The organism is Acidovorax sp. LjRoot204, from assembly GCF_056175785.1.
The window spans coordinates 1-45784 of sequence record NZ_JBGFFF010000019.1; the positions used below are offsets into that span (position 1 = coordinate 1).

Annotated in this window: 40 protein-coding genes and 1 riboswitch; of the genes, 16 read left to right on the plus strand and 24 right to left on the minus strand. The window is 65.7% G+C overall.

What is annotated here, in order from left to right:
• From AC04MI_RS06005 to AC04MI_RS06050, 10 genes are all read right to left on the minus strand, one after another.
• Nucleotides 1–214 (minus strand): electron transfer flavoprotein subunit beta/FixA family protein (locus tag AC04MI_RS06005; protein ID WP_476497338.1); only part of this gene is annotated, 214 nt, incomplete at its 3' end.
• Between the two features lie 32 nt (nucleotides 215–246).
• Entirely contained in the window at nucleotides 247–1812 is a 1566-nt protein-coding gene (locus AC04MI_RS06010; protein WP_436078444.1) for a class I adenylate-forming enzyme family protein, read from the minus strand.
• Between the two features lie 8 nt (nucleotides 1813–1820).
• The gene (locus AC04MI_RS06015; protein WP_476497339.1) at nucleotides 1821–2834 is read right to left on the minus strand and encodes a Bug family tripartite tricarboxylate transporter substrate binding protein; all 1014 of its coding nucleotides are present in this window, start codon (nucleotides 2832–2834) and stop codon (nucleotides 1821–1823) included.
• Nucleotides 2835–3008: 174 nt separating this feature from the next.
• The gene (locus tag AC04MI_RS06020; protein WP_436078443.1) at nucleotides 3009–4016 is read right to left on the minus strand and encodes a Bug family tripartite tricarboxylate transporter substrate binding protein; all 1008 of its coding nucleotides are present in this window, start codon (nucleotides 4014–4016) and stop codon (nucleotides 3009–3011) included.
• A 78-nt stretch (nucleotides 4017–4094) separates the two neighbouring features.
• Nucleotides 4095–5342: a CaiB/BaiF CoA transferase family protein gene (locus AC04MI_RS06025; RefSeq protein ID WP_056059122.1), complete on the minus strand. Its 1248-nt coding sequence runs from the start codon at nucleotides 5340–5342 to the stop codon at nucleotides 4095–4097.
• Nucleotides 5339–6175: an oxepin-CoA hydrolase, alternative type gene (locus AC04MI_RS06030; protein ID WP_056059949.1), complete on the minus strand. Its 837-nt coding sequence runs from the start codon at nucleotides 6173–6175 to the stop codon at nucleotides 5339–5341. The genes AC04MI_RS06025 and AC04MI_RS06030 overlap by 4 nt, the downstream gene beginning before the upstream one ends.
• Nucleotides 6176–6179: 4 nt before the next feature.
• Nucleotides 6180–7313 (minus strand): acyl-CoA dehydrogenase family protein, encoded by a 1134-nt coding sequence (locus AC04MI_RS06035; protein ID WP_476497340.1) that lies wholly within the window; start codon nucleotides 7311–7313, stop codon nucleotides 6180–6182.
• Between the two features lie 10 nt (nucleotides 7314–7323).
• Nucleotides 7324–8520, minus strand: a complete 1197-nt coding sequence (locus tag AC04MI_RS06040) for an acyl-CoA dehydrogenase family protein (protein WP_476497342.1) — start codon at nucleotides 8518–8520, stop codon at nucleotides 7324–7326.
• A 162-nt stretch (nucleotides 8521–8682) separates the two neighbouring features.
• A complete protein-coding gene (locus AC04MI_RS06045) occupies nucleotides 8683–9858 on the minus strand; it encodes an acetyl-CoA C-acyltransferase (protein WP_476497344.1) in 1176 nt (391 codons plus the stop codon).
• A 124-nt stretch (nucleotides 9859–9982) separates the two neighbouring features.
• Nucleotides 9983–12103, minus strand: a complete 2121-nt coding sequence (locus tag AC04MI_RS06050; RefSeq protein WP_056059131.1) for a 3-hydroxyacyl-CoA dehydrogenase NAD-binding domain-containing protein — start codon at nucleotides 12101–12103, stop codon at nucleotides 9983–9985.
• A gap of 162 nt (nucleotides 12104–12265) precedes the next feature.
• Between AC04MI_RS06050 and AC04MI_RS06055 the strand changes: the two genes are divergently transcribed.
• Nucleotides 12266–13186, plus strand: a complete 921-nt coding sequence (locus tag AC04MI_RS06055; RefSeq protein ID WP_476497345.1) for a LysR family transcriptional regulator — start codon at nucleotides 12266–12268, stop codon at nucleotides 13184–13186.
• 153 nt (nucleotides 13187–13339) lie between these two features.
• On the opposite strand, the gene AC04MI_RS06060 is transcribed toward AC04MI_RS06055, so the two are convergent.
• From AC04MI_RS06060 to AC04MI_RS06095, 8 genes are all read right to left on the minus strand, one after another.
• Nucleotides 13340–14353, minus strand: a complete 1014-nt coding sequence (locus tag AC04MI_RS06060) for an ABC transporter ATP-binding protein (protein ID WP_056059138.1) — start codon at nucleotides 14351–14353, stop codon at nucleotides 13340–13342.
• Complete coding sequence (locus AC04MI_RS06065) at nucleotides 14350–15336, minus strand: ABC transporter ATP-binding protein (protein WP_476497347.1); 987 nt, start codon at nucleotides 15334–15336, stop codon at nucleotides 14350–14352. Before AC04MI_RS06065 ends, AC04MI_RS06060 begins: the two co-directional genes overlap by 4 nt.
• A 32-nt stretch (nucleotides 15337–15368) precedes the next feature.
• Nucleotides 15369–16280 (minus strand): ABC transporter permease, encoded by a 912-nt coding sequence (locus tag AC04MI_RS06070; RefSeq protein WP_476497348.1) that lies wholly within the window; start codon nucleotides 16278–16280, stop codon nucleotides 15369–15371.
• Between the two features lie 128 nt (nucleotides 16281–16408).
• Nucleotides 16409–17992, minus strand: coding sequence for an ABC transporter substrate-binding protein (locus tag AC04MI_RS06075; RefSeq protein ID WP_476497349.1), 1584 nt, complete (start codon nucleotides 17990–17992; stop codon nucleotides 16409–16411).
• Between the two features lie 97 nt (nucleotides 17993–18089).
• On the minus strand, nucleotides 18090–19307 hold the full coding sequence (locus AC04MI_RS06080; RefSeq protein ID WP_015012585.1) for a M20 aminoacylase family protein: 1218 nt from the start codon (nucleotides 19305–19307) through the stop codon (nucleotides 18090–18092).
• Complete coding sequence (locus tag AC04MI_RS06085) at nucleotides 19307–20287, minus strand: ABC transporter permease (protein WP_476497351.1); 981 nt, start codon at nucleotides 20285–20287, stop codon at nucleotides 19307–19309. Before AC04MI_RS06085 ends, AC04MI_RS06080 begins: the two co-directional genes overlap by 1 nt.
• Nucleotides 20288–20424: 137 nt before the next feature.
• A complete protein-coding gene (locus AC04MI_RS06090) occupies nucleotides 20425–22005 on the minus strand; it encodes an ABC transporter substrate-binding protein (RefSeq protein ID WP_476497353.1) in 1581 nt (526 codons plus the stop codon).
• Between the two features lie 501 nt (nucleotides 22006–22506).
• A complete protein-coding gene (locus tag AC04MI_RS06095) occupies nucleotides 22507–23553 on the minus strand; it encodes a porin (RefSeq protein ID WP_110961364.1) in 1047 nt (348 codons plus the stop codon).
• A gap of 315 nt (nucleotides 23554–23868) precedes the next feature.
• On the opposite strand from AC04MI_RS06095, the gene coq7 reads away from it, so the two are divergent.
• Nucleotides 23869–24486 (plus strand): 2-polyprenyl-3-methyl-6-methoxy-1,4-benzoquinone monooxygenase, encoded by a 618-nt coding sequence (gene coq7, locus AC04MI_RS06100; protein WP_056646690.1) that lies wholly within the window; start codon nucleotides 23869–23871, stop codon nucleotides 24484–24486.
• A 93-nt stretch (nucleotides 24487–24579) separates the two neighbouring features.
• On the opposite strand, the gene AC04MI_RS06105 is transcribed toward coq7, so the two are convergent.
• Nucleotides 24580–25029: an OsmC family protein gene (locus AC04MI_RS06105; RefSeq protein ID WP_056745242.1), complete on the minus strand. Its 450-nt coding sequence runs from the start codon at nucleotides 25027–25029 to the stop codon at nucleotides 24580–24582.
• Nucleotides 25030–25406: 377 nt separating this feature from the next.
• On the opposite strand from AC04MI_RS06105, the gene ilvA reads away from it, so the two are divergent.
• The 3 genes from ilvA to AC04MI_RS06120 all read left to right on the plus strand — a co-directional run bounded on the left by ilvA (nucleotide 25407) and on the right by AC04MI_RS06120 (nucleotide 28452).
• Nucleotides 25407–26966: a threonine ammonia-lyase, biosynthetic gene (gene ilvA, locus AC04MI_RS06110; protein ID WP_476497355.1), complete on the plus strand. Its 1560-nt coding sequence runs from the start codon at nucleotides 25407–25409 to the stop codon at nucleotides 26964–26966.
• An 80-nt stretch (nucleotides 26967–27046) separates the two neighbouring features.
• Nucleotides 27047–27853: an adenosylcobinamide-GDP ribazoletransferase gene (cobS, locus tag AC04MI_RS06115; protein ID WP_436078441.1), complete on the plus strand. Its 807-nt coding sequence runs from the start codon at nucleotides 27047–27049 to the stop codon at nucleotides 27851–27853.
• Nucleotides 27850–28452 (plus strand): histidine phosphatase family protein, encoded by a 603-nt coding sequence (locus tag AC04MI_RS06120; protein WP_436078440.1) that lies wholly within the window; start codon nucleotides 27850–27852, stop codon nucleotides 28450–28452. The genes cobS and AC04MI_RS06120 overlap by 4 nt, the downstream gene beginning before the upstream one ends.
• Before the next feature lie 20 nt (nucleotides 28453–28472).
• Here the strand turns inward: AC04MI_RS06120 and AC04MI_RS06125 are convergent, their stop codons facing one another.
• The gene (locus tag AC04MI_RS06125; RefSeq protein WP_056745245.1) at nucleotides 28473–28922 is read right to left on the minus strand and encodes a type II secretion system protein N; all 450 of its coding nucleotides are present in this window, start codon (nucleotides 28920–28922) and stop codon (nucleotides 28473–28475) included.
• Between the two features lie 72 nt (nucleotides 28923–28994).
• Between AC04MI_RS06125 and gspG the strand changes: the two genes are divergently transcribed.
• The 10 genes from gspG (at nucleotide 28995) to AC04MI_RS06175 (ending at nucleotide 38699) form a co-directional block, all read left to right on the plus strand.
• Complete coding sequence (gene gspG / locus AC04MI_RS06130) at nucleotides 28995–29435, plus strand: type II secretion system major pseudopilin GspG (protein WP_099731210.1); 441 nt, start codon at nucleotides 28995–28997, stop codon at nucleotides 29433–29435.
• A 174-nt stretch (nucleotides 29436–29609) separates the two neighbouring features.
• On the plus strand, nucleotides 29610–30041 hold the full coding sequence (locus tag AC04MI_RS06135; RefSeq protein WP_056059165.1) for a prepilin-type N-terminal cleavage/methylation domain-containing protein: 432 nt from the start codon (nucleotides 29610–29612) through the stop codon (nucleotides 30039–30041).
• Nucleotides 30042–30043: 2 nt separating this feature from the next.
• A complete protein-coding gene (gene gspI / locus AC04MI_RS06140; protein ID WP_056059169.1) occupies nucleotides 30044–30412 on the plus strand; it encodes a type II secretion system minor pseudopilin GspI in 369 nt (122 codons plus the stop codon).
• The gene (locus AC04MI_RS06145; protein WP_192420653.1) at nucleotides 30412–31173 is read left to right on the plus strand and encodes a PulJ/GspJ family protein; all 762 of its coding nucleotides are present in this window, start codon (nucleotides 30412–30414) and stop codon (nucleotides 31171–31173) included. The genes gspI and AC04MI_RS06145 overlap by 1 nt, the downstream gene beginning before the upstream one ends.
• A gap of 98 nt (nucleotides 31174–31271) precedes the next feature.
• Nucleotides 31272–32249 (plus strand): type II secretion system minor pseudopilin GspK, encoded by a 978-nt coding sequence (gene gspK / locus AC04MI_RS06150; protein ID WP_436078480.1) that lies wholly within the window; start codon nucleotides 31272–31274, stop codon nucleotides 32247–32249.
• Between the two features lie 83 nt (nucleotides 32250–32332).
• Nucleotides 32333–33619: a type II secretion system protein GspL gene (gene gspL / locus AC04MI_RS06155; protein WP_436078439.1), complete on the plus strand. Its 1287-nt coding sequence runs from the start codon at nucleotides 32333–32335 to the stop codon at nucleotides 33617–33619.
• Nucleotides 33616–34170, plus strand: coding sequence for a type II secretion system protein GspM (gene gspM / locus AC04MI_RS06160; RefSeq protein WP_436078438.1), 555 nt, complete (start codon nucleotides 33616–33618; stop codon nucleotides 34168–34170). The genes gspL and gspM overlap by 4 nt, the downstream gene beginning before the upstream one ends.
• 33 nt (nucleotides 34171–34203) lie before the next feature.
• Nucleotides 34204–35016 carry a type II secretion system protein N gene (gene gspN, locus AC04MI_RS06165; RefSeq protein WP_436078437.1) on the plus strand — a complete coding sequence of 271 codons (813 nt, stop codon included), beginning with the start codon at nucleotides 34204–34206 and terminating at the stop codon, nucleotides 35014–35016.
• Nucleotides 35017–35020: 4 nt separating this feature from the next.
• Nucleotides 35021–37297 (plus strand): type II secretion system secretin GspD, encoded by a 2277-nt coding sequence (gene gspD / locus AC04MI_RS06170; RefSeq protein WP_476497359.1) that lies wholly within the window; start codon nucleotides 35021–35023, stop codon nucleotides 37295–37297.
• Nucleotides 37298–37310: 13 nt separating this feature from the next.
• On the plus strand, nucleotides 37311–38699 hold the full coding sequence (locus tag AC04MI_RS06175) for a GspE/PulE family protein (protein WP_476497360.1): 1389 nt from the start codon (nucleotides 37311–37313) through the stop codon (nucleotides 38697–38699).
• 66 nt (nucleotides 38700–38765) lie between these two features.
• Here AC04MI_RS06175 and AC04MI_RS06180 read toward each other — a convergent pair whose 3' ends face one another.
• From AC04MI_RS06180 to lpxC, 4 genes are all read right to left on the minus strand, one after another.
• Nucleotides 38766–40424 carry a methyl-accepting chemotaxis protein gene (locus tag AC04MI_RS06180; protein WP_056059188.1) on the minus strand — a complete coding sequence of 553 codons (1659 nt, stop codon included), beginning with the start codon at nucleotides 40422–40424 and terminating at the stop codon, nucleotides 38766–38768.
• 193 nt (nucleotides 40425–40617) lie between these two features.
• Nucleotides 40618–42495 carry a phosphomethylpyrimidine synthase ThiC gene (gene thiC, locus AC04MI_RS06185; RefSeq protein WP_476497363.1) on the minus strand — a complete coding sequence of 626 codons (1878 nt, stop codon included), beginning with the start codon at nucleotides 42493–42495 and terminating at the stop codon, nucleotides 40618–40620.
• A 148-nt stretch (nucleotides 42496–42643) separates the two neighbouring features.
• Nucleotides 42644–42767, minus strand: a riboswitch (TPP riboswitch).
• Between the two features lie 54 nt (nucleotides 42768–42821).
• A complete protein-coding gene (locus AC04MI_RS06190; RefSeq protein ID WP_015012563.1) occupies nucleotides 42822–42998 on the minus strand; it encodes a hypothetical protein in 177 nt (58 codons plus the stop codon).
• A 7-nt stretch (nucleotides 42999–43005) separates the two neighbouring features.
• A complete protein-coding gene (lpxC, locus tag AC04MI_RS06195; protein ID WP_436078435.1) occupies nucleotides 43006–43929 on the minus strand; it encodes a UDP-3-O-acyl-N-acetylglucosamine deacetylase in 924 nt (307 codons plus the stop codon).
• A 193-nt stretch (nucleotides 43930–44122) separates the two neighbouring features.
• Here lpxC and AC04MI_RS06200 point away from each other — a divergent pair.
• Nucleotides 44123–45784, plus strand: a 1662-nt coding sequence (locus AC04MI_RS06200; RefSeq protein WP_476497361.1) for a methyl-accepting chemotaxis protein, incomplete at its 3' end; no start/stop codon positions are given.

Here is a 45784-nt window from a genome sequence, read left to right on the forward strand (position 1 = left end):
GGGTTTCCTGGCACTGGGCCACGCCGCAGGAGACTGCGATGACTTCGGTCACCAGGCCTTTTTCTTTCAGGCGCACGGCCTCTTCAACGGCGATTTCGTCAAAGGGGTTCATGCTCATCTTCACGTTGGCGATGTCTACACCCGTGTTGTCCGACTTCACGCGGACCTTCACGTTGTAGTCCACCACGCGCTTGACGGGAACGAGGATTTTCATGGTTGGGTCTTTCTGAAAAAACAGGAAATCGATCAGTGCGACAGCGCGCGGTGCAGGTCACGCAATTCACGCTTGAGCACCTTGCCGATGGCGCTGCGCGGCAGCTCATCAATGAAATGCAGCGCAGCCAGCCGCTGCGTCTTGCCCGCACGGGCGTTGTACCAACCCATGATCTGCGTGGTGTCTTCGGTGGCACCCGGCCGGCGGCATACAAAGGCCACCGGCGTCTCGCCCCATTGTTCGGAGGGTACGCCGGTCACGGCCACGTCCTCCACGGCGGGGTGCTTGCGCAACTCGGCTTCGAGGTCGCTGGGGTAGATGTTGAAGCCGCCGCTGATGACCATGTCCTTGCGGCGGTCCAGCAGGGTCAGAAATCCCTGCGCGTCAAACCGGCCCACGTCGCCCGTGCGAATGAAGCGCTTGCCGGTGGCGTCAAACCACTCGGCCTCGCGCGTCTTGTCGGGCTGCCGGTGGTAGCCGGTCATCATGCCGGGCGAGTGGCCCACCACCTCGCCGGTGGCGCCGGGCGGCAGCTCATGGCCCTCTTCGTCGATCAGGCGGATGTCGCTGGTGGATGCGGGCTGGCCCACAGTGTGCAGCTTGTCGGGATGGTCGTGCGCCGCCAGGATGCAGGTGCCGCCGCCTTCGGTCATGCCGTAGAACTCGTACAGCGCGCCCGGCCAGCGCGCCAGGATGTCGGCCTTCAGCTCGGCACGGAACGGCGCGCTGGTGCAGAACTTGGCGCGAAAGCACGACAGGTCGAATTCACCAAACTGCGGCAGCGCCAGGATGCGCTGGTACTGCACCGGCACCAGCATGGAGTGCGTGGCGCGAATCTGCTGCGCGGTCTGCAGGTAGCGCAGTGCATCGAACTTTGCCATCAGCCGCACGCTGCCGCCCCAGCACAGGCCGGGGAAGAACGACACCAGCGTGGTGTTGGAATACAGCGGCGTGGCCAGCAGCGTGACACTGTCCGGCCCGTAGCCCTGCGCCAGGCCGCGCACCAGATGCGCCCAGCGCATGCCGTGCGATTGCACGATGCCCTTGGGGTTGCCAGTGGTGCCGGAGGAATAAATGATGTTGAACGGGTGCTCGGGGCCCACATCCACCGGCTGCGGTGCGGCGCCTTCGGGAGCGAGCCACTCAATCCACGGCGTGCCCGCGCCGGTATCGTCCAGCGCCACCAGGGGCAGCGCAACGGCGCCTTTCATCACCGCAGGCGGCACCGCCGCCCTGCCCTGCGCATCGGCAAACAGCAGGCGCGCCTGGGCATCGCCCAGCATGGACGCCATGGCCTCGGGCGTGACGGATGGCGCCAGCGGTGCCACCACCACACCCGCACGCAGGGCGCCCAGGTACACAGAGGCATAACGCACCGACGACGCGGCGCATACGGCCACCACATCGCCCGACTGCAGGCCCGCCTGCTGCAACGATGCGGCCACGCGGTCCACCAGGGCATCGAGTGCGGCCCAGTTCAACGCGGAGTCGTCATCGGCCAAGGCCTTGGCCTGCGGGCGCTGCCGCGCGTTGTCACGCAGCAGATCGGAGACCCTGCGGAACGGGGGAAAAGGGGCAGAGGCAGTTGCGTTGGTCATGGCCCAACTTACTCGAAGACGATGCCCTTGTCGCGGATCACCTGGCCCCACTTGGCGTAATCGCCACGCACGCGCTTGGCCATCTGGTCCGGGCCCTGGTGGTTGGCGATGGCACCGGCGTTGAGCAGCTTGTCCTGCACCTCCTTGTCGGCCAGGATGGCTTTGACTTCGGTGCTGATGCGATCAACCACATCCTTGGGCGTACCGAGCGGGGCCATCAGGCCGCCCCACGACACGGCATCAAAGCCCTTGAAGCCCTGCTCGGCAATGGTGGGCACGTTGGGGATTACGCCCACGCGCTGCGGCAAGCCCACCGCAATGGCGCGCAGCTTGCCCGTCTGGATATGGGGCAGCGCTGCCACGAGGTCTGCATACATCATGGGCACCTGGCCGCCCAGCGTGTCGGTGATGGCGGGCACACCGCCCTTGTAGGGCACATGCTCCATCTCGAATTGACCCAGCTGCTTGAGCAGCTCCATGCTCAGGTGGCCAAAGCTGCCCACGCCCGAGGAGGTGTAGTTGAGCTGACCTGGCCGCGCCTTGGCGTGGGTGATGAGCTTTTGCAGATCGGTCACGGTAGGCATCTGCGCCGGGTTGACCACCACTACGATGGGCAGGTCGTACACGGTAGCCACGGACACGAAATCCTTGGTGGTGTCGTAGCCCGCCTTTTTGTACAGGTGCGGAGCCAACAGCGTGGGCGTGGCCAGCATCATGAGCGTGTAGCCGTCGCCAGGGGTCTTGGCGATCTGCTGCGCGGCAATCGAGCCCGAAGCGCCCGCGCGGTTCTCCACCACCACGGGCTGCTTCAGCCGCTCGGCCAGCTTCTGGCCGACGATACGCGAGGCCGTGTCGGTGGGGCCACCAGCCGGGAAGGGCACCACGAGCTTGATCATCTTGTTAGGCCAGGCCTGGGCGTGCGCTGGGGCCGTGCCCAGCAGGCCGATGGCCGACACAGCGGCAGCTGCGGACAGCACCGCGCGACGCGAAAAGGCGGCGGGGAAAAGAGATTGTTTCGTCATCAGATATCCGTTTTTACTTTCAGCTTTTGTGCTGACCCACGCCCGACGTAACCGGCGCGGCCCAGGCGCGGGCAGCCGCGCAAGGGCCGCCCCGCCGCGCTGGCTGCGTCCCCCTGCCCGCATGGCGCAGCCATGCGAGAGCGGGGGGAAGCCGCGCTGCGGCTCAGGGGGGTGTTAATCGAGCTTTGCGCCAGACACTTTCACCACGCGCTCCCACACCGGTGCGTCCTTCTTGAACTGGGCGCTGAACTGCTCGGGACTGCTGCCCACGGGGATGAAACCCATCTGCTGGATGCGGTCGCGCACTTCGGGCATCGCGATCACGGCCTGCAGCTCAACGCCAAGCCGCGCTACGACTTCGGGCGGCGTCTTCGCGGGTGCGCTCATGCCCACCCAGCCCGTCACCTGGAAGACCTCGTCCTTGATACCCTGCTCAGCCATCGTGGCCACTTTGGGCAGCGCGTCCATGCGCTGCGCGCCGGTCACGGCCAGTGGCTTGAGGCGGCCCGATTCGATGTAGGGCCGGGCCGACTGCAGGCTGGCAAACGCCATCTGGAACTGCCCGCCCACGAGGTCCTGCAGCATTGGGGCCTCGCCCTTGTAGGCCACATGGTTCATGTCGGCCTTGTGCTTGTCGGACAGCCACGCCCCAGCCAGGTGGGCGTACGAACCCATGCCCCATGAGCCATAGGCGATCTTGCCCTTGTTGCGGTCGATGTAGGCCATCAGCTCCGCTGCGTTGTTGACCGGCAGCTGCGGGTTGACCAGCAGCACCACCGGCGCCAGCGCGATCTGGGTGATGAGGGCCTGGTCCTTTTGCGGCTGGTACGGCAGGCGGTCGTACAGAAACTGGTTGATGAGCATGGTGGTGCCCAGGGACACCAGCAGGGTGTAGCCGTCGGCCGGCGACTTGAGCGCCTGGTCGGTGCCGGTCACGCCGCCGGCTCCGCCGCGGTTGTCCACCAGAACAGGCTGGCCCAGGCGGGCCGAGAGCTTCTCGCCCAGCGCGCGGGCGGTGATGTCGGTGGCGCCACCGGCCTGGTACGGCACGATCAGCTTGATAGGCTTGGCAGGCCAGGCGTCCTTACCCGCCTGCGCCAGGGCCGAGCCCAGCAGGCCGGTGCTGATGAGGGCGGCCAGGCCCTGCAGGACCCTGCGGCGGAGAATACGGAAGAAGTTCATGTTTGTCTCCGGATGGCAATAGGAAAAGGTCGATAGCGCTTGTTCCGCAAGCGCTTTCCGCTATTATTTTTATAGCTATTAAAGCGGGGGAAGTGTGAGCACACCCTTGTCGCGCAGGGCCTGAAGCTCGGCCTCTGGCAGTTGCAGCAGCTGCTGCAGCACATCGCGCGTGGCGTCGCCCAGGGTGGGCGGTGCGTTGCGGATGGGCAGGCGCTGGCCGTCCAGCCGATAAGGCGGCGCGAACACATGCGTGGTGCCCGCCACGGGGTGGGGCATTTCCTGCAGGAGGCCGCCACGCCGCGTACGCTCGCTGGTCAGCGCTTCGTGCAAGCCAGCCACCCTGCCGCAAGGGATGCCAGCAGCGGTCAGGCGTTCGAGCAGCACATCACGCGGGAAGCTGGCAATCAACGCCTTCATCTCGGGCAGCAGGGTCAGTCGATTGCGGGCACGCTCGACATTGGTGGCAAAACGGGGGTCTTCCACGATGTCCGGGCGCATCACCACCTGACGGCAGAACTTGTCGAACTGGCTGTTGTTGCCCACGGCGATGATGAGCGGACCGTCCTGTGCCTCGAACATGCCGTAGGGCACGATGGACGGGTGGGCGTTGCCGTAGCGCTGCGGGTCGTGGCCCAGCAGCATGGCGTCCAGGCCGTAGTAGCCGGTGATCATCAGACCGCAGTCGTACAGCGCCATCTCGATGTGGCGGCCCTTGCCCGTGCGCTCCCGCCGGAACAGCGCGGCCAGCACGGCCTGCGCCGCATACATGCCGGTCATCATGTCCACCGCGGCCACGCCGAACTTCAGCGGGGGCTGGTTGGCCTCACCGTTGATGGCCATCAGACCCGCCTCGCCCTGGATCACCAGGTCATAACCGGGGCGCTTGGCCTCGGGGCCGGAGCTGTCGTAGCCCGCCACCGAACAGTAGATGAGGTCGGGCTTGATGGCCTTGAGCTGCTCGTAGCCCAGGCCCAGCTTCTCGGCGCCGCCGGTCTTGAAGTTCTGGACTACCACGTCGCACTGCGGCAGCAGGTCGCGGATGATCTTCACGCCTTCGGGCGTCTGCAAATCCACCGTGATGGACCGCTTGTTGCGGTTCATGCTGTTGTAGTAGGTGGTCTCGGTCTTGCCGATGCGCATGCCCCAGTCGCGGGTGTCGTCACCCCGGCCGGGGTGTTCCACCTTGATGACGTCGGCACCAAAGTCGGCCAGTACCTGGCCGCACAGCGGGCCCGCAAACACACGCGAGAGGTCGAGCACGCGCACGCCTTCGAGCGGGAAGTCCATGCCCTCGGGCAATGGGGGGGTGGGGGTGGTGGAGGTCATTGCGTAGTGTCTTGTGTACCCGCGCCAGCGGCATTGACCTGGCGCAGGCGGGCGAAATCGGCCGGGCGTTTTTCCAGAAACGCACCAACGCCTTCGCGGGATTCTTCGGTGGCTTGCGACTGCACCATGAGCTGTGCTTCCAACTCCAGCTGATCGTCCAGTGGCTGGACGTAGGCACTGCGGCACAGCGCCTTGATGCGGCCCATGGCCAGGTCCGGCCCGGTGGCCACCTGCGCGGCCAATGCCAATGCCTGCGTCAGCGCCTCACCCGGTTCGGCCAGTCGGTTGACCGGGCCGAGTGCATGCAGTCGCTCGCCAGAGATGCGTTCGCCGGTGAGGCACAGCTCGGTCAGCACCTGGCGCGACACGAACTCGGCCAGGAAGGCAGTGGCGCCGCCGTCGGGCGTGAGACCCACCTTCACATACGCGACCGAAAACACGGCGTTACGCGCAGCCACCAGCATGTCGCAGGCCAGCGCCAGCGACAGGCCCGCACCAGCGGCAGCGCCCTCCACCGCTGCAATCACCGGCTTGCGGCAATCGCGCACGGTGCGGATCAGGTCGTGCAGGCCTTCGAGCTTGGCGCGGCGCTCTTCGATGGGCAGCTCACGGCGCTTGGCCAGCTGGCGCAGGTCACCGCCCGCGCAGAAGTGCCCATCCTCGCCCGTGAGCACGATGGCGCCGACGGTAGGGTCAGCCTCGGCCTGTGCCAGTGCCTCGGTCAGCGCTGCATAGAACGCGGGCGACAGCGCATTGCGCGCGGCAGGGTTGTTGTTGGAGAGCACGAGCACCGCGCCCTCACGGCGTTGCAGCAGAGGCAGTGGCTGCTCCATGGCTTCAGCTCCGGCCCAGCGCGATAAAGCGCKSCAGRTGGTGGTCTTCATCGCCAAACTGGTGGTCCACCATSACGAGSCGCTTGGCGTAGTGCGRCAGCGGCAGCTCCCASGTCATGCCRATGCCRCCGTGCAGCTGGATGCTTTCCTCGGCCACCAGCGCGCCRATGCGGCCCATGGTGACCTTGGCGGCCGAGAGCGCGCGCTCGCGCTCGGTGCGGTCGGTGCTTTCCATGGCTGCTGCCGCATTGATGACGGCCGAGCGTGCCTGCTCCACTTCCAGCAGCAGGTCGGCCATGCGGTGCTGCAGAGCCTGAAAGCTGCCGATGGGTACGCCAAACTGCTTGCGCGTTTGCAGGTATTCCAGCGTGTGCTTCTTGGCCACATCCATGGCGCCCAGCGCCTCGGCACACACGGCCAGAATGCCCCAGCCCACCGCGTGCTCCAGCGTGGCAAAGCCCTGCCCTTCTGCGCCCAGCAAGGCCCCTGCGCCCACCCGCACGTTTTGCAGCGTGACTTCGGCCACACGGCCACCATCGATGCGGCCCATGCCACGGCGGCTCAGGCCTGCAGCATCGGCGGGCACCAGGAACAGCGAGATGCCGTCTTCATCGTCCACAGCGCCCGCTGTGCGGGCACTGACCAGTAGCAGTTGAGCCTGGTCGCCATGCAGCACCACGGCCTTGTGGCCGGTGAGCAACCAGCCGTCGCCATTGCGCACGGCGCGGGTGGTCACGCGGTTCAGGGCGTAGTGCGCGCCGGCTTCCTCGTGCGCCAGGGTCACCACGGTGCTGCCGTCGATGATGCGGGCGATGTGTTCCTTTTGCGCAGCGCTGCCCGCCAGGCCCAGCGCCCGGCCCACCACCAGCGCGCCGACGAAGGGCTCCACCACCAGGCCGCTGCCCAGGGCTTCAAACACCACGGCCACATCAAAGCCTGCGCCGCCGAAGCCGCCATCGGCTTCGGGGAAGAGTGCGCCAATCGCGCCCAGCTCGGCAAAGCGGCTCCACAGCGCCGCGTCCATGCCGCTGTCGCCGTAGGCGATGTGGTTGCGCGTCTCGATCCCGTACTGCTCGGCCACAAAACGGTTCAGGGTGTCCGCCAGCATGCGGCGGTCTTCGGTATGTTCAAAGTTCATCGCGGCAACCTCACAGGCCCAAAATCATTTTTGAAATGATGTTCTTCTGGATTTCRTTSGAGCCGCCRAAGATCGACAGCTTGCGGTWGTTGAAGTAATTCGCAGCTGCCGTCGCTGCCTCCTTCGGCCCCACGGGTTCATCGGCATAGCCTTCGTACTGCGCTTCTTCGATGAAAGGCAGCGCGTACGGGCCCACCGCACGGCGGATGAGCGAGAGGATCTCCTGCCGGATCTCGGTGCCGCGAATCTTGAGCATGGAGCTTTCAGCCCCTGGCACGCCGCCACCGGCCACGGCGGCRATCACGCGCAGGTTGGTGGTCTTCATGTTCTCCAGGTCAATCTCGACCTGGGCCATGCGGGCGGCAAACAGTGGGTCCTGATCCAGCGGCTTGCCGTTTTTGATGACCTTGGCGGCAATCACCTGGAGCTTGGCCAGCGCGGCAATGCAAAAGCCCACGCCTGCAATGCCCGTGCGCTCATAGGTCAGCAGGTACTTGGCGTAGGTCCAGCCCTTGTTCTCCTCGCCCACCAGGTTTTCCACGGGCACCTTCACATCGGWGAAGAACACCTCGTTSACTTCMTKSTCGCCRTCGAGCGTGMKGATSGGGCGCASYTCCACGCCGGGCGAGKTCATGTCSAYCAGSARRAAGCTGATGCCYKMCTGCKYCTTSGCYTCGCGGTYGGTGCGCACCAGGCAGAAGATCATGTTGGYGTGCTGRCCCWGSGTGGTCCAGGTCTTCTGGCCGTTSACGATGTAGTGGTCGCCCTGGCGCACCGCCGTGGTCTTGACCGAGGCCAGGTCCGAGCCCGCGCCAGGTTCGGAGTAGCCCTGGCACCACCAGTCCTCACCGCTCAGGATGCGCGGCAGCCAGTATTTTTTCTGTGCCTCGTTGCCAAACTTGATGAGCACCGGGCCCAGCATGTTCACGCCAAAGGGCACGATGCGCGGGCCACCGGCCAGGGCGCATTCGGTGTCGAAAATGAACTTCTCGACGGCCCCCCAGCCGGGGCCGCCATAGGCTTCGGGCCAGTGGTTGGCCAGCCAGCCGCGCTCGTTCAGGATGGCGTGCCACTCGTCCTGGTCCGCCTTGGTCAGGCGCTGCCCGGCCTTGACCTTGGTGGCGATGCGCTCGGGCAGCTTGGCTTTCAAGAAAGCCTGCACCTCGGCGCGGAAGGCTTCTTCTTCGGGGGTGAAATTCAGGTCCATTGACGGTTTTCCTCAGTCATCCATGGCGCTGTGCGCCTGTATACGGCCTTTGCACTGGCGCGCCCCAGGCGGGGGACGCCGAGCAAGGGCCGCCCCGCAGCGAGGGCGTCGTCCCCCTCCCGCAGGAGAGGGGGAAGCGGCGCCAGCCGCTCAGGGGGTGTTTCAATAAATCTCGAACAGGCCTGCAGCGCCCATGCCACCGGCGATGCACATCGTCACCACGCCGTACTTGGCCTTGCGGCGGCGGCCTTCGAGCAGCAGGTGGCCCACCAGACGTGCACCGGTCATGCCAAAGGGGTGGCCAATGGCAATCGCCCCGCCGTTCACGTTCAGCCGCTCGGACGGAATGCCCAGGCGGCGCTGGCAGTACAGGGCCTGCGAGGCGAAGGCTTCGTTCATCTCCCACAGGTCAATGTCCTGCACCGTGAGGCCGTGGCGCGCCAGCAGCTTGGGCACGGCAAACACGGGGCCAATGCCCATTTCGTCGGGCTCGCAACCCGCCACCGCAAAGCCACGGAACGCGCCCAAGGGCTGCAGGCCACGGCGCTCGGCTTCTTTCGCTTCCATGAGCACGCAGGCGCTGGAGCCGTCGGACAGTTGCGAGGCGTTGCCTGCGGTGATGAACTGGCCCGGACCTTTCACCGGCTCCAGCTTGGCCAGGCCTTCCAGCGTGGTGCTGGCGCGATTGCAGTTGTCGTGCGTGGCGGTCACTTCGCGGTAGGTGACCTCACCGGTCTCCTTGTTCTTTTCCATCATGCGCGTGGTGCAGGGCACGATCTCGTCAGCGAACACGCCGGCCTGCTGTGCGGCGGCGGTGCGTTGCTGGCTTAGCAGCGAGAACGCATCCTGGTCTTCGCGGCTGATGCCATAGCGGTGGGCCACGATGTCGGCGGTGTCGATCATGGCCATGTAGAGSKCGGGCTTGTGCTCTTGCAGCCAGGGGTCGATGTCTGCCGGGTTGCCTGCACGGATGGCCGAGATGCTCTCCACCCCACCCGCCACCATGGCGGGCACGCCTTCGGCCACGATGCGGCCTGCGGCAATCGCCACCGACTGCAGACCCGATGCACAAAACCGGCTGGCCACCATGCCCGCCACCGAAAGGGGCAGGCCCGCGCGCAGCGCGGTCTGGCGGCCAATGTTCTTGCCGGTGATGCCCTCGGGGTAGCCGCAGCCCATCACCAGGTCTTCGATCAGCTCGGGGTCGATGCCCGAGCGCTCGACCGCTGCCTTGACGGAAAAGGCCGCCAGCTGCGGGCCGGGTGTGGCATTGAATTCGCCCCGGTGCGACTTGGTCAATGGGGTGCGGGCGGTGGAAACGATGACGGCTTCACGCATGATTTGCTCCTGATTTAATAGCTTTTTGCGCTTATTCATAAAGCGCTAGAGGCCAATATGACTCGAATACGGTGGGACTGATGGAAAACGCTTCGCGTGCAATGCAGGTCAGGCAGTCTCTGCGCTATGCAGCCTTGTTCAGGCTGTCGAAATTGCGCCCCTCGGCTACCAGCTTTTCCAGCAGCGGCGCGGGCTGCCAGAACAGCGGGTCTTCCTGGGCGAACTCGCGGATATCGGCCAGCACCTTGTCCAGCCCCGTCATGTCGGCCCACTTCATCGGGCCGCCACGGTGGCGCGGAAAGCCGTAGCCCGCGACAAAGGTCACGTCCACATCCAGCGGGCGCAGGGCAATGCCTTCGGCCACCACTTTGGCGCCTTCGTTGACCATGGCGGCCATGTAGCGACGCATGATCTCGTCGGCGCTGAAGCTGCGGGGCGTGACGCCTTTCTTGGCGCGCTCGGCATCCACTATGGCCAGCACTTCCGGGTCGGGCTGGCCCGTGCGGGCACCGTCGGGGTACAGGTAGAACCCGCGCCCGGTCTTCTGACCAAACCAGCCGCGTTCGCAGATGCGGTCGGCAATCTCCACGTACCGGGCCTTGGGGTCGCGCGTGGCAGCGCGGCGCTTGCGCGTGGCCCAGCCAATGTCGCCACCGGCCAGGTCTGTCACCTGGAACGGGCCCATGGCAAAACCAAAGCCGCGCACGGCAGCGTCGATCTCGTAGGGGCTGGCACCGTCTCCCAGCAGGTAGTCAGCGGCCTGCTTGTACACGGCCAGGATGCGGTTGCCGATAAAGCCGTCGCACACGCCCGCGCGCACAGGCACCTTTTTCAGCTTGCGAGCCAGCTCGAACGCCGTGGCCACCACGTCGGGCGCCACCTTGGCGGGCACCACGATCTCCAGCAGCTTCATGATGTTGGCGGGGCTGAAGAAGTGCAGGCCGATCACATCCTGCGGGCGGCCGGTGGCAGCTGCAATGGCGTCGATGTCGAGGTAGGACGTGTTGGTGGCCAGCACGGCACCGGGCTTGCACACGCGGTCCAGCTCGCGGAACACGGTCTTCTTGACTTCGATGTCTTCAAACACGGCCTCGATCACCAGGTCCACCTGGGCGATGTCGGCATAGCTGGTGCTGCCGGTGTAGCGCGCCATCACGGCGGCCTGGGCGGCATCGGTCATGCGGCCCTTGGCCACCAGGGCGTTGTAGACCTTTTCGACATTGGCGCGGCCGCGGGCGATGGATTCGGCATCGCGCTCGATCATGGTCACGGGCAGGCCCGCATCCAGCGCGGCCACGGCAATGCCCGCACCCATGGTGCCGCCACCGATGACGGCAATGCTGGCCACGGGGCGTGGCTGCGCGGCCTGAGCCTCGGGCACTTTGACCACTTCACGCTCGGCAAAAAAGGCGTGGATGAGCCCGGCGCGTTGCGGGCTGTCGATGCATTCCATGAACAGCGCACGTTCGCGGGCCATGCCTTCTTCAAACGGCAACTGCAGTGCAGCCTGCACGCATTCGATGATCTTGAGGGGCGAGAACAGGCCGCGCGACTTCTTGGCCGTCTCAGCCTTTTGCTCTTCCAGCCAAGCCAGCGCAGCCTGCGGCTCGGCAATGGCCAGGTCACGCGTGCGGCGCACGGGGGCGTTGGCAGCCAGCAGTTCGCGCACGTAGGCCAAGCCTGCGGCCAGCGGGTCGGTGCCTTCCACCAGCTTGTCAACCAGGCCGGCTTGCAGCGCGGCCTGCGCCTTGAGGGGCTGGCCGCTGAGCATGAGGGTTGTGGCGGCCTGCACGCCCATCAGGCGCGGGGCGCGCTGGGTGCCRCCCGAGCCGGGCAGCAGGCCCAGGTTCACCTCGGGCAGGCCCAGCGTGGCGGCAGGCAAGGCCAGCCGGTAGTGGGCCGACAAAGCCACCTCCAGCCCGCCGCCCAGGGCTGCGCCGTGCAGCACGGCCACCACGGGCTTGTTCAGGTTTTCGATGGCGCGGCAGACCTCAGGCAGGATGGGTGCTACCGGTGGCTTGCCGAATTCGCGGATGTCCGCCCCGGCAATGAAGGCCTTGCCCGCGCCCACCAGCAACACGGCGACCACGGCGGCGTCGGCCTGCGCCTGCTGCATGGCCGCCAACAGGCCCTGGCGCACGGCGGCTCCCAGGGCATTGACGGGCGGGTTGTCGATGGTGACGACCAGAACATCGCCATGCAGCGCGGTGGTAACAACGGAAGATGCGGCAGCGGCGGCGTGCATACGGGGAAGTCTCCTGGTCAATGGCTGTGCCTGTTGATGACCGGGGGATTGTTGATGCGCGAAGTAATCTTGACAATTRCATAGMCCATTGACAGACTGTCAAACTTCTTTTGACAAACTGCGGCAAGCGAGCGTTCAGATGCCGCCCCACCTATCCCGCCTATGGAACTCACCTCCCTCACCGTGCTGGTCGACATCCTTGATGCTGGCAACCTGAGCCAGGCCGCGCGCAACCTGAAGATGACGCGAGCCAACGTGAGCTACCACCTGCACCAGTTAGAAAAATCGGTGGGTGTGCAGCTGGTGCGCCGTACCACACGCCGGGTGGAGCCCACCGAGGTGGGCCTGCGCCTGTACGCCCATGGCCGCGCCATTCAGAACGAAATGCTGGCCGCGCGCGAGACGATTGCCACGCTGGGCCARGGCCTGCAGGGCCGCGTGSGCCTGAGCGTGCCCAGYGGCTACGGSCAGMTKGTGATGKCSGACTGGCTGATCGACTTCAAGCGGCWGTACCCCGGCATCGTGCTGGATGTGCGCTTTGAAAACCGGGTGGATGACCTGATCCGTGATGAGGTGGACATCGCCATCCGCGTGATGCCCGAGCCCCCGCCCACGCTGGTGGCGCGCGACCTGGGCAGCGTGCGTTACATCGCCTGCGCATCGCGCGAGTACGCCGAGACGCATGGGCTGCCCCAGGACTTCGAAGCTCTGCAGGCCGCGCCGGTGATCACCGCAGGGGTGGTAGGCAAGCAGCTGCGCCTGCGCGGGTACCGGGGTGACCAGCGCCAGGAGGCCATGCTGGAGCCCACCCTCATTTCGGAGCACTTTCCGTTTCTGCGCCAGGGCATCCTGGCAGGGCTGGGCGTAGGGCTGGTACCGGATTACGTGGTGCAGGACGCCGTGACCAGCGGCGAAGTGCTGACCACGCTCAACGACTGGCGGCTGAGCATTTTTGGCACCCAGATGTTCATGCTCTACATGCCGAACCGCCACCAGACCCGGGCGGTGCGCACCTGCATTGACTACCTGCTGGGGCGTGCCCTGCCCGCAGCCGGCCAAGGAGTGACTGCGGAGCCAGGATGAGCATCTTCTGCGCGTTTACAAGCAAAAATAGCCGCAAGCGCAGGTATTCATTGCGCTAGCAGCTATTTTATTGATAGCAATCACTACTGCGACAGTAGCAATGCCGGATGAGTCCCTCCGCCGCGCGTCAGCACACCCGCGTGGCGGCTGGCATCAGATCCGCCCTTCCTCCACCGCATGGCACGCAATGCGAATGCCGCCAATGCTCAGGAGCTGGGGGCGCTCGGTGCGGCAGCGGTCGTTCACATGCGGGCAGCGGGGGTTGAACGCACAACCGGGCGGCGGGTTCAGCGGGTTGGGTACCTCGCCCTGTACCGGTGTGCGCGCCTTGCCGGTGTCGTGCATCTTGGGGATGGCATCGAGCAACATGCGCGTGTAGGGGTGACGCGGTGTGTCGAACAGCGTGTGTTTGTCGGCCAACTCCACCAGTCGGCCCAGGTACATCACGCCGACCTGGTCGCTCACGTGGCGCACCACGGCCAGGTTGTGGCTGATGAACAGGTAGGTGAGCTGCCGTTCGCGCTGCAGGTCCTTCATGATGTTGAGGACCTGGGCCTGCACCGACACATCAAGCGCGCTGGTGGGCTCGTCGCAGACCAGGAACTCGGGTTCGGTGGCCAGGGCGCGTGCAATCGAGATGCGCTGGCGCTGCCCGCCCGAGAACTGGTGCGGGTACTTGACCATGTCCAGCGGCGACAGCCCCACGGACTTGAGCAACTCGCCCACGCGGGTCTTGAGCTGTTCCTTGTCGGTGATGAGGCCGTGTTCTTTCAGTGGCTCTCCGATGATGTCCTCCACCAGCCAGCGCGGATTCAGGCTGGCGTACGGGTCCTGGAAGATCATCTGAATGCGGCGGCGCATGGCCTTGGCATCGTTGCCCTTGAAAGCGGCGTGCGCGTCCTGGTTGTCGAAGGTGAGGCCGCCGCGGGTGGGCTCGTACAACCCCACCAGCAGGCGGGCCACGGTGCTCTTGCCGCAGCCGGACTCGCCCACCAGGGCCAGCGTCTTGCCCTTCTCGATCTCGAAGCTCACGCCATCCACCGCATGCAACAGGGTGCGGGGCTTGCGTTCGATCACACGGTTAAGCCAGGGAGCGGAGACGTCAAAGGTCTTGGCCAGGTCATGCGCCTGGACCAGGGCCTTGCTTTTCGTTGCGGTGGCACTCATGCGGTCACCTCGGCTTGGGTCGCGGCACCAGCGTGCAGCCAGCAAGCAGCGCGTGTAGCGCCTGCATCCATCAGGTCGGGGCGGTCGGTCATGCAGCGGTCAAAGGTCTTGGGGCAGCGGGGGTTGTAGGCGCAGCCMYSGGGAATGGCRTTSAGSCGCGGCATSGCGCCRTCGATCTGGTTCAAACGTTCACGGTCCATCGTCATGTCGGGGATGGAGGCCATGAGGCCGCTGGTGTAAGGGTGCGATGGCTGATTGATCACATCGTGCACCGGACCGATCTCGGCCACGCGGCCGGCGTACAGCACGGCCACGCGATCACAGGTTTCGGCAATCACGCCCATGTCGTGGGTGATCAGCATCACGGCCGCACCGCGTGATTTGCAGATGTTCTTGAGCAGCGTGATGATCTGCGCCTGGATGGACACATCCAGCGCCGTGGTGGGCTCGTCGGCCACGATGAGTTTGGGCTCGGCAGCCAGGGCCAGGGCGATCACCACGCGCTGGCGCATTCCGCCGGAAAACTGGTGCGGATAGTGGTCAATGCGCTCTTCAGCTGCCGGGATGCCGGTGTCTTTGAGCAACTGGATGGCGCGCTGGCGGGCCTCGGCGGCGTTGACCGGCAGGTGCGCCAGGATGGTTTCAGTGAGCTGTCGGCCCACCGTATACAGCGGGTTCAGCGAGGTCAGAGGGTCCTGAAAGATCGCGCCAATGCGGCGACCACGGATATGCCGCATTTCCTCATTGCTGAGGTTGTCGATGCGCTGGCCCTCCAGCAGGATCTGGCCCGAGGCCACACGGCCCGGCGGCTCCAGCAGGCCGATGATGGCCGCGCCAGTGAGTGACTTGCCGGCGCCGGACTCCCCCACCACGCCCAGGATCTCGCCGGGAGCAATGGAGAAGGAAATGTCGTCCAGGGCGCGCAGGGTACCGCGGCGGCCCGGGAATTCGACAACGAGGTTTTTGACTTCGAGAAGGCTCATGGAGATATCGCTTTTCTTGTTCTTGTTGTGGCTCAACGCAGGCGCGGGTTCAGGGCATCGCGCAGCCAGTCACCCAGCAGGTTGACCGACAGCGCAATCAGCACCAGCATGGCGCCAGGAAACACGGTGATCCACCATTCGCCCGAGAACAAGTAGTCGTTGCCGATGCGGATCAGCGTGCCCAGCGAGGGCGAAGTGGGCGGAGCGCCCACACCCAGGAAGGACAGCGTGGCTTCGGTGATGATGGCCGTGGCCACCTGGATGGTGGCCAGCACCAGCACSGGCCCCATCACGTTGGGCAGCACATGCTTGCGCATGATGCGCAGCGGYGSSACSCCCGTCACACGSGCSGCCTGCACGTATTCCTTGTTGCGCTCCACCAGYGTGGAGCCGCGCACCGTGCGSGCRTAYTGCACCCAGCCGGTSAGSGAGATGGAGAGGATCAGCACCCCGAACGCCAGCGACTCGTGCGCATTGGGAAACAGCGCACGACCCACGCCGGCAATCAGCAGCGCGACCAGGATGGCAGGAAAGGAGAGCATCACATCGCACAGGCGCATGAGCACAGCATCCACCCAGCCGCCCCGGAAACCGGCCAGCAGGCCGAAGGCCACACCCACCACCACGGAGAGCAGCACCGAGGCAATGCCGACCACGAGGGAGATGCGCGCACCGTAGATCAGCGCGGACAGGATGTCACGGCCCTGGTCATCGGTGCCCAGGGGGTATTTCATAGAGCCCATTTCGCTCCACGCCGGGGGCAGCCGCGCGTCGCTCAGCTCCAGCGTGGTGAGGTCGAACGGGTTGTGGGGCGCCACCCATCCGGCGAACACCGAACAGAACAGGCAAATCAGCGCAATGGCGGCGGCCAGCATGGCGACCGGCGATGTGCGGAAGCTGTAGCCAACGTCGCTGTCGAACCAGCGGGCAAGGGTAGTTTTCATTGTGGGAAACCAATCAACAGGCAACAACACGCGCAACGGGTAGCTGCAGGTGTTGTTGCGGGCTTGAATCAGCCGATGGCGTTGTCGTTGTTGTAGTCGTCGTATCGATCAGGCGGGAACAAGCAGGATTACTTGCTCACGGTGATCCACTTGAAAGGCATGTAGTTGTCGGCCATTTGCACCAGCTTGACCTTCTTGCTCACACCCCAGGCCAGCGYCTGCTGGTGCAGYGGCARGTGSCCSAYGTCGGCGGTGTGCASRTCGAAGGCTTCCTTGATCATSGCRTCRCGCTTGGGCTTGTCGGTCTCGACCAGGATCTTCTTGGTCAGTTCGTCCAGCTTGGGGTTGCAATACGCACCCAGGTTGAACTGGCCSGCKCCGGTCTTGTCGTCGGGGCAGRYCATCAGCGCMTTSAGGGCGTTGTGCGAGTCGTASGTGGTGGGKGTCCAGCCCAGCATGTAGAAGCTSGTGTCRCGGCGCAGCACCTTSGGGAAGTASGTGCCCTTGGTCTCGGCCGCGAGGTTGATCTTGACGTTGATGCGCGACAGGTTGGCAGCCACCGTCTGGCAGATGCGACCGTCATTCACATAGCGGTCGTTGGGACAGTTCATGGTGACTTCAAAACCGTTGGGGTAACCGGCTTCAACCATCAGCTTCTTGGCGGCTTCGACGTCATAGGGCAGGCGCTTGACATCCGGCTGGAAGCCGTTGATGCCGGGGCCSACCATCAGCGCGGWGGGGYKSGAGGCGCCGCGCATCACMGTSYKCTKGATGCCKKCGATGTCGATGGCCTGGTAGAAGGCCTGGCGCACGCGCTTGTCCTTGAAGGGGTTCTTGCCCTTGACGTTGGAGTACAGCAGCTCGTCGCGCTTCTGGTCCATGCCCAGGAAGATGGTGCGCAGCTCRGGGCCAGTGATGGCGCGGGCATTGGCGCTGCCGTTGATACGCTCGATGTCCTGCACGGGCACAGGCTCCATCACGTCCACTTCGCCCGACAGCAGGGCCGCCACGCGCGTGGCATCGTTGCCGATGGGCGTGAACACAACTTCGGTGGCGTTGCCTTCGATCTTGTCCCAGTAGGCGCCATTGCGCACGAACACCGTGCGCACGTTGGGCTGGCGCTCACGCAGGCGGAAGGGGCCGGTGCCATTGGCGCGGAACGACGCCGCGTTCTCGATGCCCTTGCGGCGGTCTACCGGGGTTGTGGCCTGATTGGTCTCGCACCACTTCTTGCTCATGATGTAGGACGTGGTGATCACGTCTGGCAGGATGGGCTGGGGAGCCATGGTGTCGATCTCGACCGTGTGGTCATCGATCTTGCGCACCTGCTTGATGTCGCTGTTGGTGGCCTTCATGTCAGAGCCATCGCCCTTCATGCGGGCGAAGCTGAACACCACATCGTCGGCCGTGAACGGCGTGCCGTCGTGGAATTGCACACCCTTGCGCAGTTCGAAGCGCCACACGGTGGGGGCAATCTGCTTCCAGCTGGTAGCCAATGCGGGCGCAAGGCTCAGGTCCTTGTTGCGGCCCACCAGAGGTTCGTAAACGTTGCTGGTCACGCTCAACTGCAGCGACTCGTTGAGTGAGTGCGGGTCCATCGACAGGGCATCGCCCTGGTTGGCGATGCGAACGGTCTGTGCCTGAGCTACCAAACTCGTCGCAGCCAGCGCAGCGAAGAGAGCGGTCACAGCGACTTTTTTCTGGAATTTCATGGAAATCTCCTGGTAGTGAAAGGGTGGGATGGAAGGGTACGAAGACTTCCGGTGGGTGAGCGGTGTGTGCGTGGAGAAGTCAGATGCCCGCGCCTGATCAGAGCGCGGGCAGCGGCATGGCCTGCTCGATCAGGCTGGCGTGCAGCGCAGCGCCCAGCGGCAGGATGTCATCGTTAAAGTCATACCGACTGTTGTGCAAGGCGCTGCCGCTCGATCCTGTGCCCTGGCCAATGCGCAGATAGGCCCCCGGCTTGTTCTGCAGCATGAAAGAGAAGTCTTCAGCGCCCATGCTGGGCTCCAGGTCGCGCACCACGTGGTCGGCCCCCAGCAGCGACTCGGCCACATCGCCCGCAAAGATTGCTTCGCTTTCGCTGTTGATGGTGGCGGGGTAGATGCGTTCGTAGTGCACCGTGGCCGTGGCACCGAAGCCGAGCGCAATGGCGCTGCACAACTCCTTGAGGCGCTTTTCCACCATCTCCTGCACCAGCGGGTCGAAGGTGCGCACGGTGCCCACCAGCGTGGCCGTGCCGGGCAGCACGCTGAAGGCACCCAGGTCGCCTGCCTGCATCGCGCACAGGCTGACCACCGCACTGTCGATGGGCCTCACATTGCGCGACACGATGCTCTGCGCTGCGGTGATGATGTGGGCCGCGACCAGCACAACGTCCACCGTCTGATAGGCGTGCGCGCCGTGGCCGCCACGCCCAGTGATCTCGACCGTGAAACGGTCGGCGGCTGCCATCATCGGACCGGCGTTGATGCCGACGGTGCCGGGCTTCATTGCGGGCCAGTTGTGCATGGCAAAGATGGACTGCACGGGGAAGCGGTCAAACAACCCGTCTTCCATCATCACGCGGGCGCCGGCAAAGCCTTCTTCGCCCGGCTGGAACACCAGCACGGCGGTGCCATCGAAGTTGCGGGTTTCGGCCAGATAGCGCGCAGCGCCAATCAGCATGGCAGTGTGGCCGTCATGGCCGCAGCCGTGCATGAGGCCCTGCTTGCAGGACTTCCAGGCGAAGTCGTTGTGCTCGGTCAGCGGCAGGGCATCCATGTCGGCGCGCAAGCCCACCATGCTACCGCTGGCGCTGCTGCGCCCACGAATGACGCCCACCACACCCGTGCGCCCGATGCCTTCGTGGATCTCATCCACACCGCAGAGCTTCAGCGCTTCCTTGACGCGTTTGCTTGTGTAGATTTCTTCGAAACCCAGCTCCGGATGGGCATGCAGGTCACGCCGCAGTGCCGTCAACTCAGGGTGGTACTGCGCGATGTGAGCGAAGGCGCGGCCACCAGCTTTCAAACGGGGGCCTTGCATCAGTGGCCTCCTGCCTTGCCAACGCGCAGTCGAGGATCGACCGCGAAATACAGCAGGTCCACCACCAGATTGATCACCACAAAGATCAACGCAATCAGACACAGGTAAGCGGCCATCACGGGAATGTCAGCGAAGGTCACAGCCTGGATGAACAGCAGGCCCATGCCTGGCCACTGGAACACCGTCTCCGTGATGATGGCAAAGGCGATCAGGCCACCCAGTTGCAGACCTGTGATGGTCAGCACGGGCACGAGAGTGTTCTTGAGGGCGTGGCCAAAATGGATGGCCCGATTGGACAGGCCACGAGCCCGGGCGAACTTGATGTAGTCGGTGCGCAGCACCTCCAACATYTCGGCSCGCACCAGCCGCATGATCAGCGTGAGCTGGAAGATGGCCAGCGTGATCGCAGGCAGGGTGATGTGGTGCCAGCCCTTGGCCTTGAGCAAGCCGGTGCTCCACCAGCCCAGCTGCACGACCTCACCCCGACCAAAGCTGGGGAACCAGCCCAGGTGTACGGCAAACACCAAAATCAACAAGATGCCGATCAGGAAGGTGGGCAGGGACACKCCSAGCAGSGACASKGTCATGAACASCTGGCTGGTGAAGGTGCCGCGCTTGAGGGCGGCATACACGCCCATCGGCACACCGATGACCAGCGCGAGGAGGGCCGCMACCAGCGCSARCTCGAGMGTGGCCGGRAAGCGCTCGSCRATSAGGCGCGASACCTTSGCSCCCTGGCGCAGGCTCAGKCCRAACTCACCCTGSGCYGCATTSACCAGAAAGTGCCAGAACTGCACRAAGAAGGATTTGTCCAAGCCGAGGGCGCTGCGCAACTCGCGGATCTGCTCGGGGGTGGCGTCCTGGCCCAGCAGGAACACCACGGGGTCTCCCACGTACTGGAACAGCATGAAGGAGATGAAGGCCACCGTGACCATGACAATCACAGCCTGTATCAGGCGGCGCAAAATAAAGGCAAGCATCAGAGAGTCGAGTGAGTGTTCGATGGAAGTGCCGCCGCCACTTTTGGTGACTGGGGCACTGCGGGTCAATACATCGTCAGATATACCAAAGAAAGCAAGGGCCGCACGGCCCTTGCTTTCAGTGCGTCAAGAATAAATCAGTTCACCTTGACCGTGCGCATGTCCACGCGGTTATCAGCACGGTGCACCAGTTCGATGTTCTTCTTCATGGCCCATGGGATCACCTGGTCATGCAGAGGAATGTGGGACACGGTGTCGTTGGACAGTTGCAGCGCTTCGGTCAGCATACGAGCGCGAACGGGCGCATCGGTCTCGGCCTTGATGCGGTCCACCAGATAGTCCATGCGCTGGTTGCTGTAGCGACCCACGTTGTAGTTGCCATCACCACCTTGGCCCACGGTGCGCACCAGCGATTGCAGGCTGTACAGCGCGTCGAATGTCGGCACGCCCCAGCCCAACATGTAGATGCTGGCTTCGTAGCGCTGGATCATCGGGAAGTAGTTGACCAACGGCAGCGTGCGCAACTTGGCCTTCACCCCCACGCGCGCCCACATGGCCGTCACAGCCTGGCAGATGGCTTCGTCGTTGATGTAGCGGTTGTTAGGGCAGGCGAAATCCACTTCAAAGCCATCGGGGTAACCCGCCTCGGCCAGCAGCTTCTTGGATGCATCAACGCTGTATGGGAAACGCTTGCCAACAACCTCTGTGTAGCCAGCCACTTGCGGCGCAACGATGGTGCCGGTGGGCTTGCCCAGGCCGCGCATGATGTTGCGCGAGATGGTTTCTGCATCAATCGCCTGGTAGAGCGCCTTGCGCACCCGCACATCCTTGAGCGGGTTCTTGCCCTTGATGTTCGAGCCCGGGAGCTCTTCGCGGAACTGGTCCATGCCCAGGAAGATCGTGCGGTTCTCCACACCATCAATCACCTTCAAGTCAGGGCTGGCGCGCAAGCGACCCAGATCCTGGGGTGACGGGTCGAGCACCAGATCCACTTCACCCGACAGCAGTGCGGCAATGCGCGTGGCTGCAGACTTGATGGGCGTGTAGACGATCTCGGTCACGTTGCCGTCCATCTTGCCCCACCAGTTGGGGTTGCGCTTGAACACCATCTTCACATCAGGCTGCCACGATTCCRGGGTGTAAGGGCCTGTGCCCATGGCGTTGCGGTGGGCAAAATTTTCGTCGGTGCCCTTGATATCTTTGGGCTCAACCGACTTGTTCTTTTCCGCCCAGGCCTTGCTCATGATGCGCAACTCGGTCATCTGACGCAGCAGAACCGGATTGGGCGAGGACAGAATGACGTCAAAGTTCTGCGCATCCACCTTCACCACTTTGCTGATGCCCTGTACGTATGGGGTGAAGTTGGACGTTTTGGCCATGGCCCGCTGGATGGAGTACACCGCATCGTCGGTGGTCAGCGGCGAACCATCATGGAACTTCACGCCCTGACGCAGCGTGAAGCGCACCTGCGTGGGGCTGATCTCCTTCCAGGCCGTCGCCAGCACGGGTTCCACATCGAACGTCTTGCTGTTGTAGTACACCAGGCTTTCATACACATTGGCATGAAGGCCGTTTTGCAGCGCATTATTTTGGGAGTGAATGTCCCAGGTCGCGATTTCCCCCTGACTGGCCCATTTGAAGGGCTTGGCCTGCAATGATGGCGCAAACAGCAGCGCAGCGGCAGCAGCCACCGACAAAAGACTGTGGTTGAGTTTCATGGAACCCTCTTGATTAAAAGTTTTACTATGCAGTAAAGGTTGCTCTATAGCCAACGGGAAATCCCTGAATCCCCGATGCTATGAAGGGCCTATAACTGCGCTGGCAACGCTTTCGTCATGCAAGGTTGGTGCCAGCTAAAACTTTTTTGCCCTTATCCCCGTGGGCCCCTACCACCGCTCGAGGTCGCGATATCGCTTCGCCCATCAGCAAACCGAGTCAGAAGCACTGTAGTCGAGCCTTACCAGCCACTTGGTCTTCTATCCGTCTCGACGGGAGCGCTCGGCGCGCGGCAATCAGCCACACCACGAATCTCATCGGCCCGCATGAGCAGTCATGGTTCAGCACGTGAGCCACGAGACCGATTTGGATCACCCAAGTCGATACACAGGCAGTCGCAAGCGACGCACAGACTCACGCAAACAGTTCGAGAAATGAAAAAGCCGCCCGAAGGCGGCTTTTAGGCTTTTGTATCAACAACTGGCCAAAGCCAGCTGACGATATTAGAAGCTGTGACGGATACCGAAGTCGTAACCGTTGGAGTTGCTGTTCACACCAGTCACAGCGCCGTTCAGAGCTTGTGCAGCGCCGTTCTTGTTGGTCAGGTGAGCGTACGTTGCGTACAGAGCCGTGCGCTTGGACAGGTTGTGCACGTAGCCCAGAGCCAGCTTGTTCGTACGGGGATCAGCACCAACGGTGTCGATCTTGTAGGTGGAGTAAGCCAGACGAACTTCGCCAGCGCCCACGGGGATCAGACCACCGATCAGGAAGCCCTTGCCGTCGTTGCCGCCGCTGATCTTGTCTTGGTTGTAGTGAGCCATGATCTTAGCCATGCCCAGGTCGTATTGACCGCCCAGGTTCACAGCCTTGATGTTGCCCGTCAGGAACTTGGTTTCGGAGAAAGCGATAGCGGCGTTGATGGGGCCGTTAGCGTAACCAGCGCGCAGTGCCAGGCCGTTGCCGTCCTTCTTGTTGGCAGCGTTGCTGTTGTTCTCACCCATGTAGTACTGGGCTTGGCCGTAGAAACCACCCAGGTTGCCAGGCAGGAAGTAGCCGATGGAGTTCGAAGCGCGGATGGTGGTAGGGCCGCCCAGGCTGGAGTTCAGGGTTTGGGTGGTGCCCACGCCGTTCGTGCCGAACGGATCAAACACGGTCAGGTTCCAGAATTGGGGGGTGTAGTCACGGCCCAGACGCACTTCACCGAAGCCGCCGTTCAGGCTAACCGTCGAACGACGGTTGAAAGTCAGGCCGCCGCCAGTGCTGGTAGCTGCTTGGTTGTTGGTGTTGGTAACGCCGCCGGTGCCGTTGTCGTTGTTCAGACCAGCTTCGAGCCAGAACGAAGCGGACATGCCGCCACCCAGGTCTTCAACGCCGCGGAAACCCAGACGGCTGCTGTTGTAGCCGGAGTTCGTCAGTTGCGACTTGTTAGAGACGCTGCCGGAACCGTAAGCGTAGGTTGCGTCAACCACGCCGAACAGGGTCACGGAAGATTGAGCCATTGCAGCGCCGGAAGCAGCCAGCACAGCCAGGGCAATCAGGGATTTTTTCATTGCGAGTTACTCCAAGGTTAAACATCGGGCTCCGGTACGGGGGGTCTATGGTGAAAGCACCTGCACAGTCCCGCCGGTTTCCCGGGCCAACCTCCTGGTGGGGAAGTTGCTCTTATTGCACCAGACCCGGCCGGGTTTCGCAAAGGAATTCACCCACAATCGCCCCGAAAGGGGAAATTCGTTGCAGTGTTGCAACATTTCAGTGCGCACGGGCAAAATCACAATTGCTGCATGCAACTCCTGTGCCTTGCCTTGCGGTTTTTTGTATCCAAGTGCAATTTGTGTTTCGACGCCATTGCCATTCGAGAGCTTTCCATGGACGCTTTTTTGACTGCCGCAGACAACGCGCTGCGCACACTGTTTGCCCAACCCCGAGCTTCCGAACAGACACCGGCACACGGTGTGCCCGAGGCGTCGCTGGATCCTGCGCAGAAAAAGTTGGCGGGAGCCCTGATGCGCGTGAACCATGTGGGGGAAGTGTGCGCCCAGGCACTCTACAGTGCGCAGGCGGCCGTCACCCGTGACCCCGCCCTGCGGGACCACCTGCAGGCAGCGGCGCGCGAAGAGACCGACCATTTGGCATGGACACAACAGCGCCTGGACGCACTGGGCGCACGCCCCAGCCTGCTCAACCCTCTGTGGTTCGCAGGGGCTTTTGCGCTCGGGCTGGTGGCTGCCAAGGTCAGCGACCGGGCGAACCTGGGTTTTGTGGTGGAGACGGAAACCCAGGTGGCCGCGCATCTGCAAAGCCACCTCGACAGGCTTCCCGAGCAAGACCAGGCGTCAAGGGCCGTGGTCGCCCGGATGAAGCAGGACGAGGAGCGGCACGCAGACCAGGCCCGCGCCGCCGGTGCGCTGGAATTGCCCGCCCCGGTGCGCCTTGCCATGAAAGGCGCCGCCAAGGTCATGACCACCACGGCGCACTATCTTTGAACCCCAAGCTGGCTCACGCAGGCAGCAGGCGCACCAAAACATACGCGCCGCAACCCGCTCAGCTTGGCAGTCCAGACCACTACACGCGCCCCCTCAGACCTCCAGCACTTCGAAGCCGGTGGTGATTTCGGCTGTCTTGCCCAGCATGATGCTGGCCGAGCAGTACTTGTCGTGGCTCATGGCAATCGCGCGCTCCACGGCGGCTGGGGGTATGCCCTTGCCCGTGACGGTGAAGTGCATGTGGATCTTGGTGAACACCTTCGGGTCGGTCTGCGCACGTTCCGTCGTCAACTTGACGCTGCAGCCGCGCACGTCATGGCGGCCGCGCTTGAGGATCAGCACCACGTCATAGGCGGTGCACCCGCCCGTGCCCGCCAGCACGGTCTCCATGGGCCGGGGCGCCAGGTTCTGGCCGCCGTTGGCGGGGTTGGCGGCATCGGGGGCGCCATCCATGGTCAAAACATGGCCGCTGCCGGTTTCGGCCACAAAACCCATGCCAGAACGGGTTCCCGCCCCGCCGGTCCAACTGACTGTGCATTCCATTTGTGTTTCTCCTGTGTGACACGTGGTTTTTTTCGCACGGAAAACCGAAACGAAAAGAATTTGATGCGAATTTTGCTGCATCGCAACAAGACTCGCGCTAAACTTCGCCCATGCGCTGCCGCTTTCGAACAGAAAGGAACCGGCAGGCGGCAAGAAGCCCGGAACCCGGCACTTGCCTCGCACCGATTGTCTCCTCCATCTCCTCAAAGGATGGATTAGCCCCAGGCCTCACGGCCCGGGGCTTTTTTTTGCCCGCTCGCACCGTCCCACGGCAGGTTGCCGTCCCGGATGCCTCGGCACCTCGCCAGGGCGACGCCCTATGATGTGGGCCCCCGCCCGCCGCCCTGCGCCGGTGGGGCTCTCCTCCTGCACCTGCCATGACCCAGCACCTCACCCCCGCCGACTACCTCAAGAAAATCCTGACTGCCCGCGTGTATGACGTGGCGGTGGAGTCGGCGCTGGAGCCCGCCAAGAACCTCAGCCGCCGCCTGCACAACAAGGTACTCCTGAAGCGCGAAGACCAGCAGCCSGTGTTCAGCTTCAAGYTGCGSGGCGCSTACAACAAGATGGCGCACCTCACGCCCGAGCAGCTGCAGCGCGGCGTGATCTGCGCCTCGGCCGGCAACCACGCCCAGGGCGTGGCCATGAGCGCCCACCGACTGGGCACGCGCGCCGTGATCGTGATGCCCACCACCACCCCGCAGCTCAAGATTGATGCCGTGAAGACGCTCGGTGGCGAGGTCGTGCTGTTTGGCGAGAGCTATTCCGACGCCTACGGCCATTCCGTCCAGCTGGAAAAGGAACAGGGCCTGACCTTCGTGCACCCGTTCGACGACCCGGACGTGATTGCCGGCCAGGGCACCATCGCCATGGAGATCCTGCGCCAGCTGCAAAGTCTGGGCAGCAACCAGCTCGATGCCGTGTTCGTGGCGATTGGCGGCGGCGGACTCATCTCGGGTGTGGCCAACTACATCAAGGCCGTGCGCCCCGAGATCAAGGTGATCGGGGTGCAGATGAACGACTCGGACGCCATGATCCAGTCGGTGCAGGCGCACGAGCGCGTGACGCTGGCCGACGTGGGCCTGTTCTCTGACGGCACCGCCGTGAAGCTGGTGGGCGAGGAAACCTTCCGCGTCGCGCAGGGCCTGGTGGATGACTACATCACCGTCGATACCGACGCCGTCTGCGCCGCCATCAAGGACATCTTTGTGGACACGCGCAGCATCGTCGAGCCCGCAGGCGCTCTGGCGGTGGCGGCCATCAAACAATATGTGGCCAAGAACAAGACCAAGGGCGAGACCTACGCGGCTATCCTCTGCGGCGCCAACATGAACTTCGACCGGCTGCGCTTCGTGGCCGAGCGGGCTGAGGTGGGCGAGGAGCGCGAGGCGCTGYTCGCKGTCACCATTCCGGAAGAGCGCGGCAGCTTCCGCCGCTTCTGCGAGGTGGTGGGCGGCCTGCCCGGCGGCCCGCGCAACGTGACCGAATTCAACTACCGCATCAGCGACGCCGCCCGCGCCCATGTGTTCGTGGGCCTGACTACCAACGGCAAGGGTGAATCGGAAAAGATCGCCAAGAACTTCAACCGCCACGGCTTCGAGGCGCTGGACCTGACCCACGACGAACTGGCCAAGGAACACCTGCGCCACCTGGTGGGCGGCCACTCGGCCCTGGCGCAGGACGAGCGCCTGATGCGTTTCACCTTCCCCGAGCGGCCCGGCGCGCTGCTCAAATTTTTGAGTCTGATGCAGCCGACCTGGAACATCAGCCTGTTCCACTACCGCAACCAGGGCGCGGACTATGGCCGCATCCTCGTGGGCATGCAGGTGCCGCCCGAAGACAAGGCGGCCTTCGACGCCTTCCTGGCCACGCTGGGCTACCCCTATGTGGAAGAAACGCTGAACCCGGCCTACCGCCTGTTCTTGCGGTCCAAATAATGCCAAAAATGGCTGCAAGCGCTAGTTGAACATGCCTTGACAGCTATCAAAAAAGAAGCATCAAGCAACAACTGCACACCATGCAAGCCCTGCGCCACTACCTGCTGGCCGTGCAGTTCTTCACCCGCATCCCCGTCACTGGGCGGCTGGCGAACTGGGTGGGCTACAGCCCGGCCATGCTGCGGGCCAGCGCGGCGCACTTTCCGGGCATCGGCTGGCTGGCGGCGCTGCTGTCCACGGCCGTGTACGCCGCGCTGCACTGGGCGCTGGCGCCCAACCCGCTGGCCCCGGCCGTGGCCGCCGTGTTCTGCACCATCGCCACGGTGCTGATGACCGGCGGCTTTCACGAAGACGGCCTGGCCGATGTGGCCGACGGGCTGGGCGGCAGCTACGACCGCGAACGCGCGCTGGACATCATGAAGGACTCGCGCATCGGCGCCTTCGGGGCCATGGCGCTGGTGCTGGCGTTGCTGGCCAAGCTCAGCCTGTTGGCGCTGCTGGGGGCGCACAGCCTGCCGGTGGCACTGGCGGCCCTGGTCGGCGCGCATGTGTTGTCGCGCTTTTGGCCCCTGCTCATCGTGCGCAGCCTGCCGCATGTGGGTGATACGGCGCGCTCCAAAAGCAAGCCGCTGGCCGACCAGATCTCCAGCCAGGCACTGGTTGCGGCACTTTTATGGTGTTTTCCGCCCCTTGCGCTAGTCGGATATGCCCAGACAGCTCTTTTTTTGGTAGCGCCCATCGCTCTCAGCGCGCTCTGCGCGGGCTGGATGGCGCGCTGGTTCGCCCGGCGGCTGCAAGGCTTCACCGGCGACTGCCTGGGCGCCACGCAGCAGGTGAGCGAGATCGGGTTCTACCTGGGCGCGGCCATCGCACTGCGATGGCTATGACGCCCCCTCCTGCCGCCACCAGCAGCCGCCTGTGGCTGGTGCGCCATGCAGCCCCGCTGGTTCCCCCGGGCACTTGCTACGGCGTGTGGGACGTCCCGGCCGACGCGCAGGCCACCCGCGCTGCGGCAGAGCGCTTGGCAACGGCCCTGCCCCCGGGGGGGCGCGCTGCGTGCGTGGCGTATTCCACGCTACAAAGATGTGAGCTTCTGGCGCATGAATTACAAGCGCTCAGACCGGATTTGACCTTCACTCCCGACGCCCGGCTGCGCGAGATGGACTTCGGCCGCTGGGAAGGGCAGCCCTGGGACGCCATCGGCAAAAGTGCCATCGACACCTGGGTGGCCGGGTTCGCCACCCACACACCCGGCGGGGGCGAAAGCCTGGCCCACATGCTGCACCGCGTAGCAGCAGCCCTGCAGAGCGCCCAGGCGTGGCGCACCGAACAGGGCGTGGGAGATGTGGTGTGGATCACCCACGCCGGCGTGGCACGCTGCGTGGCCTGGTTGCAGGAGCGGGGTGAGAGCGCCCTGCCCCGCTCAGAGGACTGGCCGGTGGCGGCACCGGGCTGGGGGGAATGGGAAATCAGGGAACTGGCCTGAAGCTGTAGGCCAGCAGGGGCCTAGTTCTTGAGCGGCATGTCCAGCGTCACCGTAGCGGGTCCGCCCATGCTGGTCCCCAGTTGCGCCTGGCGGGGGCCCAGGGCCTGCAACACCAGGCCTTCGTCCACCGCAGCGCCCACACGGAAGGGCTTGGCGGGCTTGCCGTCCACGGCAATCAGTGCCGCACCGCCGCCGCTGCTGCGCCCCGACAGCACCCCGATCAGCGTGAACCGGCTCGCGGTGGGTGCCACCGGCGCTGCCACGCCAGGGGCTGCAGGCGCAGCACCCAGCAAACGCGCCAGCGCCTGCGCGTCCATGGCCACCGGGGCGGGCGCCACTGCCGGGGCGGAGGAAGCGGACGAAGGCGCCGACAGGCGCAGCCCCCAATAGACCACACTGGCGCCGGCTGCTGCCCAGAGCACCAGAGTCCCCAGGCGGACGCCCCATTTGCTGTACGTATTGGTCACCATGCGGGGATTATGATTCACGCGATTCGACCATCCGAGAGACCGCCAGCAGTGAACACTTCTTTCTCCCTCCTCGTGCGTTCCGCCCCCCGCCGCGTTGCCAAGTCCGTGGCCCGTGGTTTCACCCTCATCGAGCTGATGGTGGTTCTGGTGATCATCGGCGTGCTGGCCGCGCTGATCGTGCCCAACGTGCTCGAACGTGCCGACGATGCCCGCGTGACGGCCGCCCGCACCGACATCACCAACATCATGCAGGCGCTCAAGCTCTACCGCCTGGACAACCAGCGCTACCCCACGGCCGAGCAGGGCCTGCAGTCGCTGGTCATCAAGCCCACTGCGGGCCCCGTACCCGGCAACTGGAAGCTGTACCTGGAAAAGCTGCCCAACGACCCCTGGGGCCGCCCTTACCAATACCTCAACCCCGGCATCAAGGGCGAGATCGACGTGATGTCGTTCGGCGCCGATGGCCAGTCGGGCGGCGAAGGCAAGGACGCCGATATTGGCAGCTGGCAGTAAAGAGATGTGGTCCCCACGGTCGTGCACTGGCGTGTCACTCCCTGCCCCCCACAGCAGGCTCGCCCTGCGCTTCGCTGGTGCATGGGGCCGGGCCTTGCTTGGGGCGGCCCGGCGCTGCGGCCGTGCGCCTGGTGGATGCGCCGTGACCGTTGCGACCTCCCATCGCGCAGCTCCATGAACCGCTCGCGCGGATTCACCCTCCTGGAGCTGCTGGTGGTCATCAGCATCATGGCGCTGGCCACGGCGGGCGTGGGGCTGGCGATGCGCGATGGCGGACAGACGCAGCTGGAGCGGGAAGCCGCACGGCTGGCGGCGCTGCTCGAATCCGCGCGTGCACAGTCCCGCGCAGGGGGCATCCCCGTGCGCTGGCGCGCACTGCCGGGGGGCTTCCGCTTTGAAGGGCTGCCGCGCAGCGCGCAGGCCGCCCTGCCCAACCAGTGGCTGGACCCTGGCACCGTGGTGCGCGGGCCGGCAGTGCTGCTACTGGGCCCCGAGCCCCTGATCGGCCCGCAGCAGGTGCTGATCACCCACCAGTCCTCCCCCGACCGCACCCTGCGCATTGCCACCGACGGCGTGCGCCCGTTTTCCGTGGATGCGGTGCAGTGAGGATGCGCCGCCCTCTCATCGGCCACCGGGGTTTCACGCTGGTGGAAGTGCTGGTGGCGCTGGCCATCGTGGCCATTGCCCTCATGGCGGGGCTGCAGGCCACGACGGCGCTCACGCGCAACGCCCTGCGGCAGTCCGACATCGTGCTCGCGCAGCTGTGCGCGGAGAACGAGCTGGTCAAGGCCCGGCTCTCGCGCCAGATGCCCAGTGTGGGTGACAGCAACCTGACCTGCGAGCAGGCCGGGCGCCAGCTGCAGGTGGTGACCATCGTGCGGCCTACGCCCAACCCGAGTTTTCGGCGCATCGATGCGCAGGTGCTGGACGGGGACAACTCCATCCTGCGCCTCTCCACCATCATTGGAAGGTATTAATGCCCCCCCTGAGTCGCTTCGCGCCTTCCCCCCGTGAGGGGGACGCACCCGGTGGCCTGGCAGAGCCAGTTCCACGGGTGCGCTGGCCTCGCGTCGCGCCATTTTTGAAGGTCCCGCGCGGCTTCACACTCATCGAGTTGCTGGTCGCGATCAGCGTCATGGCGTTGATCGCCATCCTGAGCTGGCGCGGGCTCGATGGCATGGTGCGGGCGCAGGAGTCCACGCGCCAGCGGGCAGACGAGATGCTGGTGCTGCAGGCTGCGCTGGGGCAGTGGGGTACGGACCTGGACGCCCTGATGCCCGTTGCCAACACCACGCCGCTGGACTGGGACGGCCAGGTGCTGCGCCTCACCCGCCGCAGCAGCGCCGTGCCCGACGAGGGTGCGCTGGTGGTGGCCTGGACCCGCCGCAACAACAACCAGGGCGTGGGCCAGTGGCTGCGCTGGCAGTCGCCGCCGGTGCGCACCCGCGCCGACTGGCGGCAGGCCTGGGAGCAGGCCGCCCAGTGGGCGCGCACGCCGGGCGACGCCGAGCGGCGCTACGAGGTGACGCTGCTGCCGCTCGACAGCTGGCAGATCTTCTACTACCGGGGCGGCGCGTGGTCCAACCCGCAGTCGAGCACGGGCACCCCGTCGGGCGACAGCACTTCGGCCATTCCGGACGGCATCCGCCTGCAGATCACCCTTCCCCCGGGCCAGGCGCTGGCAGGCCAGCTGACGCGCGACTGGGTCAACCCCGTGCTGGGCGGAGGCAGATCGTGAGTACCCCCCTGAGCGGCTGCGCCGCATCCCCCCAGGGGGACGCCACCCGTGGCCTGGCAAAGCCAGCTCCACGGTGGCACTCGCTGTGGCAGCGCCCATTGCACAGGCACAGGGCGCACGGCGCCGCCCTGCTCGCCGCCATGCTCACCGTCACGCTGGTCGCCACCTTTGCGGCGGCCGCGATGTGGCAGCAGTGGCGCGCGGTGGAGGTCGAGACGGCCGAGCGCGGCCACGTGCAGTCCACCTGGATTTTGGTCGGTGCGCTCGACTGGTCGCGGCTCATCCTGCGCGAGGATGGGCGCTCCGGCGGGGCCGACCACTTGGCCGAACCCTGGGCCATCCCCCTGCAGGAGGCCCGGCTGTCCACCTTCCTCGCGGCCGACAAGAACGTGACCCAGGTGGACGATGCCAGCACCGACACCACCGAGGCCTTCCTGTCGGGCCAGATCACCGACCTGCAGGGCCGCCTGAACATCACCAACCTCGCGGAGGGCGGGCAGGTGCAGGCCGTGGCGCTGCGGCAGTTCACCCGATTGTTCGAGCGCCTGGGCCTGCCCGGCCAGCAGCTGAGCACCCTGATCGACGGCCTGCGCCGCGCGCAGGCGGGTGCAGGCACCGACAGCGGCTCCGCCCCCCTGCTGCCGCCCAGCGTGACCCAGCTGGGGTGGCTGGGCCTGACCCCGGCCACAGTGGCGGCGCTCGCCCCGCATGTGACGCTGTTGCCTGTGCGCACCCCGGTCAACCTGAACACCGCCGACATCAACGTGCTCATGGCCGCCATCGACGGGCTGGACAGCGCCACGGCCCAGAAGATCGTGCAGACGCGCGAGGCGCGGCACTTCCGCACCCTCAGCGACGTGCGCGACCTGGTGGGCGCCAGCATCGACATCAACGAAAGTGCCCACGCCGTGGCCTCTTCGTACTTTGAAGTACGGGGCCGCCTGCGGCTCGGCGATGCGATGGTGGACGAGCGCTCTTTGGTGCGCAAACAGGGCATCGACGTGACCACACTGTGGCGCGAACGCGGCGCCTTCGACCGGGAAACCACGCAACTGCTGCCCGGGGCACAGCGCTGAGGGTGTAACAACCCTCACACTGCACCCACCCACACCGCCGCTGCGTCACGCCCGCCCCCTAAAATGGCCCGCAAAACCCGCCCATGAGCACCCTGATCCTTTTCCTGCCGCCGGCCCGCCCGGGACCCGCCTCCGAGTACGCCTACACGCTCACGGCAGACGGCCATTCCGCCCTCCAGCACGCCACCGCACCCGCTGCCCTGCTGCCCGAGCCCACCCGCCCCGGCGGCGAGGTCGTGGCCGTGGTGCCCGCACGGGCGCTGTCGTGGCAGCGCGTGACCATTCCGGCCGGCGTGCCGCTGGGTGCCGGCCAGCAGACGCCCCGGCTGCGATCCGTGCTCGAAGGCCTGCTCGAAGACCGCGTGCTGGACGATGCCAGCCAGCTGCACTTTGCGCTGCAACCCGGCGCACAAAGTCGTGCGCAGGCTGGCGAACCGGTGTGGGTGGCCGTGTGCGACCGCGCCTGGCTGCGCGAACACCTGCAGGCGCTGGAGGCCGCAGGCCGCCGCGTGGCCCGCGTGGTGCCCGAATTTGCGCCGGGCCCCACGGCCAGCGGCCAGCCCGAGCTGTGTGCCCTGGGCACGCCCGAAGAGGCCTATGTGGTGCTGACCGGCCATGGCGCCGACCAAGGCGTGGCGGTGCTGCCGCTGACCCCCATGGCCCTGACCCTGGCACGCGCCGCCTTGCCGACCGCCGACAGCGGAGACGAACCAGCCCTCATGGTCCGCGCCGAGCCCGCCGTGGCTGCGCTGGCCGAACGCACCCTGGGTCAGCAAGGCCAACGCATTGCCCTGCACACCACCAGCCAGCGCGCGCTCGATGCCGCCCGCGGCGACTGGGACCTGGCGCAGTTCGACCTGTCCAGCACCAGCAGCACCCGCGCGCTGCGCAAAGTGGGCAGCGCGCTGAGCGCGGCGCTGTATGCCCCGCAGTGGCGTGCAGCCCGCTGGGGCGCGGGCGTGCTGGTGGTGGCGCACCTGGTGGGGCTCAATGCCTGGGCCTGGCAAGAACGGCAGGCGCTGACTGCCAAGCAGGCCAGCGTACGCAACACCCTGACCCAGACCTTCCCCAAAGTGCAGGTGGTGGTCGATGCGCCGGTGCAGATGGAGCGCGAACTCGCCCAGCTGCGGCAGGCTGCCGGCAGTGTCTCGGCGCGCGACCTGGAGCCCCTGCTGGCGGCGGCTGGAGCGGCCTTGCCCGATGGCCGCCTGCCCAGCAGCATCGAATACACGCCGGGCGAGCTGCGCCTGCGTGGCGTGACCCTGGCGCCCGATGAAGAATCTGTGGTGTCTGGCCGCCTGCAAGCCGCCGGGTACCGCGCCCGCGTGGACGATGGCAGCCTGTTGCTGCGCACCGAGGTGAGCCCATGACCCGATCCTCCGCCCTCCAGGACCGCTGGAAAGCCCTGGCGCCCCGCGAGCAGAACCTGGTGCTGGCCGCCGCTGTGGTGGTGGCGCTGGCCCTGCTGTGGTGGGTGGCCGTCGCCCCCGCACTCGGCACCTTGCGCGCCGCGCCCGCGCGGCACGCCGCACTCGACGCCCAGCTGCAGCGCATGCAGAGCCTGCAGGCCGAGGCCCAGCAGCTGCAGGCCACACCCGCCACCAGCCCAGGCGATGCCGTGGGTGCGCTGCGCACCGCCCTCACGCAGCGCCTGGGCAACACGGCACAGCTCAACGTGGCGGGCGACCGCGCCACGGTCACGCTCAAAGGCGCATCGGCCGACGCGCTGGCCCAATGGCTGGCCCAAGCCCGTAGCAACGCCCGCGCCACACCGCTGGAAGCGCGGCTGACCCGCAGCGCAGCCCCTGCTGCTGCGGCGCCCGCGGGCAATGCGCCCATCACCCTGGGCAGCGCGCCCGTGTCCATGCCCCGCTGGGATGGCACCGTGGTGCTGGCCCTGCCCACTGCCCCGGCCCGCTGACCCGCGGACTGACCTGAACAATACATTCCCCCCGTGGCCCGCAACCTCCGTCCGACACGCCCTGCCCCCCGCTCCGCCCCCCGCACGGCGTGGGGCTGGGCATGGGCCGGTGCGCTGGCCGGCGTGCTGCCCGCCGTGGTGGGCTTTGCGCCTGCGCACTGGATGGCCGGCGGCGTGGCCAGCGCTACCCAGGGACAGGTGCTGTTGCTGCAGCCAAGGGGCACGGTATGGACCGGCTCGGCCCAACTGGTGTTGACTGGTGGCCAGGCCAGCAAAGACAGCGCCGCCCTGCCCGGCCGGGTGGACTGGCAGCTGCGCCCCACCTGGGGCGGGCTAAGCGCCCAACTGCACGCAGGCTGCTGCACGCCCGAGCCCCTGCGGGCCCAGGTGCACCTGCGCTGGGCCGGCCCGCAAATCACTGTGGCCGACGGCCAGAGCCAGTGGCCGGCGGCCTTGCTGGCGGGCCTGGGCACCCCCTGGAACACCCTGCAGCCGCAGGGGCAGCTGGCACTGCAGACACGCGCGCTGACGGCGCAATGGGCTGCTGGCCGCATGGTGCTGGCGGGCCAGGCCCAGATGGATGCGCGGGCCATGTCCTCGCGCCTGTCCACCCTGCGCCCCATGGGCAGCTACCGGCTGGTACTGCAGGGCGGCGAGGTGCCCACGCTCGCCCTCAGCACCCTCGACGGGGCCCTGCAACTGAGCGGCAGCGGCCAGTGGGTGGGCAACCGCCTGCGCTTTGCAGGCGAGGCCAGCGCCACCCCCGAGCGGGAGGCCGCACTGTCCAATCTTCTGAACATCATCGGACGGCGCAATGGCGCGCGCTCCATCATCACCGTGGGTTGAATCTATGACTTTCCTGTTTGCTCCACGCCTGCGTTTTACTCTCAAAACCATAGCAGCCAGCGCAATATTTACCTGCGCCAGTGGCCAGATTGGCGCCCAGACGGCGGTGGACACCCGCACCGGCAGCGTGCGCCCCAGCGAACCCGTCACGCTCAACTTTGCCAACGCCGAGATCGAGGCCGTGGCCCGCACCATGGCCACCATCACCGGCCGCAACGTGGTGGTGGACCCACGGGTCAAAGGCCAGCTCAACCTCGTGACCGAGCGCGCGGTGACGCCTGCCGCCGCGTTCCAGCAGTTCCTGGCCGCGCTGCGGCTGCAGGGCTTCACGGTGGTGGAGGCGGCCGGCCTGTACAAGGTGGTGCCCGAGGCCGACGCCAAGCTGCAGGGCGGCAGCGTGAGCGTGGTGCAGGGCAACGCGGGCAGCGCGCCCGGCGGTGGGCAGATCGTCACGCAGATATTCAAGCTCAACTTCGAAAACGCCGCCAATCTGGTGCCGGTGCTGCGCCCGCTCATCAGCCCCAACAACACCATCAACGTGAACCCCGGCAACAACTCGCTGGTGATCACCGACTATGCCGACAACCTGCAGCGCCTGGCGCGCATCGTGGCGGCCATGGATGTGTCCAACGCCAGCGATGTGGAGGTGATTCCGCTCAAGAACGCGATTGCCAGCGACCTGGCACCGCTGGTGTCGCGCCTGATCGACGGCGGCAGCGCCAACGGGGGCGCCGCAGCCGCGGCCGCGCCCGGCCAGGCCGACACCGCGTTCAAGACCACCCTCATCGCCGAGCCGCGCAGCAACTCGCTGATCCTGCGTGCCGCCAACCCGGCCCGCGTGGCCCAGGTGCGCGCCCTGGTGGCCCAGCTGGACCAGGCCCCCGCGCCGGGCAGCAGCGCGGCCAGCGGCAACATCCATGTGGTCTACCTCAAGAACGCCGACGCCACCAAGCTGGCCACCACCCTGCGCGCCGCCATGGCGGCCATGGGCGGTGGCAATGGCGGTGCGGCCAGCAGTGGTGGCGGTGCCAGCGCGCCCGCACCCAGCACGGGGCTGAGCACCGGGGGCATGCTGTCCACCAACGGCAGCTCGTCCGGCAGCAGCACCAGCGGCGGCCTGGGCTCCAGCACCAGCGCCATGGGCACCAGCAGCACCAACAACAACCAGCCSTCSACCGGCGGWCAGATCCAGGCCGACCCSWCSACCAACTCRCTSATCATCACGGCGCCCGAGCCGCWGTACCGCCAGMTGCGCGMSGTRATCGACAAGCTCGACGGCCGSCGCGCGCAGGTGCTGGTCGAGAGCCTGATCGTCGAGGTCTCTGCCAACAAGGTGGCCGAGTTCGGCATCCAGTGGCAGGGCATTCTGGGCAAAAACGGCGATGGCACCGTGGGCGTGATCGGTACCAACTCCGGCCAGGCCGGCATGAACATCCTCAACGCCACGGCCGCGCTCGCAACGGGCAACTACGCATCGCTGGCTGGCAGCAGCGGCCTGGGCACAGGCCTGAACCTGGGGCTGGCCCCGCGCATCAACGGGCAGTACTACCTGGGCGCGCTGGCGAACTTTCTGCAGAACAGCGGCGATGCCAATGTGCTCTCCACACCCAACCTGATGACGCTGGACAACGAAGAGGCGCGCATCATCATCGGCAACAACGTGCCCTTCGTGACGGGCTCGTACGCCAACAGCACAGGCAACAATACCGTGAACCCGTTCACCACGGTGGAGCGCAARGACGTGGGCCTCATGCTCAAGGTGCGTCCGCAGATCAGCGAGAACGGCACGGTGAAGATGGCGATCTACCAGGAGGTCTCCAAGATCGACACCGCCACGCTGAGCAACGCCAACGGCCCCACCACCAGCAAGCGCTCCATCGAGTCGAACGTGGTGGTGGACGATGGCAGCATCATCGTGATTGGCGGCCTGCTGGAAGACAGCTACTCGCAAGGCCAGGACAAGGTGCCGGTGATGGGCGACATCCCGGTGCTGGGCAACCTGTTCCGCAGCGAGAACCGCACCCGCAACAAGACCAACCTGATGGTGTTCCTGCGCCCCATTGTGGTGCGTGATAACGCCACCAGCGACGCATTGATGATGGACCGCTACGAGGCCATCCGCGCGCTGCAGCAGACCACCCAGCCCGCGCCCAGCGTGGTGATGAAGTCGGTGTCGGGCGCGCCCATCCTGCCCGCACTGCCACAACGCACAGATCCCGGCGCAGCCACCGTGCCTGCACAGCCGCTGGCGCCCCTGCCCGCAGAAACCTCGCCACGCTGAAGGGCCGCCACGCATGCGCCACCCCCTGCCCTACGCCTTTGCCCGCACCGCCCAGCTGCTGCTGGAGGACGACGGCCACCAGCTGGTGCTGTGGCACGGCCCCAGCCCCGACGCGGGCGCGCTGTCCGAAGTGCTGCGCAAGCACCCGGTGCAGCAACTGCTTGCGCTCGATGCCCCGGCCCTGGCCCAGCGCATCAGCGCGGCCTATTCGCASAGCGAATCGAGCGCCGCCACCGTGGTGAGCGAGGTTGAGAGCGACGCCGACCTCTCGCGCATGATGCAGGAGCTGCCGGCCGTCGAGGACTTGCTGGAATCAGCGGGCGACGCGCCCATCATCCGCATGCTCAACGCCCTGCTCACGCAGGCCGCGCGCGACGGCGCGAGCGATATCCACATCGAGCCCTACGAGCGCCACAGCAGCGTGCGCTTTCGTGTGGACGGCACGCTGCGCGAAGTGGTGCAGCCCAACCGCGCGCTGCATGCCGCATTGATCTCGCGCCTGAAGATCATGGCCGACCTGGACATCAGCGAAAAACGCCTGCCCCAGGACGGCCGCATCAGCCTGCGCCTGGGCACCCGTGCCATCGACGTGCGCGTCTCCACCCTGCCCAGCGCGCACGGCGAGCGCGCCGTGCTGCGCCTGCTGGACAAGAGTGAAAGCAAGCTCAGCCTGGAGGCCGTGGGCATGCAGGGCGACACCCTGCGCCGCTTTGAGGGCCTGATCGGCCAGCCGCACGGCATCATCCTGGTCACCGGCCCCACGGGCTCGGGCAAGACGACCACGCTGTATGCAGCGCTGGGTCGGCTCGACGCCACGCGCAACAACATCATGACGGTGGAAGACCCCATCGAATACGAGCTGCCGGGCGTGGGCCAGACCCAGGTCAACAGCAAGATCGAGCTGACCTTTGCCAAAGCGCTGCGCGCCATCCTGCGGCAGGACCCGGACATCATCATGATTGGTGAAATCCGCGACTTCGAGACCGCGCAGATTGCCATCCAGGCCTCGCTCACGGGTCACCTGGTGCTGGCCACCCTGCACACCAACGACGCGGCCAGCGCGGTCACGCGCCTGACCGACATGGGTGTGGAGCCCTTCCTGCTGTCGTCGTCGCTACTGGGCGTGCTGGCCCAGCGCCTGGTGCGCAAGTTCTGCAGCCACTGCCACGGCAGCGGGTGTGAGCACTGCGGCCAGACGGGCTACACCGGCCGCACGGGCGTGTTCGAGTTGCTGGTGACCACGGACGCGATCCGGGCACAGATCCACAACCAGGCCTCAGAGGCCGACATCCGCACCGCAGCGCTGGCGGGTGGCATGGCGCTGATGCGGGACGATGGCGAACGCCTGATTGCCGCCGGCATCACCAGCCGCGAAGAAGTGCTGCGGGTGACGCGGGACTGATTTGCTACGTTTTTGATAGCTGCTAGCGCATGAAGCACTAGCGCTACCAGCCAAAAACACTTCAAACTACCGGATCTGCAGCGCGGGCCGGCGCCCCACCTGGGCCATCGCAGGTGCGGCGGGCGTTGCAGGTGCCGAGGTGCTAAACGCCGGGGATGCCGTCGCGCCATCCTGCAGCTTGAACTGGCTGACCGCGCTGTTGAGGTGGTGCGCCTGCTCGCGCAGCGACTCGGACGCTGCGGTGGACTCCTCCACCAGTGCCGCGTTCTGCTGGGTCATCTGGTCGAGCTGCGTGACCGACTGGCTGATCTGGCCGATGTTGTCGCTTTGCTCGGCCGACGAAGCGGTGATCTCCGCAATGATGTCGGACACGCGCCGCACGCTGCTCACGATCTCGGTCATGGTTTGGCCGGCCTGGCTTACCAGGCGCGAGCCGTCTTCGACCCGCTCCACCGACGAACCGATCAGGCCCTTGATCTCCTTGGCCGCTTCGGCGCTGCGCTGCGCCAGGTTGCGCACCTCGCTGGCCACCACCGCAAAGCCACGGCCCTGCTCACCGGCACGGGCGGCTTCCACCGCCGCGTTGAGCGCCAGGATGTTGGTCTGGAACGCAATCGAATCGATCACGCCCGTGATGTCGGCAATCTTGCGCGAGCTGGTGGTGATCTGGTCCATGGTGGTCACCACCTGCGACACCACGGCGCCACCGCGCGCAGCCACCTCGGCGGCGGACGAGGCAAAGTCGCTGGCCTGGCGCGAGGCCTGGGCGCTTTGCTGCACGGTGCTGGTCAGCACCTCCATCGACGAGGCGGTCTCTTCCAGGTTGGCCGCTGTCTGCTCGGTGCGGTGGCTCAGGTCATGGTTGCCGCTGGCGATCTCGGAGCTGGCGGTGGAGATGTTGCCCGCCGCGTCCTGCACCTGGCGCACCAGGTCACGCAACGAGTCCTGCATGCGGCCCATGGCGCCCACCAGCTGGCCCACTTCATCCTGGTTCATGGCTGCCACATCGCGCGACAAATCGCCACTGGCAATGCGTTCGGCCAGCTCCTGTGCCTGTCCGAGGGACTTGGTGATGGAACGCACGCTGAAGAACGTGAGCGGAATCAGCACCGCCAGCGCCAGCACCAGGCCCACACCAATCAGTGCGGCCATGGTGGAGGTGCGCGATTCGACACCCGCGCGGGCCTCGTCCATCTGCGCACGTGCCGAACCCGCCAGGCTGGAGAACAGCTTGTCGGTGGCTTCCATGTGGACCTTCAGGCGGTCGGCGTAGGCGCCGCCCCCTGCGCCGTCGAGCTGCGCGCCCTCGATCTTTTCGAAGATGGGTGAGATGCCGGTTTCGTACTGCTTGATCTCATCGAGCGATTTGTCGATCGAGGCCACAAACTCGGCATCGCCCGACTGCACTTGCCGCACATCGGCCAGGCGCTTGCGCAGGGAGGTCAGGGTTTTGGCCCAGGACTCGCGCAGGGCAGAGACCTCGACCGAGTTGTTGAAGTTGATGATGATGTCTTTTTCGGTCCGGCGCAGGTCACCCAGGGTGGTGCGCAGCTCGGACATGTCGGTCAGCGTCTGCACGCGTTCTGAAAACAGCACCTGCAGCGTGCCGCGCGTTCGGTCCAGGGCCACGTAGCCCATGGCACCAATGACGACCAGAAGGATCAGGGAAAAGACGGTTCCGAAGTAGAGACGCGTGCGGATGGAGAAGCGGCCGAGAGCATTCATGGCTCTTCCTTACATTTTTTAACAGACAGTCCAGCATAGCAAATTTGGTGCCACACACACCCCCCGCCTTCTGGGCCGGGGGTGGGCGGGACTATATGCCGGGCAAGACGGTCCACCGCACAGGGTAAGCACGGCCCCGGGGCCCTGTTTCAGGGAATCCTCGGGGCCAGTAGCTGCGCTTATTGCGCTGCTGTCACACGGGCTTGAGCGGGATGTACAGCTCGCCCCCGCCCTTCTGGAACTCCGCCGCCTTGGTCTGCATGCCCTGGGCCAGGGCGTCAGCCTCGGCCACACCCTTCTGGGCGGCGAAGTCACGCACCTCCTGGGTGATCTTCATCGAGCAGAACTTGGGGCCACACATCGAGCAGAAATGCGCCACCTTGGCCGAGTCCTTGGGCAGGGTCTCGTCGTGGTATTCCTTGGCGGTCTCAGGGTCCAGGCCCAGGTTGAACTGGTCCTGCCAGCGGAAGTCAAAGCGCGCCTGGCTGAGCGCATCATCGCGCGAGCGAGCGCCGGGGTGGCCCTTGGCCACATCGGCCGCGTGGGCGGCGATCTTGTAGGCAATGATCCCCTGCTTCACGTCGTCGCGGTCGGGCAGTCCCAGGTGCTCCTTGGGCGTCACGTAGCACAACATGGCCGTGCCCATCCAGCCGATCATGGCCGCGCCAATGGCCGAGGCAATGTGGTCGTAGCCGGGGGCGATGTCGATGGTCAGCGGGCCCAGGGTGTAGAAAGGCGCCTCGTGGCAGGTCTTGAGCTGCTCGGTCATGTTGGCCTGGATCATGTGCATGGGCACATGGCCCGGGCCTTCGATCATGGTCTGCACGTCGTGCTTCCAGGCCACCTGGGTCAGCTCGCCCAGCGTGTGCAGCTCGGCAAATTGCGCTTCGTCGTTGGCATCGGACGCGCAGCCAGGCCGCAGGCCGTCACCCAGGCTGAACGACACGTCGTACGCCTTCATGATGTCGCAGATGTCTTCGAAGTGCTCGTACAAAAAGCTCTCGCGGTGGTGCGCCATGCACCACTTGGCCATGATGGAGCCGCCGCGCGAGACGATGCCCGTGCGCCGCTGCGCCGTGAGGTGGATGTAAGCGAGGCGCACGCCSGCATGGATGGTGAAGTARTCCAYGCCCTGCTCGGCCTGCTCGATSAGCGTGTCGCGGAAGATCKCCCAGGTCAGGTCYTCGGCCACGCCRCCCACTTTYTCGAGCGCCTGGTAGATCGGCACSGTGCCGATGGGCACAGGGCTGTTGCGCACGATCCAGTCGCGTGTGGTGTGGATGTTCTTGCCAGTGGACAGGTCCATCACGTTGTCGGCCCCCCAGCGGATGGCCCAGACGAGCTTTTCCACTTCTTCTTCGATGCTGGAGGTGACAGCCGAGTTACCGATGTTGGCGTTGATCTTGACCAGGAAGTTGCGGCCAATCGCCATCGGTTCCACCTCGGGGTGGTTGATGTTGGCGGGGATGATGGCGCGGCCCCGAGCCACTTCGTCGCGCACAAATTCGGGGGTGATGATGCGCGGGATGCTGGCGCCCATCGGGTTGCCCATCAGGCGCTTTTCACGGCCTGCGTCGGCCATGTACTGTTCCATCCACTCACGCTTGCCGTTTTCGCGGATGGCGACGTATTCCATCTCGGGCGTGACGATGCCCTTCTTGGCGTAGTGCATCTGCGTGACATTGGCACCCGCCTTGGCGCGCAGGGGCTTGCGCTGCAAGGCGGCGGCCTCGGCGCGCAGCTGGGCGAGGCGGGTGGCATCTTCGCTCTTTTGGCCGTCGTCCAGCGCTACGGGGGCGCGGCCTTCGTAGTGCTCCACATCGCCACGGCCGGCGATCCAGCTACCGCGCACGCTGGCCAGGCCCTTGCGCACGTCGATCACGGCTTCAGGGTCGGTGTAAGGACCGGAGGTGTCGTATACGCTGACCAGCTCGCCGTTGGTTAGCGCGATGTCGCGCACGGGCACGCGCAGGTCGGTGTGCAGATGGCCGGGGATATAGGCCTTGCGGGATGCGGGGAAGGGTTCGCGGGTGCGTGCGAGCAGCTCGGCGAACTTTTCAGGGGCAGCCAGTGTGGCGTGGGGGTCGGGGGCGTTCATGGGCAGGTCTCCTGGTTCCGGTGGCGGTGGGTCTGCTCCGGAATGGACCTGTGCGCCCCTCGGGTGGCTGCGCATGGCAGCACCTGAGGCAAGGCGTGTCCACAGGGAGTGCGGGCACGGGGACAAGGAGGTCGGCTCTTCTTCCGCCGGTATGAACCGGATCAAGTTCGTCGGGTTCGCAAGCTGGCCTGAATTTCTTCAGGCCTCTCGCATCTCAGCGCATCAGCACACCCCGGAGCAGGCGCGAGTATAGGGCAGAGGAAAAACGGGGCAGCAGAGCCCCCCAATCAACAGATACATCAGGCCAGGCGGCCGATGAGGATCACCGCGAAGAAAAAGACGGCGGCAATCACTGTCCACTTGAGGATGACGAGCCCCAGGCGCTTGTAGCGCGGCTGCCCGGTGCCCGCGTAAAACGCGAACGACACGGCAGCCGCCAGAAGCAGCAGCATGGCCAGCCAGCGAAAGATCAACATGTGCGTGCTACCAAGCGCGCGCAGGCTGCGCGAAGCCAGTGGGGGCCTGGCGCTCGTCCTCGAACGTGACAACCTCCCAGGCATCACGCTGGGCCAGCAGCTCGCGCAGCAAGAGGTTGTTCATGGCGTGGCCCGAGCGGAACGCACTGTAGGCGGCCAGCAGCGGCTTGCCGATGAGGTACAGGTCCCCCATGGCATCCAGGATCTTGTGCTTCACGAACTCGTCGTCATAACGCAGGCCGTCGCTGTTGAGCACCTTGTAATCGTCCATCACGATGGCGTTGTCCAGCCCACCGCCCAGCGCCAGGCCGTTGGAGCGCATCATCTCCACATCGCGGGTGAAGCCGAAGGTGCGCGCGCGGGCAATGTCGCGGCTGTAGTTGCCTTGCCCCACGTCAAACTCGACGCGCTGGCCAGTTGAGTCCACGGCCGGGTGGTCAAAATCGATTTCGAAGCTGAGCTTGTAGCCGTGGTACGGCGTGAGGCGCGCCCACTTGGCGTTGGCGCCCTCGCCCTCGCGCACCTCCACGGGCCGGGTGACGCGGATGAAGCGCTTGGGTGCGTTCTGCAGCTCCACCCCGGCGCTTTGCAGCAGGAACACAAACGAGGCCGAAGACCCGTCGAGGATGGGCACCTCTTCGGCCGTGATGTCCACGTACAGGTTGTCGATGCCCAGCCCCGCACAGGCCGACATCAGGTGCTCCACCGTGTGCACCTTGGCGTTGCCCACCGCGATGGTGGACGCCAGCCTCGTATCCGTCACAGCCTCGGCACGGATGGGAATGTCCACCGGCTGCGGCAGATCCACCCGCCGGAACACGATGCCTGTGTCCGGCTGCGCGGGCCGCAGGGTCAACTCGACCCGTTGGCCGCTGTGCAGACCCACGCCTACGGCGCGGGTCAGGGTCTTGAGGGTGCGTTGCTGGAGCATCTGCGCATTTTAGTTTCTGCGGCACCGCCCCGCACGTGCCGAGGTCTTGTCGCACCTCAAAGCGACGCGTACGTAGAGCTACCGCCGCGTTTTCACCTACTGTGCAGGCCCCATGGTTCGCCGCACAATTTGGTACACAGGGCCTTAACAACCACAACATGAACACACGACACCCGCCCCACAGGAGACTCCCATGAGCAAACTCAGTTTCAAGATGAAAGTCATGCTCATGATCGGCACCGCGCTCACGGCGCTGCTGATCATGGCCATCCTGTCACTCCTCCAGGAGCGGCGACTGATCACCGAGTCCCGCAAGGACCTGCTGACCACCGCCGTCCAGTCCGCACACAGCATTGTGGTCGGTTACCAGGCCAAGGCCGCGAGCGGCGCCATGTCGGTGGAAGACGCGCAGAAGGCTGCCAAGGACGCCCTGCGCATTGCACGCTACGGTGGCCCCGAGGGCAAGACCGAATATTTCTACATCTGGTCCACCGAGGGCGTGGGCGTGATGCACCCCTTCAAGACCGAGTGGGACGGGCAGGACATGCTCGGCAAGGTCAAGGATGGTTCGGGCGTGGACATCATCGGCCTGCTGGTCAACGGCATGCGCAGCAGCAAGGACGGCAAGGCCTTTGTGCCCACCATGTTCGCGCGCCCCGGCCAGCAGACGCCCGTGCCCAAGCTGCAGTACATCGTCAAAGTGGACGGCTGGAACTGGATGGTGGGCTCCGGGCTGTATACGGACGACGTCGATGCCATGCTGCGCAAGGCCCTGTGGTCGAGCCTTGCACTGGTGGTCGCGGTGTTTGTGGCGGTGGGGGTGATCGGCCTGCTGGTGTCGCGCTCGGTGTTGCGCCAGATTGGTGGCGAACCCACCCACGCCATTGCCATCATGTCCGAAGTGGCCGAAGGCAACCTGGATGCCCAGATTCCGGCTGCCCCGCCCGGCTCCATGCTCGATGGCTTGGCCCACATGGTGGCCTCGCTGCGCAAGCTGGTGACCGAGGTACGGTCGGCCACGGACAGCATTGCTACGGCGTCGGGGGAAATTGCCCAGGGCAACAACGACCTGGCCCACCGCACCGAAGACACGGCCAGCAACCTGCAAACCACCGCCAGCAGCATGGAGGAGCTGACCAGCACCGTCAAGCAGACATCGGACTCCGCGCAAACCGCCAACCAGATGGCAACTTCAGCGGCTGCCGTGGCGGCGCGCGGAGGGGAAGTGGTGTCCCGAGTGGTATCCACCATGCAGGACATCAACGCCAGCAGCAACAAGATCAGCGACATCATCGGCGTCATCGACGGGATCGCGTTCCAGACCAACATCCTGGCGCTCAACGCCGCCGTCGAGGCAGCGCGCGCAGGTGAACAGGGTCGCGGTTTCGCGGTGGTCGCCAGCGAAGTACGCAGTCTGGCACAGCGCAGCGCTGCAGCCGCCAAGGAAATCAAGACATTGATCGACGCTTCCGTGGAGAAGGTGGCATCGGGCACGCAACTGGTGGGCAATGCAGGCGCCACCATGACCGAGATCGTGGACAGCGTTCAACGCGTGACAGACATCATTGGAGAAATCCGCTCAGCCACATCGGAGCAGAGCCAGGGCATTGCCCAGGTCAACACCGCCGTGAACCAACTGGACCAGATGACCCAGCAGAACTCAGCGCTGGTGGAGCAGTCGGCTGCAGCAGCAGACAGCCTGCGCGAGCAAGCCATGAAGCTCACCCAGGTGGTGGCGCTGTTCCGCGTGAACGGCAGCACCTCCGCGCCCGCCCCGGCCAGCCGCCCCGCAGCTGCGCCCCGCCCCGCCGTGGCACCTGCCGTGCGTGCGGCAGCGCCCCGCCCGGCCCTGGCC

Bases quoted from the DNA above. Each gene is read 5' to 3' on its own strand.
- AC04MI_RS06190 (WP_015012563.1), bottom strand. From the start codon at position 42,998: ATGTTGATCTTTCGCTGGCTGGCCATGCTGCTGCTTCTGGCGGCTGCC.
- AC04MI_RS06105 (WP_056745242.1), bottom strand. From the start codon at position 25,029: ATGGAATGCACAGTCAGTTGGACCGGCGGGGCGGGAACCCGTTCTGGC.
- coq7 (WP_056646690.1), top strand. From the start codon at position 23,869: ATGGACGCTTTTTTGACTGCCGCAGACAACGCGCTGCGCACACTGTTT.
- AC04MI_RS06125 (WP_056745245.1), bottom strand. From the start codon at position 28,922: ATGGTGACCAATACGTACAGCAAATGGGGCGTCCGCCTGGGGACTCTG.
- AC04MI_RS06095 (WP_110961364.1), bottom strand. From the start codon at position 23,553: ATGAAAAAATCCCTGATTGCCCTGGCTGTGCTGGCTGCTTCCGGCGCT.
- AC04MI_RS06015 (WP_476497339.1), bottom strand. From the start codon at position 2,834: ATGACGAAACAATCTCTTTTCCCCGCCGCCTTTTCGCGTCGCGCGGTG.
- AC04MI_RS06010 (WP_436078444.1), bottom strand. From the start codon at position 1,812: ATGACCAACGCAACTGCCTCTGCCCCTTTTCCCCCGTTCCGCAGGGTC.
- gspL (WP_436078439.1), top strand. From the start codon at position 32,333: ATGAGCACCCTGATCCTTTTCCTGCCGCCGGCCCGCCCGGGACCCGCC.
- AC04MI_RS06080 (WP_015012585.1), bottom strand. From the start codon at position 19,307: ATGCAAGGCCCCCGTTTGAAAGCTGGTGGCCGCGCCTTCGCTCACATC.
- AC04MI_RS06030 (WP_056059949.1), bottom strand. From the start codon at position 6,175: ATGGAGCAGCCACTGCCTCTGCTGCAACGCCGTGAGGGCGCGGTGCTC.
- AC04MI_RS06060 (WP_056059138.1), bottom strand. From the start codon at position 14,353: ATGAGTGCCACCGCAACGAAAAGCAAGGCCCTGGTCCAGGCGCATGAC.
- AC04MI_RS06145 (WP_192420653.1), top strand. From the start codon at position 30,412: ATGCCCCCCCTGAGTCGCTTCGCGCCTTCCCCCCGTGAGGGGGACGCA.
- gspI (WP_056059169.1), top strand. From the start codon at position 30,044: ATGCGCCGCCCTCTCATCGGCCACCGGGGTTTCACGCTGGTGGAAGTG.
- AC04MI_RS06180 (WP_056059188.1), bottom strand. From the start codon at position 40,424: ATGAATGCTCTCGGCCGCTTCTCCATCCGCACGCGTCTCTACTTCGGA.
- cobS (WP_436078441.1), top strand. From the start codon at position 27,047: ATGCAAGCCCTGCGCCACTACCTGCTGGCCGTGCAGTTCTTCACCCGC.
- lpxC (WP_436078435.1), bottom strand. From the start codon at position 43,929: ATGCTCCAGCAACGCACCCTCAAGACCCTGACCCGCGCCGTAGGCGTG.
- AC04MI_RS06025 (WP_056059122.1), bottom strand. From the start codon at position 5,342: ATGACCTCCACCACCCCCACCCCCCCATTGCCCGAGGGCATGGACTTC.
- AC04MI_RS06120 (WP_436078440.1), top strand. From the start codon at position 27,850: ATGACGCCCCCTCCTGCCGCCACCAGCAGCCGCCTGTGGCTGGTGCGC.
- AC04MI_RS06135 (WP_056059165.1), top strand. From the start codon at position 29,610: ATGAACCGCTCGCGCGGATTCACCCTCCTGGAGCTGCTGGTGGTCATC.
- gspM (WP_436078438.1), top strand. From the start codon at position 33,616: ATGACCCGATCCTCCGCCCTCCAGGACCGCTGGAAAGCCCTGGCGCCC.
- AC04MI_RS06020 (WP_436078443.1), bottom strand. From the start codon at position 4,016: ATGAACTTCTTCCGTATTCTCCGCCGCAGGGTCCTGCAGGGCCTGGCC.